General features: G+C 38.1%; 52 protein-coding genes, 1 rRNA gene, 1 pseudogene and 4 other annotated features (1 of these 58 only partly in view). Of the genes and pseudogenes, 21 read left to right on the top strand and 33 right to left on the bottom strand.

Annotated elements, in window-relative coordinates; all coding sequences use genetic code 11:
* From MY533_RS02940 to MY533_RS02930, 3 genes and pseudogenes are all read left to right on the top strand, one after another.
* A protein-coding gene (locus tag MY533_RS02940; RefSeq protein WP_248717964.1) for an ABC transporter permease crosses the window boundary here: on the top strand, window positions 1–836 show its 3' portion. It extends 661 nt beyond the left edge of the window; only the last 836 of its 1,497 coding nucleotides appear in the window; the start codon falls outside the window, past its left edge; the stop codon is at window positions 834–836.
* 16 nt (window positions 837–852) lie between these two features.
* The gene (locus tag MY533_RS02935; protein WP_248717963.1) at window positions 853–2,646 is read left to right on the top strand and encodes an ABC transporter substrate-binding protein; all 1,794 of its coding nucleotides are present in this window, start codon (window positions 853–855) and stop codon (window positions 2,644–2,646) included.
* Window positions 2,647–2,950: 304 nt separating this feature from the next.
* Window positions 2,951–3,319: pseudogene (locus MY533_RS02930) on the top strand (transposase); the annotation flags it as partial.
* Window positions 3,320–3,467: 148 nt separating this feature from the next.
* Here MY533_RS02930 and MY533_RS02925 read toward each other — a convergent pair.
* Window positions 3,468–4,049, bottom strand: coding sequence for a phosphatidylglycerophosphatase A family protein (locus MY533_RS02925; RefSeq protein ID WP_132363897.1), 582 nt, complete (start codon window positions 4,047–4,049; stop codon window positions 3,468–3,470).
* A 113-nt stretch (window positions 4,050–4,162) separates the two neighbouring features.
* On the opposite strand from MY533_RS02925, the gene MY533_RS02920 reads away from it, so the two are divergent.
* The 3 genes from MY533_RS02920 (at window position 4,163) to MY533_RS02910 (ending at window position 5,909) form a co-directional block, all read left to right on the top strand.
* The gene (locus MY533_RS02920; RefSeq protein WP_132363899.1) at window positions 4,163–4,882 is read left to right on the top strand and encodes an alpha/beta hydrolase; all 720 of its coding nucleotides are present in this window, start codon (window positions 4,163–4,165) and stop codon (window positions 4,880–4,882) included.
* A gap of 81 nt (window positions 4,883–4,963) precedes the next feature.
* Window positions 4,964–5,479, top strand: a complete 516-nt coding sequence (locus MY533_RS02915) for a YjcG family protein (RefSeq protein WP_248717962.1) — start codon at window positions 4,964–4,966, stop codon at window positions 5,477–5,479.
* 1 nt (window position 5,480) lies between these two features.
* Window positions 5,481–5,909: a GNAT family N-acetyltransferase gene (locus MY533_RS02910; RefSeq protein ID WP_248719138.1), complete on the top strand. Its 429-nt coding sequence runs from the start codon at window positions 5,481–5,483 to the stop codon at window positions 5,907–5,909.
* A 206-nt stretch (window positions 5,910–6,115) separates the two neighbouring features.
* Here MY533_RS02910 and MY533_RS02905 read toward each other — a convergent pair whose 3' ends face one another.
* From MY533_RS02905 to MY533_RS02880, 6 genes are all read right to left on the bottom strand, one after another.
* The gene (locus MY533_RS02905; protein WP_132363905.1) at window positions 6,116–6,364 is read right to left on the bottom strand and encodes a stage VI sporulation protein F; all 249 of its coding nucleotides are present in this window, start codon (window positions 6,362–6,364) and stop codon (window positions 6,116–6,118) included.
* Between the two features lie 434 nt (window positions 6,365–6,798).
* A complete protein-coding gene (locus MY533_RS22225) occupies window positions 6,799–7,005 on the bottom strand; it encodes a YjcZ family sporulation protein (RefSeq protein WP_305883982.1) in 207 nt (68 codons plus the stop codon).
* Between the two features lie 65 nt (window positions 7,006–7,070).
* Entirely contained in the window at window positions 7,071–7,430 is a 360-nt protein-coding gene (spoVAE, locus tag MY533_RS02895) for a stage V sporulation protein AE (protein ID WP_248719137.1), read from the bottom strand.
* A gap of 18 nt (window positions 7,431–7,448) precedes the next feature.
* Complete coding sequence (locus MY533_RS02890) at window positions 7,449–8,444, bottom strand: stage V sporulation protein AD (RefSeq protein WP_248717961.1); 996 nt, start codon at window positions 8,442–8,444, stop codon at window positions 7,449–7,451.
* Complete coding sequence (gene spoVAC, locus MY533_RS02885; protein ID WP_248717960.1) at window positions 8,438–8,893, bottom strand: stage V sporulation protein AC; 456 nt, start codon at window positions 8,891–8,893, stop codon at window positions 8,438–8,440. The genes MY533_RS02890 and spoVAC overlap by 7 nt, the downstream gene beginning before the upstream one ends.
* Window positions 8,893–9,297 carry a YhcN/YlaJ family sporulation lipoprotein gene (locus MY533_RS02880; RefSeq protein ID WP_248717959.1) on the bottom strand — a complete coding sequence of 135 codons (405 nt, stop codon included), beginning with the start codon at window positions 9,295–9,297 and terminating at the stop codon, window positions 8,893–8,895. The genes spoVAC and MY533_RS02880 overlap by 1 nt, the downstream gene beginning before the upstream one ends.
* A gap of 134 nt (window positions 9,298–9,431) precedes the next feature.
* Between MY533_RS02880 and MY533_RS02875 the strand changes: the two genes are divergently transcribed.
* Window positions 9,432–9,956: a CotY/CotZ family spore coat protein gene (locus tag MY533_RS02875; protein ID WP_132363913.1), complete on the top strand. Its 525-nt coding sequence runs from the start codon at window positions 9,432–9,434 to the stop codon at window positions 9,954–9,956.
* Between the two features lie 64 nt (window positions 9,957–10,020).
* On the opposite strand, the gene MY533_RS02870 is transcribed toward MY533_RS02875, so the two are convergent.
* The 6 genes from MY533_RS02870 to MY533_RS02845 all read right to left on the bottom strand — a co-directional run bounded on the left by MY533_RS02870 (window position 10,021) and on the right by MY533_RS02845 (window position 15,138).
* Window positions 10,021–10,422, bottom strand: a complete 402-nt coding sequence (locus MY533_RS02870; protein ID WP_248717958.1) for a hypothetical protein — start codon at window positions 10,420–10,422, stop codon at window positions 10,021–10,023.
* A gap of 53 nt (window positions 10,423–10,475) precedes the next feature.
* Complete coding sequence (gene mgtE, locus MY533_RS02865; protein ID WP_132363917.1) at window positions 10,476–11,852, bottom strand: magnesium transporter; 1,377 nt, start codon at window positions 11,850–11,852, stop codon at window positions 10,476–10,478.
* A gap of 467 nt (window positions 11,853–12,319) precedes the next feature.
* Window positions 12,320–13,255 (bottom strand): RluA family pseudouridine synthase, encoded by a 936-nt coding sequence (locus tag MY533_RS02860; RefSeq protein WP_248717957.1) that lies wholly within the window; start codon window positions 13,253–13,255, stop codon window positions 12,320–12,322.
* Window positions 13,230–14,024 carry an NAD kinase gene (locus MY533_RS02855; RefSeq protein WP_132363921.1) on the bottom strand — a complete coding sequence of 265 codons (795 nt, stop codon included), beginning with the start codon at window positions 14,022–14,024 and terminating at the stop codon, window positions 13,230–13,232. Before MY533_RS02855 ends, MY533_RS02860 begins: the two co-directional genes overlap by 26 nt.
* On the bottom strand, window positions 14,021–14,692 hold the full coding sequence (locus MY533_RS02850) for a GTP diphosphokinase (protein WP_132363923.1): 672 nt from the start codon (window positions 14,690–14,692) through the stop codon (window positions 14,021–14,023). Before MY533_RS02850 ends, MY533_RS02855 begins: the two co-directional genes overlap by 4 nt.
* Before the next feature lie 62 nt (window positions 14,693–14,754).
* Window positions 14,755–15,138, bottom strand: a complete 384-nt coding sequence (locus MY533_RS02845) for a UPF0738 family protein (RefSeq protein WP_132363925.1) — start codon at window positions 15,136–15,138, stop codon at window positions 14,755–14,757.
* A gap of 444 nt (window positions 15,139–15,582) precedes the next feature.
* Between MY533_RS02845 and MY533_RS02840 the strand changes: the two genes are divergently transcribed.
* From MY533_RS02840 to MY533_RS02825, 4 genes are all read left to right on the top strand, one after another.
* Window positions 15,583–16,173: a CYTH domain-containing protein gene (locus MY533_RS02840; RefSeq protein WP_248717956.1), complete on the top strand. Its 591-nt coding sequence runs from the start codon at window positions 15,583–15,585 to the stop codon at window positions 16,171–16,173.
* A 33-nt stretch (window positions 16,174–16,206) separates the two neighbouring features.
* Window positions 16,207–16,995: a lytic transglycosylase domain-containing protein gene (locus MY533_RS02835; RefSeq protein ID WP_248717955.1), complete on the top strand. Its 789-nt coding sequence runs from the start codon at window positions 16,207–16,209 to the stop codon at window positions 16,993–16,995.
* A gap of 217 nt (window positions 16,996–17,212) precedes the next feature.
* Window positions 17,213–17,620, top strand: coding sequence for a globin domain-containing protein (locus tag MY533_RS02830; RefSeq protein WP_132363931.1), 408 nt, complete (start codon window positions 17,213–17,215; stop codon window positions 17,618–17,620).
* Window positions 17,613–18,422, top strand: coding sequence for a DsbA family protein (locus MY533_RS02825; protein WP_132363933.1), 810 nt, complete (start codon window positions 17,613–17,615; stop codon window positions 18,420–18,422). Before MY533_RS02830 ends, MY533_RS02825 begins: the two co-directional genes overlap by 8 nt.
* A 447-nt stretch (window positions 18,423–18,869) precedes the next feature.
* Here the strand turns inward: MY533_RS02825 and pepF are convergent, their stop codons facing one another.
* From pepF to spxA, 4 genes are all read right to left on the bottom strand, one after another.
* Entirely contained in the window at window positions 18,870–20,681 is a 1,812-nt protein-coding gene (gene pepF / locus MY533_RS02820; protein WP_248717954.1) for an oligoendopeptidase F, read from the bottom strand.
* 48 nt (window positions 20,682–20,729) lie between these two features.
* Window positions 20,730–21,848 carry a competence protein CoiA gene (locus tag MY533_RS02815; protein ID WP_248717953.1) on the bottom strand — a complete coding sequence of 373 codons (1,119 nt, stop codon included), beginning with the start codon at window positions 21,846–21,848 and terminating at the stop codon, window positions 20,730–20,732.
* A gap of 166 nt (window positions 21,849–22,014) precedes the next feature.
* Entirely contained in the window at window positions 22,015–22,683 is a 669-nt protein-coding gene (gene mecA, locus MY533_RS02810) for an adaptor protein MecA (RefSeq protein ID WP_248717952.1), read from the bottom strand.
* 436 nt (window positions 22,684–23,119) lie between these two features.
* Window positions 23,120–23,515 carry a transcriptional regulator SpxA gene (gene spxA / locus MY533_RS02805; protein ID WP_024362527.1) on the bottom strand — a complete coding sequence of 132 codons (396 nt, stop codon included), beginning with the start codon at window positions 23,513–23,515 and terminating at the stop codon, window positions 23,120–23,122.
* Window positions 23,516–24,107: 592 nt separating this feature from the next.
* Window positions 24,108–24,342, top strand: a binding site (T-box leader).
* A 335-nt stretch (window positions 24,343–24,677) separates the two neighbouring features.
* Between spxA and trpS the strand changes: the two genes are divergently transcribed.
* Window positions 24,678–25,667 (top strand): tryptophan--tRNA ligase, encoded by a 990-nt coding sequence (gene trpS / locus MY533_RS02800; protein ID WP_248717951.1) that lies wholly within the window; start codon window positions 24,678–24,680, stop codon window positions 25,665–25,667.
* Between the two features lie 821 nt (window positions 25,668–26,488).
* On the opposite strand, the gene fabF is transcribed toward trpS, so the two are convergent.
* Window positions 26,489–27,730, bottom strand: a complete 1,242-nt coding sequence (gene fabF / locus MY533_RS02795; RefSeq protein ID WP_248717950.1) for a beta-ketoacyl-ACP synthase II — start codon at window positions 27,728–27,730, stop codon at window positions 26,489–26,491.
* 31 nt (window positions 27,731–27,761) lie between these two features.
* A complete protein-coding gene (locus MY533_RS02790) occupies window positions 27,762–28,700 on the bottom strand; it encodes a beta-ketoacyl-ACP synthase III (protein WP_248717949.1) in 939 nt (312 codons plus the stop codon).
* Window positions 28,701–29,915: 1,215 nt separating this feature from the next.
* On the opposite strand from MY533_RS02790, the gene MY533_RS02785 reads away from it, so the two are divergent.
* A complete protein-coding gene (locus MY533_RS02785; protein WP_132363953.1) occupies window positions 29,916–30,110 on the top strand; it encodes a YjzD family protein in 195 nt (64 codons plus the stop codon).
* A gap of 48 nt (window positions 30,111–30,158) precedes the next feature.
* Here the strand turns inward: MY533_RS02785 and MY533_RS02780 are convergent, their stop codons facing one another.
* A complete protein-coding gene (locus tag MY533_RS02780; RefSeq protein WP_248717948.1) occupies window positions 30,159–32,285 on the bottom strand; it encodes an ATP-dependent Clp protease ATP-binding subunit in 2,127 nt (708 codons plus the stop codon).
* A gap of 273 nt (window positions 32,286–32,558) precedes the next feature.
* On the opposite strand from MY533_RS02780, the gene MY533_RS02775 reads away from it, so the two are divergent.
* A complete protein-coding gene (locus tag MY533_RS02775; RefSeq protein ID WP_248717947.1) occupies window positions 32,559–33,236 on the top strand; it encodes a Crp/Fnr family transcriptional regulator in 678 nt (225 codons plus the stop codon).
* Between the two features lie 691 nt (window positions 33,237–33,927).
* On the opposite strand, the gene MY533_RS02770 is transcribed toward MY533_RS02775, so the two are convergent.
* Both MY533_RS02770 and MY533_RS02765 read right to left on the bottom strand, forming a co-directional pair.
* A complete protein-coding gene (locus MY533_RS02770) occupies window positions 33,928–34,236 on the bottom strand; it encodes a metal-sulfur cluster assembly factor (RefSeq protein ID WP_248717946.1) in 309 nt (102 codons plus the stop codon).
* Window positions 34,237–34,289: 53 nt separating this feature from the next.
* Complete coding sequence (locus MY533_RS02765; RefSeq protein ID WP_248717945.1) at window positions 34,290–35,054, bottom strand: prolyl oligopeptidase family serine peptidase; 765 nt, start codon at window positions 35,052–35,054, stop codon at window positions 34,290–34,292.
* Window positions 35,055–35,175: 121 nt separating this feature from the next.
* Here MY533_RS02765 and MY533_RS02760 point away from each other — a divergent pair, with 121 nt between their 5' ends.
* Both MY533_RS02760 and MY533_RS02755 read left to right on the top strand, forming a co-directional pair.
* The gene (locus MY533_RS02760; RefSeq protein WP_132363963.1) at window positions 35,176–35,985 is read left to right on the top strand and encodes a Cof-type HAD-IIB family hydrolase; all 810 of its coding nucleotides are present in this window, start codon (window positions 35,176–35,178) and stop codon (window positions 35,983–35,985) included.
* Window positions 35,986–36,261: 276 nt separating this feature from the next.
* Window positions 36,262–37,119, top strand: coding sequence for a DegV family protein (locus MY533_RS02755; RefSeq protein WP_132363999.1), 858 nt, complete (start codon window positions 36,262–36,264; stop codon window positions 37,117–37,119).
* An 81-nt stretch (window positions 37,120–37,200) separates the two neighbouring features.
* On the opposite strand, the gene MY533_RS02750 is transcribed toward MY533_RS02755, so the two are convergent.
* The 8 genes from MY533_RS02750 to MY533_RS02715 all read right to left on the bottom strand — a co-directional run bounded on the left by MY533_RS02750 (window position 37,201) and on the right by MY533_RS02715 (window position 50,996).
* Window positions 37,201–38,670 (bottom strand): alpha-amylase family glycosyl hydrolase, encoded by a 1,470-nt coding sequence (locus MY533_RS02750; protein ID WP_248717944.1) that lies wholly within the window; start codon window positions 38,668–38,670, stop codon window positions 37,201–37,203.
* Window positions 38,671–38,974: 304 nt separating this feature from the next.
* Window positions 38,975–39,340: a YisL family protein gene (locus MY533_RS02745; protein WP_132363967.1), complete on the bottom strand. Its 366-nt coding sequence runs from the start codon at window positions 39,338–39,340 to the stop codon at window positions 38,975–38,977.
* Window positions 39,341–39,520: 180 nt separating this feature from the next.
* On the bottom strand, window positions 39,521–40,423 hold the full coding sequence (locus tag MY533_RS02740) for a fumarylacetoacetate hydrolase family protein (RefSeq protein WP_248717943.1): 903 nt from the start codon (window positions 40,421–40,423) through the stop codon (window positions 39,521–39,523).
* A gap of 434 nt (window positions 40,424–40,857) precedes the next feature.
* The gene (locus tag MY533_RS02735) at window positions 40,858–42,024 is read right to left on the bottom strand and encodes a DUF418 domain-containing protein (RefSeq protein WP_248717942.1); all 1,167 of its coding nucleotides are present in this window, start codon (window positions 42,022–42,024) and stop codon (window positions 40,858–40,860) included.
* A 98-nt stretch (window positions 42,025–42,122) separates the two neighbouring features.
* Window positions 42,123–45,839 carry a helicase-exonuclease AddAB subunit AddA gene (gene addA, locus MY533_RS02730; RefSeq protein WP_248717941.1) on the bottom strand — a complete coding sequence of 1,239 codons (3,717 nt, stop codon included), beginning with the start codon at window positions 45,837–45,839 and terminating at the stop codon, window positions 42,123–42,125.
* A 1-nt stretch (window position 45,840) separates the two neighbouring features.
* Complete coding sequence (addB, locus tag MY533_RS02725; protein WP_248717940.1) at window positions 45,841–49,350, bottom strand: helicase-exonuclease AddAB subunit AddB; 3,510 nt, start codon at window positions 49,348–49,350, stop codon at window positions 45,841–45,843.
* 453 nt (window positions 49,351–49,803) lie between these two features.
* Window positions 49,804–50,433 carry a TVP38/TMEM64 family protein gene (locus tag MY533_RS02720; RefSeq protein ID WP_132363977.1) on the bottom strand — a complete coding sequence of 210 codons (630 nt, stop codon included), beginning with the start codon at window positions 50,431–50,433 and terminating at the stop codon, window positions 49,804–49,806.
* 11 nt (window positions 50,434–50,444) lie between these two features.
* Window positions 50,445–50,996: a helix-turn-helix domain-containing protein gene (locus MY533_RS02715; RefSeq protein ID WP_371873294.1), complete on the bottom strand. Its 552-nt coding sequence runs from the start codon at window positions 50,994–50,996 to the stop codon at window positions 50,445–50,447.
* A 124-nt stretch (window positions 50,997–51,120) separates the two neighbouring features.
* Between MY533_RS02715 and MY533_RS02710 the strand changes: the two genes are divergently transcribed.
* Together MY533_RS02710 and MY533_RS02705 are read left to right on the top strand one after the other, a co-directional pair.
* Complete coding sequence (locus tag MY533_RS02710) at window positions 51,121–51,852, top strand: AzlC family ABC transporter permease (RefSeq protein WP_248717938.1); 732 nt, start codon at window positions 51,121–51,123, stop codon at window positions 51,850–51,852.
* Window positions 51,849–52,175 (top strand): AzlD domain-containing protein, encoded by a 327-nt coding sequence (locus tag MY533_RS02705; protein ID WP_248717937.1) that lies wholly within the window; start codon window positions 51,849–51,851, stop codon window positions 52,173–52,175. Before MY533_RS02710 ends, MY533_RS02705 begins: the two co-directional genes overlap by 4 nt.
* Before the next feature lie 52 nt (window positions 52,176–52,227).
* Here the strand turns inward: MY533_RS02705 and MY533_RS02700 are convergent, their stop codons facing one another.
* A complete protein-coding gene (locus MY533_RS02700; RefSeq protein WP_248719136.1) occupies window positions 52,228–52,458 on the bottom strand; it encodes a DUF2198 family protein in 231 nt (76 codons plus the stop codon).
* Window positions 52,458–53,639, bottom strand: a complete 1,182-nt coding sequence (locus MY533_RS02695) for a PDZ domain-containing protein (RefSeq protein ID WP_248717936.1) — start codon at window positions 53,637–53,639, stop codon at window positions 52,458–52,460. The genes MY533_RS02700 and MY533_RS02695 overlap by 1 nt, the downstream gene beginning before the upstream one ends.
* 234 nt (window positions 53,640–53,873) lie before the next feature.
* Here MY533_RS02695 and MY533_RS02690 point away from each other — a divergent pair, with 234 nt between their 5' ends.
* The 3 genes from MY533_RS02690 (at window position 53,874) to MY533_RS02680 (ending at window position 55,593) form a co-directional block, all read left to right on the top strand.
* The gene (locus tag MY533_RS02690) at window positions 53,874–54,587 is read left to right on the top strand and encodes a hypothetical protein (protein WP_248717935.1); all 714 of its coding nucleotides are present in this window, start codon (window positions 53,874–53,876) and stop codon (window positions 54,585–54,587) included.
* 139 nt (window positions 54,588–54,726) lie between these two features.
* Window positions 54,727–54,957 carry a hypothetical protein gene (locus MY533_RS02685; RefSeq protein WP_248717934.1) on the top strand — a complete coding sequence of 77 codons (231 nt, stop codon included), beginning with the start codon at window positions 54,727–54,729 and terminating at the stop codon, window positions 54,955–54,957.
* 357 nt (window positions 54,958–55,314) lie between these two features.
* The gene (locus MY533_RS02680; protein WP_248717933.1) at window positions 55,315–55,593 is read left to right on the top strand and encodes a transposase; all 279 of its coding nucleotides are present in this window, start codon (window positions 55,315–55,317) and stop codon (window positions 55,591–55,593) included.
* A gap of 1,040 nt (window positions 55,594–56,633) precedes the next feature.
* On the opposite strand, the gene rrf is transcribed toward MY533_RS02680, so the two are convergent.
* Window positions 56,634–56,749: ribosomal RNA gene (rrf, locus tag MY533_RS02670) — 5S ribosomal RNA — on the bottom strand.
* Between the two features lie 193 nt (window positions 56,750–56,942).
* Window positions 56,943–57,204 (bottom strand) — a sequence feature (23S ribosomal RNA rRNA prediction is too short).
* 19 nt (window positions 57,205–57,223) lie between these two features.
* Window positions 57,224–57,383 (bottom strand) — a sequence feature (23S ribosomal RNA rRNA prediction is too short).
* A 19-nt stretch (window positions 57,384–57,402) separates the two neighbouring features.
* Window positions 57,403–57,571, bottom strand: a sequence feature (23S ribosomal RNA rRNA prediction is too short).
* Between the last annotated feature and the right edge of the window lie 100 nt (window positions 57,572–57,671).

Below are 57,671 nucleotides of genomic sequence, written 5' to 3'. Positions count from 1 at the left end.
AAAAATGGCAAAATATTTTTGAAAAGATTTCACGCAATACGATGGCCGTCTTCGGGTTATTTTTCATCGTATTTATGTTTTCTTTGTCCGTAACAAGCTCTTGGACATTTGACTATGACTTCGCTATTGAAAATAACTACGGAGCATTGTTACAAACACCTTCGTTAGAATATCCACTAGGCACCGATAATTACGGACGTGATTTATTTTCTCGTATTGTTTTCGGTGCACAAATATCGCTTATTGTCGGACTTTTCTCAACAATCATACCTGCAGTAATCGGCGGTACGCTTGGAGCACTTTCAGGCTATTACGGAAGAGCGACTGACAACATAATCATGCGAAGTCTTGATATTTTATATGCCATTCCTGGAATTTTACTAGCAATTGCCATTATCGCAGCATTTGGTGCCAATACCATTAACTTAATTATCGCACTAAGTGTTGGCGCAATTCCAACATATGCTCGTACTATGCGCGCTAATGTCATGCAGCTCTCTAATTTTGAATTCGTGGAATCAGCCAGAGCGTTAGGAGCATCTGATGCTGCAATCATTTTCAAGCATATTGTTCCTAACTCATTAGCACCGATGATTGTCAAAGCGACATTAACCATTGGTGGTGCTGTGATTTCAACAAGTAGTTTAAGTTTTTTAGGGCTCGGCATTGAGCCTCACATTCCTGAATGGGGCAATATTCTTAAGGTTGGTAGTACGTACCTGGAAACACATTCCTATGTCGCTATTTTCCCAGGTCTTTGTATTATGCTTCTCGTTCTTTCCTTTAACTTCTTAGGTGATGGATTACGAGATGCTTTAGATCCAAAATCAAATTAATAACGGAGGTTCTTACATGAAAAAATTACTTGTCTTCTTATTCATTACAGTATTAGCATTAGCAGGTTGCGTACAAACAAAAACTGACGTAGAAGGTAGTAAAGATTCAAAAGGCAAAGGTAAAAAAGAAATTGAAGTTTTAGGAATGGCTGCTTCTGAGGAAGATATGAATATTGTTCGTGACCAGCTAGTTAAAAATGGCTTTGATGTTAAACTAAATATTCAACCCGATTATGGTTCATTTTCAGCACAAAAAGAGGCTGGCAATTATGATTTAGCACTTTCGAGCTGGACAACAGTAACAGGAAACCCTGATTATGCTGTTCGTGGTTTATTTAAAACGGGCGGTGACTATAGTATTGTTTCTGATTCAAAATTAGATGCTCTCATCGACGAAGCAAGTACATTAACAGGTGATGAAGCTGCTGCAAAATATAAAGAATTAGAACAGCTTTTAGTATTCAATCAAGCTTATATTGCACCGTTATATATTTCAAATAAATATCAAGGCATTTACTCCGAATTAGTAAATCCAAAAACAGTACATCTACCAAAATCCCGTGCGCAAGTGTGGGAAAGCATTGAATTCAATGACGCATCTAAAAATGCAACTGAACCATTGATTTTACATCAAACAATTAGTTCGTTAACATCGCTTGATCCTATTAAAGGAAATGATGGTTCTATTAATACATTAAATACGAATATGTATGTACGACTTGTAAACTTAACCGATACAGACGACGTCGTTTCTGATGGATCATTATCTTACAATCATGCTATTGCTGAAGGTAATCAAGAATATTATTTCATTTTACGTGATGATATTAACTTCGCTGCTGTAAAAGACGGTGCCGCTGTTGATACAGGTGAATTAGTTTCAGCAGAAGATGTTGTATTCTCATTAAATCGTGCAAGAAATCCCAAATCAGTGCCAGACCATCGCACATATAGTCTTCACGAAAATATTGAAACAGTCGAAATCGTTTCTGACTTAGCAGAATTACAAAAGAAAAAAGTTGCGGGCTCTCATCAGTCTGTGCTAGATGCATTATCTCAACACCTCCCTGCTTCCGTAACGCAATTAGCAAAAGATAAAGGGACTGTTAATAATGGAGCTGGCGCTTACCAAGTTGTTAAAATTACAACACCAACACCATTCCCACAAGTGTTAAATTATTTAGCACACCAATCTGGTGGTATCGTTTCTAAAAAACAAGTAACAAGCATTAACACATATGATGTAGCAAGCTATGATCCAGATAAGGATATTGCCTATGGTGATCAAACTACAGTAACGGAAGGCACAGCAACATACAACAACCAACTTTATGCTAGTGGCCCTTACATTCTTGTGAAGAAAAATGATTATGAAGCACAATTTGTAAAAAATCCTGCTTACCGTGTAGGTAGTGAATATGAACCGAAGATTGCAAAAATTAATGTTCGTTTTATCGCTGATATCGATAGTGCTTTATCAGCATTGCGTAATGGTGAAATTCATATTCTCCAATCAGTACCAGAGACAAAGCTAGACATTGTCAAATCAGATAGTAAACTAACGTTACACACTGCTGATAGTAATGCCGTATCATATCTACAATTGAATACATCTGGTCGCGCTGTATCAGATTCAGTAGACCTACGTAAAGCAATTCTTTACTCTATTAATCAGGATGAATTTATTAACTACTATCAAGGCAATAAAAAACCTGCTGTATCAACTGTTTCACCACTTGTTAATACAGGGTTAAAGCTTGAAGCAGACAGTAAAAAGGTACAAGAATATTTAAAAGCCTATAACGATTAATTATCAAGTATACAAAACAATTCATAGCCATATTAAAGAAGCAGAGCCTCCTCATTTGGAGGGCACTGAAAAAGTCTATATCTTCTCACATCGCGAGGTATTTAACGAGTAAATCGTTGAATACCTCGCTTTTTTCATTTGGCACTGTGACTCTACTGTTGTTTTCCGAAGCATTCCGCTCGCTTTCCGCGGGCGAGCGATGCTTCTCCAAACAACGCAATGTATCACACTATTATTTTAGTCACGCTTTCCTTTATAATAAAAGAACTAATGTGCAGGTGGTGCCCCCGATGATTTCAAATCAAAAGTACGTACGGGTAAAAAAGGAACGAGTATGAGTCAAAGTCAGACATATTATTTTGACATTGAAAAATGCAAAGTATGTCCAATGAGAGATGGCTGTTATAAAGAAGGCGCAAAAAGTAAAACATATTCTGTCACAATTAAGTCGGATACACATGCCGAACAAGAGGCATTTCAAAATACTGAAGCATTTAAGCAATTAGCCGCAAATCGCTACAAAGTAGAAGCGAAGAATAGTGAATTAAAAAACGGACACGGGTACGATACGGCATCGACTGCGGGTCTATTTGGCATGGAAATTCAAGGTGCTACAACGATATTCGCTGTCAATTTAAAACGGATATTAAAGCTATTAAACGAAAATAAATAAGGAATAAGGAATAGAGACAGAAATAAGGCACTTCCTGTTCAAAATTGAACAAGAAGTGCCTTATTTTTATCTGAGAAAGGTTCGCTTTTATGAAAACGTAAGTTTTTCAGTGCCCTCCTCATTTGAGGGGGCTCTGTTATTTACTTTATTAAATCTCATGATGTGATTTTGGTTTTGGTCCTAGCTCTTCGGGCTCAATATCTGCAAATGTCTCGCCCTCTTCTTCCAAATCACGCATACGATGTGCAATACGGGATGCGGCTGAAGCTGCGATACTGCCCACTAAATCATCTAGAAACGTATTTACATGATGACCAGGTTCTGTATCCAACTTCTTAATGATACCTATTTTTTGCTTATCTAAGTGTCCGAAAGTCGTTACTGCTATGCTACCGTATGTAAAAACAGATCCAAGTGCGATTGTTTCATCCACACCAAATAAACCCTCATCGGATTCTATTATTTGCTGTAATGGTGCCGATAATAACTTTTTCTCTGCCAGTTCATCTAATTCAATCCCTACTAATAGAGCATGTTGAACTTCACGCTTACGTAATACACGCTCGACAGAATGAACACAGTGGTCTAACGTTAAACCTTTGTTATAGGATTTTTGCATTTCATAAACGATTTTTGCAATATCCTCTATCGATACACCACGACGAATAAGTGCAGCTTGAGCTGCCTTCGCTACTTCATCAGAGTGTATGCGAGTATTTTTATCATGCATAACTATCCCTCACTTCGATTTTTATTGCTAGAATAGTGCTAGCCCAACCTATTATACCTTTACTTTGAGTATATGGTACAATTTCGTTACAAACACGAGAAGGAGTGTCATCATTGGATAAGGGAACTGTACAGGATTTAAAGTTCTATAGTGAAGCATTACAGGAGGAATTACCGCTCTATATTTATGTTCCTGCAAATTATTCTCCACTATATAAATATAATATTTTAATTGCGTCAGACGGAAAAGATTATTTCCAACTTGGAGGTATTACAAAACTTGCCGATGAACTTATCGATGACTATGAAATCGAAAATCTAATCATTGCCTTCGTTCCTTATAAGGACATTAAGGATCGACGCCATAAATATATTCCAAGCGGAGAGCAACATGAAGCATATCTTCGTTTTTTAGCTCATGAGCTTGTGCCGTATTTAGATGCTGAATATGCAACATATCAAATGGGCATGAGTCGAGGGGTTATTGGTGACTCAATGGCTGCAACCGCTTCCTTAATGGCCGCATTAAAATACCCAAGTATTTTTGGTAAGGTTATTTTACAATCGCCGTATGTTGATGAAGATGTTTTGCAAGCTGTAGAGAATTTTAAAGATCCAGGAGCAATTTCCATTTATCATATTGTCGGTAAGGAAGAAGATAAAGTTGTCACGATGGATAAAACCATTAAAGATTTTTTAACACCAAATCGTCAGCTTCATAATCTTATGATAAACAAAGGATTTTCTACATTTTATGAAGAATTCGATGGCAATCATACATGGAAATATTGGAAACCTGATTTACGCCGCGCATTAATTGAAAATTTTAATTAATTAAGACGATTCAAATTACGAAATCGGAAATTTCTGTTATACTTAAATTAAAATTTGTTTATTTTCGGGAGGTAATGGCCTATGAAATATGGTATTGTGGCATTTCCATCAAAAAAAATACAAGATTTAGCGAATACTTATCGAAAACGTTACGATCCTCATTATGCGAAAATTACTCCGCATATAACATTAAAGGATAGCTTTGAGGCAACGGATGAAGATATTCAATCTGTCGTAAAACAATTAGATGGGCTGGCTGCCAAATATGCACCTTTAAACATTCATGCATTACGCATAAGTTCATTTTTCCCAACAACAAATGCGATTTATTTCCGTATTGAACCAACTGAACAATTAACAACATTACACGAAGCTCTAGAAGAAAAAGTACCTTTTGGTGAGTCAAAACACGTATTTGTCCCACATATTACTATTGCTCAAAAAATGACAGATTCCGAGCACGATGATATCTTTGGGCAATTACGTATGACAGGTGTTGACGAAAAAGATACAATTGATCGTATTCATCTTTTATATCAATTGGAAGATGGCTCGTGGACAACATATGAAACTTTCCGATTGACTGGGGCTGAGTAATCTGTATAACGTAAAGATTGTTGAAACAACTAAAGAACATGAGGATGCGTTTGCAGTCCGCAAGCAAGTTTTTGTTGAAGAGCAAGGTGTGCCGCTTCATCTTGAATGTGATGCTGAGGATGCATCTGCAACGCATTTCATTATGTATGAAGACAATGACCCTGTAGGTGCTGCACGTTTACGAAGTATCGAGGACGATGCCGCAAAAATTGAACGTGTTTGTATTTTACAAAATCAACGCGGTAAAAAACTAGGTGCTTTAATAATGAAGGAAATGGAGAAGCACGCCATGTTAATTAATAAGAAAAAATTAAAACTTCATGCACAAAGCTATGCTATTCCGTTTTATGAAAAGCTTGGCTATACGGTAACATCTCCTGAATTTATGGATGCTGGTATCCCACATCGTGCTATGGAAAAAATAATTTAACTTTTTGGTAAAAATTCCCCACGGCAGATGTTAAAAATAGCGGAAATCAGTCTATGAACGGATGGATCAAATAAGGTGTTACGAAAATGCTGAGGCATTCGTAACACCCTTTTTTATTGCATTACAAAGCTTTAAAGGTTGATTTATAAATGAAAATTCATTTAAATCAACCTTTTAAATATATTACTTTGCCTAATAGATTCATGTTATTTCATCATTTTTGTAATTTTATCTAAATCTAGTGAATTACCATCTTGAATAATTGATTGTACTAACTTATCTTCAAGCTCTTGCGTAATTTGTCTTTTGGACATTTTACTTACGCGTCGTACGATTTTTCTTACTTGTTTTTCATTTTTAAAATCAGCATGTTGAATTTCATTTGCTAGAGCAAAGATTTCATCCATTGATACTCCAGTTTTTTGTTCAATTGAATTAAAAAGTGAGCGATTCATGTTCCCCCTCCTATCAGTTAAAATTCACATTTATTCCTACTGTTGTTCTCATGCACGAACCATATGACAACTAGTGAAGGCTTTAAACTTTATTCAGAAAATCGAGCTCTCTGAAGAAAAGCTAAAGCCTCTATCTACTGTCACAATCAATTATGCCTCGGCATATTGGCTTTGGCTTAGGCCTGCACGATGCAGGTCAGTTAGCCGTTATCACATGGATGCGATGATTTTAGGCTAACATATTCCGAAACATCCGCCGGAGGCTTTGGTCCAACACGATGTTGGTCACTCAGTCGTTGCCACAGGACGTGGCGTTCTTAGACTGAGTTCCTCTATTTCAGCAAATGTTTGGACATCCGCTAAAAATAGCTAAACCCGCATTCATCTCACCACCGATAACGGTGGGAGACTTCTGCTAAAAGAAGTTAATCAAATTATATGCAAGCAGCACCTACAATGATCAGAAGAATGAATAGGACAACAATTAAAATAAATGTTGAACTATGTCCATGTCCGTAACCATAGTAACCGCCGTCATAGCAGCCGTCATGGTGACCGCCATAGTAACCTCCATAATCTCCTCCGTAACAACCATCAGCATGCCCTCCATACGGATGCGCACCCCAGCCTTGATATCCCATAAAAATACCCCTCCCTTCTACAACCTATCATATGTTAGCGTTGTAAAAATGGGTGGGGTATTCGTCTAATCAACATTTCCTTTAGGTTTAAATATTAATGCTCCGATAAAGCCAAAAACAACTGCAGAACTGATTCCTGAGCTTGTCACCTCAAACATTCCCGTTAACACACCTACAAGCCCATGTTTTTCCGCTTCAACAATTGCACCTTGCGTCAAGGAATTTCCAAAAGATGTAATAGGAACAGTTGCTCCGGCACCAGCAAAATTAATGAGTGGTTCATACAAACCCATTCCGGAAAGAATAGCACCAGCTACGACTAGAGTACTCAATGTATGTCCAGGTGTTAATTTACCAAAATCCATTAATAATTGACCTATGGTGCAAATAATGCCTCCTACAAAAAATGCAATCACAAATGTCATAAACATAGTTTTTTCGCCTCATTCCATTGTAATTTCAATCGCATGCGCCGTACAGGGGATTGTCTCGCCCTGTTGAAATGTAAGCGGAGACAATAATGCTCCTGTCGCCACAAGAAGGACTCGTTTATAGGTACCTGCTCGCATCTGTTGAATCACATAACTAAAAAAAACAGCTGCCGAACAACCCGCGCCACTTGCACCAGATTGGAATGTTTCATCCTGTCCATAAAACTCTGCACCTGCATCACGTAAAGGTTGTAACTCCTCACTCTTTATGCCACTTTCAAGAAACATACCTTTTAGAAGTTTTAAGCCAAGCTGACCTAAATCACCTGTTAAAATTAAATCATAGTGGTAAATTTTTTGATTACGCTGTTCTAAATGTGATTGAATCGTCTGAAAAGCAGCTGGTGCCATCGCTGCGCCCATGTGAAATGGATCATCCATACCGTAATCAACCGATTTTCCAACAGTTGCTGCTTCAATTGAAGGGTATTCTTCATGATGTTTACCAACTAGAGCATATCCTGCAGCCGTTACGGTCCATTGAGCTGTTTGGGGCTTTTGTGAGCCATAATCGATTGGATAGCGGAATTGTCGCTCAACCGCATTGTGTTGACTAGATGCACCGGCTAGCGCTAATTTGGAGGCGCCTACTTCTGTTAAAAGGCTCGCAACAATTAATGAAGATATAGAGGTGGCACACGCTGAGAATAATCCGATAAAAGGAATGTCTAAATCTCTGGCCGCAAAATTGGTTGGTGTCATTTGATTAATTAAATCGCCGCCCATAAAATAATCAATGTCTGCGCTTTTCACGCCTGCTTTTTTCATGGCGAATTCACAGGCTTCTTCAACCATTTTTCGATGCCCTTGTTCATTTGTTTTCATTTGCCAACGTTCATCATCGAAGGTCGCATCAAAATATTGACTAAATATACTACGTTTCTCTAGTGGACCAGCTACCACACCACCTGCTATTAAGGAAGGCTTCGATTGAAAGACAATTACCATGAAACCACTCCTATCGTCACAAGAATGAATTTAATAAGTGCTATAAAAAAGGCGGAGACAACACCAAATAATACAACTGATCCAGCTAATTTAAATATATTTCCACCGACACCAAGTACTAATCCTTCAGATCTATACTCAATGGCTGCAGAAACAACAGCATTACCAAACCCTGTTACAGGTACAGCGGATCCAGCTCCAGCAAATTGACCAATTTTTTTATATAAGCCAACCCCTGTTAATATCATGGCGAAAAATATTAATGTTGCAACTGTTGGATTTCCGACTGTCGCTTCGGTAAAATCAAAGAATATCATATAAAAAAGGGATACGGCCTGTCCGATTGTACAAATAAGTCCACCTACTAGAAACGCCTTTGCAACATTTTTAAAATAAGGCGGTTTTGGCGTGACATTTTGCTCTAATTGCTGATATTGTTCCTTTTCCATTATGTTTCCTCCTTTGCTAGATTTTTCAATTTCTTAATTTTATCTTTCAGCTTATTATCTTCAATTTGTTCCCTTTTTATTTTATTGGCTTCATAAAATATTTTATAATCAGCTGAGACAAAAACATCTTTGTTTGGATATTTTTCATCAAATTTCTTTTGCAACTTTTTCTCTAATTTAGTCTTTTTCCACTTATCCCACGGTTTAATTTGCACAGCCACAAGCATACTATTGTCATATTGAATAACCGTTGTTTTGTCTACAAATTTCTGTTCTTTTAAAATGGCTTCAACTTCCTTTTCATTTTCCGGTGAACCATAGACAATAAATTTTTCTTTTTCACCGCAACCACTTAAAAGCGATAAACTGACTAATAGAGGTAACATTATTCCTAACAGCTTCAAGCTTTTACCCTCCTTTTCTTTAAAGTTTCTCCAACCATAAAAAAACTATTCATTTAACTATATATACGAAAGCCCGAGTCCAATTTTCAGAAGCACATATTGTAGAAGTAGTAACAAGGAAAGGAGGTGACAATATGGGTTGTGGTAAGCCAACAAATCCTATTGGACCAATCCATTCAGCAGGCTGCGTTTGTGACGTAGTACGCGCTATTTTAGACATTCAGAATCAAGCGGTGAGAGATGAATGTCAACCATGTACAGCTAACTGTTTCTTAGAACCACTTGGAGGCATTGTAAGTCCTGCACGCTCTCATGCAGATACACGTGTATTCATGTTAATTACAAAAGACGGTACTCCTTTTAAAGCATTTTTCAGTTCACCAACAGCAGATCCATGTATATGTACATCAGTATTTTTCCGTGTAGAAGATATGTTCGATGAGTGCTGCGCTACTTTGCGTGTTTTAGAGCCTTTATGTTCATTTGACTCCAGCGAAAGTACAGTAGATCTATTAAGTCGAGATGGCTGCTGTGTCAACATGAAAAAAATATGTAAAGTAGATGATTGGAATTCAACTGAGAGCTGTATCACTGTAGATTTATCATGCTTCTGCGCTGTACAATGTATTGCTGATGTTGACTTAGGGATTTGTGAATAGTCTCTTCACCTTTGACACACTACACATAAAAAAAGTGTACAGCATCCTCTGCTGTACACTTTTTTCATAAGGTAGGTAGTTGTTTACCTCGCCATAATACTTGATCTATATCCTCAAAATAGATTATTTCTTGCGTCTTTAATTCGAAAGAAGTAAGCATCAATGAATCGGTCTGTACATCAGATGCACCACCACGTAATTCTCTACCATCCTTTAAACATATAAGTAACGGTTGATAGGCTTTTTGTCGAAAAGGCTTCTCTAAAAATTGAAGCTGCTTTAGTAAATACGGATCTATTTGTACTTTTTCAACTGCTTCTTCTTTTTTTTCAAAAGTTTGCCCATTGAAATAGCCGTCCTTTATATACACTGACGTACTTTCATCCAATTCAAGCTCATGTAGCATCTTAGAAATATTTAGAAAATATGATGGTGATTTTATAAACAAGCGTGGCTCTTGACCCACATTACTCACTTCCCTTTTTTTCATACAATATGCAAAAGGAAGAAGTTTGGTTCTCAACCTATTTGACTTAAGAATACTGTCGCTAAACCTAAGTAAATTAAAATACTTGTAATATCATTTAATGTTGTAATGAATGGACCTGATGCGACAGCCGGATCAATCTTCATGCGATGCATTAGTAGTGGAATAAAAGAGCCTGCAAGTGTAGCTACTAAAATAGAACCACAAAGCGCTGCTCCTACCAGCATTCCAAGAATCAACTCTTGTTTCCAAACATAGATGATGCCGATCACAATTAACCCACAAACAACTCCAGACATTAAACCTGTACCGGCTTCGCGTAGTAGTAATTTTAGCTTGCTATGTTCTTCGACATCGCCTGTTGCAATACCTCGAATAGCTACCGCTAGTGCCTGTGTTCCACTATTTCCTGAAGTACCTGAAATGAGAGGGATAAACACTGCGAGTAACGCAACCTGTTCTAACGTTGCCTCAAATTGTCCCATCAAATTTGCTGTCAGCATCCCTAAAAATAATAATATGACAAGCCATGGTAAACGCTTTTTAGCCGCTTGAAACGAAGTTGTATCAAATTTATCCATATCGGAAATACCCGCTAATTTAGAGTAGTCCTCCGATGCTTCCTCATCAATAACGTCGATAATATCATCGACTGTAATAATCCCTAGTAATTTACCCTTATCGTCAATAACTGGTGTCGCTAAGAAATTATAGTCCTTCATAATTTGAGCAACCTCTTCTTGGTCATCCCCTGCGTGCACCATCACAACACGTTCATTCATAATCGAACGTATGAGGGTATCTTCATCAGCAATAATTAAATCACGAAGCGTAATAACACCTGTTAATCGATGTGCTTCATCAACGACAAATATATAATAAATGGTTTCGGCATCTGGCGCCTCTTTCCGTAAAATCGCCATCGCTGAACGAACAGTAGAATTTTCTGGTATCGCTACATATTCAGTCGTCATGATAGAACCAGCTGTACCTTCGTCATAGCTTAATAACTCATTTATCTCTTCAGCTATTTCCTCATCCATCATGCCTAAATAGCTTTCACGTTGTTTCGTATCCAACTCATTTAAAACGTCTGCAGCATCATCTGCATACATGTGAGAAAGCATTTCTGCACCATATGACGGATCCATTTCAGCTAGATACGCTGTGTATTCATCATCATCTATTTCGATTGCCTCAAAAATATCAGCCATTTCCGTCGGAGACAAGTACGAATAGATGGTCTTCCTTATATCAGGTTCCACCTTCTCATAAAACGTTGCCTGATCATATGGATGAAGCTCTAAAAACTCATCGCGGAATGCGTCAATATCATGTGCTTCGAGCATTTCTCGCAATCGTGCCTCGTCGAACTGCACTTCATCCTTTTCATTTCTTTCCTCTATCATGCTTGTCCCCTCCTTCCGAGCATTAAATCATTGATACGGGCAATGCCGTAAATCTACCTTATATATAATAGAATGTATTGTGCCCTTTCTGCAAACCCTTTTTTTACTACATAGCAACCTACATCATTACCCTATCTAATTGGATAAATCTAAAGGTAAATGTTTCTATTTTTCACCCGTTACGATAACGTGTGGTTGATTTCCGTTCCGGCTGTGCGCTTTGTGCTGCCGCTTCGCTTTCGCATAGAAACTAGCGGTACCAAGCCAAATAACCTTCTACATTACTATATCCTACAAACACTTTAACATGCTGTTAAGAAAAGACTATTCTTTTACTGAGCTGTAAAAATGATAAAGAGATGCCCGTTTGTGCGAACATCTCCTTACTTATATAACATATTTAGTAATAGTTTTCACTCTTAGTGAACTAATGAAGTCTCATTCATAGGTAGGTTTTGTGTCGAGCTTCAAACTAAGGAGTCATTCAATAATCTCTGCATATCTACATTTATGTTACTTTTAAATTGTAAACGCTCATCTGTCAAAGGGTGAAGCATTTTTAAAGACACACAGTGTAGAGCTTGTCTATTTATATGATCGCGACTTCCACCATAAAGTTCATCTCCAACAAGTGGATGTCCTATATAGGCCATATGCACACGAATTTGATGTGTACGCCCTGTGTGCAACTTTAACTGTATATGTGTCATCGGTTCATCCTGTAAATAAAAGTGCCTTAAAATAGTCACATCTGTATGGGCAAATTGACCGTCCTCGCGTACCTCTCGTTCAATGATACTCGTCTCCTTGCGTCCAATAGGAGCGATAATGGATTGTACATCTTGTGCCACATGTCCATGTACAATGGCTTCATATTGCCTAGAAATTTCTCCACTGCGCTGTGCAAGTCCCGTTAAATGATGAATATGAGCATGTTTAGCAATACATAGCAAACCCGAAGTATCACGATCAAGTCTCGTTACGATATGAGCAGTTGATGCTAGACCCTGTTGTTGAAAATAACCACACACTAAATTAGCTATGCTATTTGTTGGATGCTCACGCGAAGGAATCGTGCTCTGCTGTGCTGGCTTATCAAGCACTAAAATTGCTTCATCTTCATAAATAATAGAAATTTCACCATGTTCAACAGCGAGCCCTTCACTTTTTTCTTCAGGAGGAAATTTTACTTCAACTCGGTCCCCCATGCGAAGAGGATGTCGAACATTGCGTTCAACATCATTCACGGTCAGTAAGCCTCCATCAAATTTAATTGCCGTTAAAGCTCGCTTGGAGATGCGCCATTCAGTCAAGGCTTCCCTTAGTAGCTGACCATCCTTTTCCGCTATAAAATGCAGTGTGAATCTTGTATCCATTTTACTCATTTGCCACGAATGACTCATGTACACGTTCCCAGAATGGGAATGGACGGAAACGAGCAAAACGAACTCTTTCAGTTGCTACATTAAAAGCAATCGACTTTACATCACCTTGCGTAACTTGTAAATGATCAACAGTCATATTAAAGTTTTGTTCATTTACTGGACGTAAAACACAGTGATGGTGTGCTGGTAAAATAAGTGGAGAACCAACTGTACGGAAGACACGGTTATTAATAGATGCTATCTCCGTAATTTGGAGTGCCGCTAAAGTTGGGTGAATAATTGCTCCACCGAGGGCTTTATTATAAGCAGTACTACCAGAAGGAGTTGACACACAAAGACCGTCTCCACGGAAACGTTCAAACTGATTACCATTTAACTCAACATCCATAACAAGCGTGACATCCGGTGATTTTATAGTTGCTTCATTTAACGCTAAATACGTATTGGATTCTGCATTATGATGTTCCACCTTTACCTCTAGTAGTGGATACTCCACAACATTAAAGTCCTTTTTGGCAATGGACAAAACAAGCTTTTCTAATTCAGATGGCTTCCAATCAGCATAAAATCCTAAATGTCCCGTATGGATCCCTACGAAGGCAACCTGATGTAGCATATGAGCATATCGATGAAAGGCATGGAGTAAAGTACCATCTCCTCCAATAGAGATGACAATCTCAGGAGCTTCTTCATCATAAGTTAACCCAAAGTCTTGCAAATACGTTTTAGCTAGCTCCATTAATTCGTTCGACTGAGCATCTCTACGTGATTGAATGGAAAACTTCATTTTGTGTCACGCTCCTTCTCCGATAATAAATTAGGATTCGATGCCTCTTTGTATTCACTAAAATAAGCCTGCGCTTCTTGTATCTCACTACGAATGGACGACATTTCCTCATCCAATCGGAAGGCGGCCTCTGCTGCACTTTGAAGGCGATTTTTAATTTCCTCGGGGAACATGCCTTTATATTTATAATTTAAAGAATGCTCAATAGATGCCCAGAAATTCATAGCGAGTGTTCTTATTTGAATTTCAGCTAATACCACTTTTTTCCCTTGTATCGTTTCAACAGGATATTCGACTATCATATGATATGATCGGTAGCCGCTTGGCTTATTATGTGTAATATAGTCACGCTCTTCCACTACACGCATATCTTTACGTTGACGTATTAGTTCCGTAACTGTAGAAATATCATCTACAAATTGACACATAATACGTAAGCCTGCGATATCCCCTAACTCATCACCTAGCTGTTTGGAAGGCTCAAATGCGAGTCCTTTTTCTAATGATTTATCGTATATACTTGCTAAAGGTTTTACACGTCCTGTTACAAATTCAATTGGTGAATTTGCATTAACAATGCCAAACTGTGAACGCATACCCTTTAATTTTACTTTTAACTCATCTACTGCTTGTTTATAAGGACTTAAAAATATTTCCCATTGTCCCATCGCAAAAACCTCCCGACAATCGGTATGAAACAAAACCAACACCGTCTGTTCGTTTTGTCTTGTTATTCAGCAAGAATTGTCTTGAAGTGGTGTTCCACCGCTTGAACAAATTCCGCCCCATAATTGTAATTTCCTTCAATATTATACACGAGCATTTCTAGTTCATCGTAAAAATTAGTAAGCTCAATAACTTCTGTACCTAGTTGTAGCTTCGGATTTTGCTTTTTTTGCAAAATATGTACAAGTTCATCCCAACTACTCGGTGGAAAACGCAAGTAATGATAATTCTCTCCTGCATCAAGTAAATAAATGAACGCAAAGTCATCAGAGTCTGCTATTAATTGTGCAGCAGGTTTTAACTGTAAATTTGCTTCAATGTCGTTTAAACTAAAATGAAGTTGTTCGTTTTCAAAATTCAATGTTTCTATTGTATAAATTTTACGCACATGCGGTTCCCCTTTTCGTCGTACTCTTCTTCTTATTTTAGCATAGAGGGTAATTAGTTGCAGTGTGTAAATGTTAAATCAATTAAATAACGAATGAAACTTTTTATCATAGCGTGTGGTTGATTTCCGTTCCGACTGGGCGCTTTCCTGGGGGCGTCCGATGAGCCGCTTCACTCGCGTTGCTCGCTCCAGGGTCTCGGGCCAACACGATGTTGGTCACGAAGGCGTTATCACAGGATGTGATGCTTTTAGCCTTCGTTCCTCTATCGTTGATCCCCAAGGAGTCGCCCAGTCTCCACTACAATCAACTTTTAACAAATGTCATCCTAAAACAATTGGTAATGAGCCAACTAAAAAACTGTAACGAAAAGGAAATAACCAATTTCATATCAAATCATTTTCCTAATCAACACACTAAAAAATTAAAATAAACAGGTGATCATAATGGCACAAGAACTTGAAATAGAATTTAAAAATCTCTTAACAAAGCAACAATACGAACATTTATTGCAAGCATTTAACATTCCCGAAGATGCTATTCATCGCCAAACAAATCATTATTTCGACACACCTTCCCAAGCTATTCGAAAACTACAAAGTGGGCTCCGTATTCGACAAATCGGCAAATATTTTGAATGTACTTTAAAAGAAAAAAATGCAGAGCATGCTCATTTAGAAACAACTGACGAACTAACCGCTGAGCAAGCTAAGAAAATGCTTGTTGGAGAAGGCTTTTATGCCCAAGAGGTAGCAAAAAGACTAGCTCACTTCAACATTCCTTTAAAAAATTTAGCAGTTTTTGGTTCACTTACAACCGATCGTGTCGAAATTCCTTATAGGGATGGTCTTCTAGTATTCGATCATTCTTTCTATTTGCAGTGCGACGATTATGAGGTAGAATATGAATCAAAAGATGCAATAAAAGGAAATGCAATCTTCGACGAATTTCTACAGCAATATGGTATTGAAAAACGGGCTACAGATAAAAAAATCGCACGTTTTATGAAAGCATTACAAATGAATAAAGAACAGTAGCTTAACTAGTACACAAGAAAGGGTGACAATTCCTTGGATATCCAATCACTCAGAACTTTATTTGAGATTCAAGCATTACAAACACTAGGATCTTCAGAAAATTCATCGTCAAACAATCTTACAGACAGCAATTCTATCTTTTCTAATATGATTAGCGAATTGCTAGGTGACTCAACTACTTCTAATAGTGCAAAATTATCTAGTTTGCTCGGGGGTGTATCAAGCGCTTCGTCATTGATGAACCAGTTTAGTAGTTTAAATGGGTTAGCTGAAAACATGCAAAATAGTGCGTATCAATCATTACTTTATAAGGGTTCTAATGACGTCTTTATACCTTCCGCTGTACAGGCGGCATTAGCAAATACACAATCTAGTACAAAGCTTGACTCCTATGTTGCGGACAATGTAATTGGTTCAACAGCGTATGCCAATTCACTAGCAGGTGCGAACAAATACGCTTCGATTATTCAAAAGGCAGCAACTACATATAATGTACCAGAGAAGCTCATCGCTGCAGTGATTAAGCAAGAGTCTAATTTTAATTCAAGCGTGGTTAGCCATGCTGGTGCACAAGGATTAATGCAATTAATGCCAAAAACAGCGCAATATTTAGGGGTTACAAACGCCTTTGATCCCGAGCAAAATATTATGGCAGGTGCAAAATATTTACGTCAATTGCTAGATAAATTTGATAATGAACCTACATTAGCGTTAGCTGCTTATAACGCAGGATCTTCACGCGTAACAAAGTATGGTGGCATTCCTCCTTTCAAAGAAACACAGAATTATGTCAAAAAAGTGATGAATTACTACACAGCTTAATCGTATAAACATTGTTAATACAGTCTTTTTCGGCAAATTTCACCCGCGTGGTGAAATTTGTGCTTTTTTAGCGAAAAACATTTCGGAAGAGCGCTTTGTTTGTGTTAACGAAAAGACGTTGATAGAATGAAGGTAGTCACAAGAAATTCACATTTGTAAAGATGACCAAGTATAAAAATATACTTTACGATATAAAGAATTAAAGGGGCATTTAATTATGAATCGAAAATACACTGTTCCTTATGAGGAGCTGGGGGCTGAAAAGCTTTCAGAGCTAATCCATGCATTCTATAAAAGAGTTGCTCAGCATCCTGATTTAATTCCAATCTTTCCAAAAGATTTAACAGAGACAGCACGCAAGCAAATTCAATTTCAAACACAGTATTTAGGTGGACCAAATCTTTTTACTGAGGAGCATGGACATCCAATGATGCGTGCACGCCATATGAATTTTCCGATTACACCTGATCGTGCCCAAGCTTGGCTTGAATGTATGTCCGAAGCGATGGATGAAGTGGGGTTGGAAGGGAAGTTCCGAGAAACATATTATCAACGTTTAGTATTAACAGCTCATCACATGATTAATACACCAAATGACGATGAGGGGGAATTGTTACGTGAATAATATTCAAATGCTGCAGAAGCCAACTCTTGAGATTTCTACTGCTAATAAGCCTATTGAATTGTATATTTTCGTAGATCCACTTTGTCCAGAAGCTTATAATATGCAAGCCATTCTCCGTAAGTTACATTTAGAGTACAATCATTACTTTACATGGCGCTTTGTGCTAAGCACAGAGCTTGCCTCTTTGAATTGTTTAAGTAAACGTGTAAAAGGTTGTTTATCGGGTATTGAACTCGACATTAATCACCCTGTTTTACCATCTATCGCTATTAAAGCGGCAGAGTTACAGGGCAAACGTGTCGGTGCACGCTATTTGTCGAAACTACAAGAATATGTATTACTAAACCAACAAGATGTCAATTCTTATGCTACGCTGTTAAAAATTGCGGAAGATGTTCAATTAGACATGAATGAATTTTCTGCAGACTTTGGTTCAAAGGAAGCAGCACGTGCCTTCCAATGCGATTTATATATTAAACGTGAAATGGAAGTTGATGAAGTGCCTAGCATTGTGTTTTTCAATGAATGTATTGAAGATGAGGGTCTAAAAGTTAGTGGTAGCTATTCCTATGAAGTTTATGAACATATTTTACAAGAAATGATGGATGAACAGCTTGTGCGTCAACCATTGCCAACAATGGAGGAGTTATTTACAAAATTCCATACACTTTCAACAAATGAAGTAGCTTTCATCTACTCATTAACAGAACAAACAGCTGAACGCGAATTAAAAAAGCGTATGCTACAACAAAAGATTGAACGAATTCAGACAAATCACGCTACACTTTGGCGTATTAAATAAAGCAATTATACTATAATACTAAGCTCCTACTAATAAAAGCAAGTGAAGAACAAAACTTCGCTTGCTTTTATTTGTCTTTTTTAGATTCAGCTCTATTTATTTATCGAACATTTTCTAAAAATAAAAGAAGCGCCACTATCCTCGACAGATAGTGACGCCTCTTTTTCACAAAGGGGATGGGAGAAATGTTCACGTTCAAACAAAGGGGTGTATGTTTGTTTTGTGATTTATTTCACATGAATCAATTTATCACGGAATAGTAAATATAGCAACAAGTCCGTTGATAGATTCACAAATTTGTCAAATAGAAAGCGATTACAAACAGTATTTTTTCAAGATACATCTTTTAAACCATTTAGAAATCAAAAAAAATCATTATTCCTTAATTTTTTATTATTCAATTAATCATAGAAAAAAGGCTGTAGTGAATTCCTACAGCCTTCGAAATTAATTATTCAACAATAATTTCTCTAACTCATTTAAACGTTCTTCAAATACTTTACATGCATCATCAATCGGTTTAGCAACGTTCATATCAACACCTGCTGCCTTCAATACCTCGATCGGAAAATCAGAGCAACCTGCTTTTAAGAAGTTATTAATATAACGTTCTACAGCTGGTGTACCCTCTTCTAAAATCTGTTTACTTAATGCTGTTGCAGCTGATTTACCTGTAGCATATTGATACACATAGTAATTATAGTAGAAGTGTGGAATACGAGCCCATTCTAAGCCGATTTCCTCATCTACAACAATATCCTCGCCGAAGTATTGTTTATTTAAATTATAGTAAACCTCTGTTAAACGCTCCGCTGTTAAAGATTCACCATTCTTATCCATTTGGTGGATTAGGTGTTCAAATTCAGCAAACATCGTTTGTCTGAAAACAGTACTTCTGAAGCCATCTAACCAATGATTTAATAAATAAATTTTCTGTTGTGGATCTTCAATTGTTTTCAGTAAATAATCATTTAACAGTTCTTCATTACATGTCGAAGCTACTTCAGCCACAAAAATAGAATAATCACCATAAACAAACGGCTGATTTTTACGTGAATAATAACTGTGTACACTATGACCAAATTCATGAGCTAGTGTGAACAGATTATTAACATTGTCCTGCCAGTTCATTAAAATATATGGATTCGTTCCATAAGCACCTGAAGAGTACGCACCACTGCGTTTCCCTTTGTTTTCTAAAACATCCACCCAACGGTTATCAAGTCCATCCTGAACAATGCCTTGATATTCCTCACCTAATGGCGCTAAAGCTTTTACTAAAATATCCTTCGCCTCGTCGTAAGGGACTTTCATATCAACTTCCTTAACGAGTGGGGCAAATAAATCCCACATATGCAGTTCGTCCACACCTAAAAGTTTCTTACGTAATGAGATATAGCGCTGCATAGCTGGTAAATGCTTATGGATTGTTTCTACTAATTGGTCATAAACACTTTCTGGAATGAAGTTGTTAGACAGTGCTGCGTGGCGTGCAGAATCATAATTACGGATACGTGCGTTTACATTATGCTTTTTAACATTGCCAGTTATTGTAGTCGAAAACGTATTTTTAAAGTTACCGTAAGTTTCATACATTGCTTTAAAGGCATTTTCTCGAACAGTGCGATCTTTACTTTCTAGAAACTTAATATAGTTACCGTGTGTTAGTTGCACTTCTTCTCCATCTTCATTTTTCACTTTAGGGAAGACTATATCTGCGTTGTTTAACATACTAAATGTATTTGAAGCAGTACCTGTAACCTCAGACATTTGTGCCAGTAATGCTTCCTGTTCTGCTGGTAAAACGTGTGGACGGGCCATCGTTATCTCTTTTAAAGATTGCTTATACAGTTGTAAGTCTTTGTTTTCTGCTAAGTAATGTTCTATTGTTTCTTCACTTAATGATAAAATCTCAGGTGTTAAAAACGATAGAGCAGCTGAGATACTAGTCGCTAATGTTTGAATACGACTATTCATATCCTGGTAGAAGCTATTTGTCGTATCTTGGTCATAACGCATATGAGCGTACGTATAAAGCTTCATCGTACGTTGGTAAATATCATCGTGATAAGTTAGAACCGCTAATAATGCATCTGCTCCATTTTTTAAAGTACCTACATAGCTAGATGCCTTTTTTGCCATTTCTCCAACTTCTTTATACTCTTCTTCCCAAAGTGCGTCAGTTGCAAATATATCCTCCAAGCGCCAAGTTAACTCTTCTGGAACTTCGTTTCTTACTAAAATTTGATTACTAGCCATGCGCCAGCCCCCTTAATATGTTAGCTTTTCCTATACTCTCATATTTTCTCAGTATATTGTGGCAATTGCAAATAAATGTGCGTACATTTGCTCACAAATATTAGAAAAACGATCTTCTTTATAACTTTCCGCCAGCACCATTCCATAATTTTTGATTGCTTGTACCGCTTGATTTGTTACCGCTACATTTTGTTCGGTTAAAAACGATCGAATAGTTCTCTCGTCTAATTGATGAGGTTCTAATTGTAATCGACGACAAAAATAAAGAAAAATCGTTTGCCACTCAATAGAAAACATCGGTATCGCTTCTGCACTTTTTACCGGAACACCTACGTAATCAGGCATTGCAGTTAAAGTAAAGCGTAACTCATAATTACTTCGTAAAAATGAATCTTGTACCCCATTTTTACTATGTAATAATCGTTGGTATACGAATTGCTTACAATGCTTTTTATAAAGCTGCCAATAAAGTTGAAATTCTTCTTTCGTAATTGGCTTAGGCTCATAAAAAGGGAAATGTTGCTTGTTAATCGTCAGTTCCTGTACTTTGCCTATAAAAGTATGCCCCTGAACATGAAGAAGATTCGTCCAATAAATAAATCTCGATGTGTTTGCATCATAGGTCACCAAATAAGCCAAGCCTTGTGCTGTAACATTTATTATCTTTTGCATAATTGGAGAAATAGAAATTTTTTGAATACCTTGTGTAGATTGTTTTTGAGGTGTTTGAAAAAGCCACAATGGCTGAATAAAATTTTTCTCATATCCAGATGTACGCAATTGCCACTTTTCATGTGAAATTGTACTACATTGAAATTCAATAGCAATATGCTGTCGCTCCTTTATTAGAAGCATATCTGGTCGCTGGGCAAGTTTCTGTAAATAAGGCTCCAGCTTTACTGTATGCCCGAGTTTTTTCAGCCATTCAAATAATTGTACTTTCCCTTGTAAATGAAGTTTTGATTCACCCTCTGCAAATAACCGCTCACAGCTACTATTAGCAATATGGGCGAAATGCGGGATATTATATTGACCAATCTTTAATTGGACGGGCTGTTGGCATTGGGGACAATAAAATTTCATCTGCCGCCTATATCGTTGTAATGCTTCCCTTGAATATTCGTATGGGAGGAAAATCTGCTGAAGCTCGTTATAGGCCATAAGCATAAAATCATCTCCTTTTCGATTAATTGTAAAGGAGTGTTTTAATAGCAACAAATAAAGAACGGCTTTTTCTTGAAATTTTAATTTTGAAATAAAAAGACTGTAAACAAACTTGATAATCACCAAGTTTGTTTACAGTCCAGTCACTCCAATTCAAGTACTCAATACTTTAAATAAAATATTTTCGTACTGTTTCAAAACAATTAAATTCCATAATTTTTTCGCCATATTCCTCTAAGCGATGGATTGTGAAATTTGATGGTATTAAAAATTCTTTAATAACGGCATTTCTATCGTGATGATTTAGTTCTTCATTTGCGTTCGTAAAGTCAACTACCAGATAGTACCAATTTTCATATTTAAATAATGAGGAATCCACTAATTCATCTGTCATGCGTTTCGCTACTGGGATTAACTCATCAATATCTTTAAATTTATAAACATAAATATCTGTATCCATAAATAACTCTGACTCATCTAAGTCACCAAACTGAGTTAGTTGACTGAGAAGATCCTCTCCAACGTCCTCGAATGGGGCAAACATCTCTTTGTGTTCGCCAAATTGTGAAGAACCATCTAAAGTTTCACCGTCTTTTAAAATATGTGCACGTGTGACAATGATTTCTAAGCCTACTTCAGACGCATTGATATGAATCCAAATAGGACCTTCTACATCAAAGTAATCCTCCGTGTTTACTTCATCAATCATATCCCAAAAAAGTTGTTCACCCTTTGCTCGATTGTACCAAATTTCTTCACGACTATAGCCGCGATCCTCTATATCATTGTACGTAATAAAGAGCTTGAGTGTATTTTCGTTTACACGTTCGATGTCCACTAGACCTCATCTCCCTTCACTGTCATTTGTCGAAAAACAGTTTTGTTTCATTAGTATGCTTTTATTCATTGTTTTTAACCTCATACTCCGTTTTTGTTTTTCAACCTTTGACCACACTACAGTAAAACCGTTGAGCAACCGAAATCAAAAATTTATTGTCCACAGTTGTCTCTAATTATATTGTATGCTGTTCTGTCATAAAATGAAAAGGATATACACCGTTTCAACAGAAGATATTTGAATTATTGAAATTGTAGTAAACTATTAAGTTAAAATCAAGTTTAACATACTTTACGGAAATATATGACTTTTCCCTACTATTTATTATACTTTATATAGATGGTTTTACATAAGTAAAACACAAAAAAATAGATGCCACAATATGCTTGATGCATATGTAACATCTAATACTTATTCTAAGCACAATATGGAGATATTAGTTCACCATACGCTGTGCTTCTTGTAATTGATACGCACGAACTTTACGAGGTAGAAAACGACGAATTTCATCCTCATTGTAGCCAACTTGTAAACGTTTCTCATCTAAAATGATTGGACGACGTAATAAACCTGGATACTCTTGAATTAACTCATATAAACGTTGTAAAGGTAAGCTTTCAACATCAACATTCAGTTTTTGGAAAATCTTTGATCGAGTTGAAATAATTTCATCCGTACCATCCTCTGTCATACGTAAAATTTCTTTAATTTCACTAATGCTTAATGGTTCGGAAAATATATTACGTTCTGTATACGGGATTTCATGCTCCTCTAACCATGCTTTCGCTTTTCGGCAAGACGTACAACTTGGTGATGTAAATAAAGTTACTATCATACTGACACATCCTTTCCTTTTAGTCATTATCTATAAACCAGTGTGTTAAATTAGAATTAATGTAATGTAATCTACATACCATTATACAGTACTCTGTGATGTTTGAATATAGTTCCAATAAAAAAAAGAATAACCCTCTCACACGAAATTTTCTGTCTTTTTATATAACTTTTCAAAGCAGCTACTTCTTGGTATATCTAATGAACTACTAATAATATTCCCATTCGCAGCACATTTTAAACACTTATATCCGATTGTTTTTGTTCTCATTTAAAAATTTTAAACGAGAATATTGTCAGTTCAGTGCGTACAATATAGACGTATATTTACTAATATTGGTTGCATTTTCAAATAAATAGTTCATCACCATAACGTTTGTTTAATTTCCGATCCAACTGGGGCTTTCCACGGACGCTGAATAGATAAAAAAACTAGCGAAAATAGCATATAATTTTTTTTCGGTAATGAACACCGCCAAAAGTCTGACTTTACGCACTTGCATTTCACTGAGCCTTTATAATATAATTTTTTGCAATCAATCAATTATGTCTTTGGTGAGTTTACCTTAAAAGACTGTTATTGAACTAAATAAAAAACGCTGACGAAGAGTAGTACATTTGCATTTTACACGTTTAGAGAGTCTGTGGTTGCTGCAAACAGATCGTGTAAGCATTTGGAATGGACTTCCGAGTTAGCTTTGTGAAAGGCTTAGTTTCCTTACTGAAGTTTATTAGCAAAGCTCGTCCCCTTCACGTTACGAAGTAGAGTGGCCTGTTTAGGCAAGCTGGGTGGTACCGCGGATTCAAACATCATTCGTCCCTTCATTAGAGAACTAATGAGGACGCATGATGTTTTTTTATTTCGGTTTATCACCAAGAATTGTGAATGACTTTTATTAAAACGTCTATTACGAAAAGTTGATTGTAGTGGAGACTGGGCGACTCCTTGGGGATTAGCGTCACAGATGAGACCCTGGAGCGAGCAGCGCGAGTGAAGCGGCTCATCGGACGCCCCCAGGAAGCTTTGCTCTGTGCGAAAGCGAAGCGTCAGCTACAAAGCGCCCAGTCGGAACGGAAATCAACCACACGTTTTTGGTGACGACTCTTCATTTTGTCGTTTATGTAAAAATAAGGGACTTAAATTCAAGGAGGAAATGACAATGACAACTATTTTTTCAGGCGTACAGCCAACAGGTATTGTAACTCTAGGGAATTATTTAGGTGCGTTTAAGCAATTCCCTGCATTACAAGATGAAGGTGATGCTGTTTATTGTATCGTCGATCAGCATGCAATAACAGTGGCACAAGATCCAAAGGAATTACGTCAAAATATTCGCAACCTAGCAGCTACGTATATCGCTACTGGCATCGACCCTAAAAAATCTACATTATTTATTCAATCAGAAGTGCCAGCACATGCACAGGCAGGCTGGATGCTACAATGTGTCGCATCGATTGGAGAGCTTGAACGTATGACACAGTTCAAGGATAAATCCCACGGTAAGGAAAGCGTATCTGCCGCTCTACTCACATATCCACCATTAATGGCAGCAGACATCCTTTTGTACAATACAAACATTGTCCCTGTCGGCGATGATCAAAAGCAGCATATAGAGCTTACTCGTGATCTAGCAGAGCGCTTTAACAAACGTTTTGGTGACGTTTTAACGATTCCTGAAATTCAATTACCAAAAGCAGGGGCTCGTATCAAATCACTACAAGAACCAACTAAAAAAATGAGTAAATCTGATCCAAATACAAAAGCGACAATTAAGCTTTTAGATTCAGCGAAAGATATTGAGAAAAAAATTAAGTCGGCTGTTACTGACTCTGATGGTTTTGTGGCATTTGATGTGGAAAATAAACCTGGTGTTTCTAATTTACTAACAATCGAATCTGCGATTTCAGGCGTATCTATTGACGATCTTGTAAAAAAATACGAAGGCGTTGGCTATGGTGGTTTCAAACAAGGTGTGGCAGCAACGGTTATTGATCACCTAACGCCAATTCAAGAGAAGTTCTATAATTTGGTAGAATCCTCAGAATTAGATATTATTTTAGATGCAGGTGCTGAAAAGGCAAATGCAATTGCAAGTGCTACATTAAAACGCATGGAAGAAGCTATGGGCCTTGGTCGTACACGTCGCTAACAAGAAGACTTTATCATAAAGATGATTGTAAGAGCTTGGCCAAAAAGAGAGTAACGTAAGAGTTACATCTTATCTTTTTCATTTATCGTTTTATCATAACCAAGATCAAGCACAACAGCGCATAACACAACGGCTGATCCAATGGCCATATAAAATGCTGATGTTTGTGCCATGAACTTAAAAACTACTAGCCAGGAATAGCCGAGCGTCCGATAATTCAAATACAAAATGAGATTCCCTACTGAGAGAATCAATAAGCCGTAGCTCATTAAAAATAAAAAGAGTCGGAACAAGATAAGGGCATCCTTTCTATTTCTTCTTAATTATCATCTATTCACAAAACTATAAAAAAAGACGTCAGCCATGTAAATTAGGCTGACGTTTTTTTATGTTGTTGAAAGACTAATCAAACAGAATAGACTTATAGCAGTGAAGCGACTGTACATCTGTTGTTACTGCCACTATTTTTCCGCATATAAAGACGTTTTGCTGCAGAGCGGTTGATTGGAGTGGAGACTGGGCGACTCCTTGGGGATCAGCGATAGAGGAACGAAGGCTAAAAGCATCACATCCTGTGATAACGCCTTCGTGACCAACATCGTGTTGGCCCGAGACCCTGGAGCGAGCACCGCGAGTGAAGCGGCTCATCGGACGCCCCCAGGAAAGCGCCCAGTCGGAACGGAAATCAACCCCTCGTTTTGCGGAAAAGCCTTAACTTTATTTAATATGATGACACCTTAATTAACTGCCTGTAAAAGCCCGAATGGTGAATTATAAAAATCAGTGGGAGATGAAACCCCACTGATTAAAGTTTTACTTTATTATTCCTCGATTTTTTTGAATAGTAGACTAGCGTTGTGTCCACCAAACCCAAGTGAGTTACTCATAGCATATTTAATCTCTGCTTTTCGAGCTTCATTCGGTACATAATCTAAATCACAATCTGGATCTGGCTCTGTTAAATTAATTGTCGGTGGTAAAATGCCTTCTTTAAGTGCGAGCGCTGTGAAAATAGCTTCAACACCACCAGCTGCACCTAATAAGTGACCTGTCATTGATTTTGTAGAACTCATTGCAAGATTATAGGCATGTTCACCAAAGACTGTTTTTACTGCCTGTGTTTCAAATAAATCGTTATATGGTGTACTTGTTCCATGTGCGTTAATATAGTCTACTTGTGAAGCTTCTACGCCGCCATCAGTTAAAGCTTGCATCATTGCACGAGAAGCACCTTCTCCTTCTGGAGCTGGAGCGGTAATATGATGTGCATCTCCTGTAGCACCATAGCCAAGAACTTCTGCGTAGATTTTTGCACCGCGTGCTTTTGCGTGCTCATACTCTTCCAAAATAACAATACCCGCACCTTCACCGATGATGAAACCATCGCGATTCTTATCGAATGGACGGCAAGCTGTTTCTGGATCTGTATTTAAAGATAATGCAGTATTTGCGCAGAAGCCTGCTACTGCCATCGTCACGATTGGCGACTCTGCACCACCAGAAATCATAACATCTGCATCGCCACGCTCAATTACTTTAAAAGCATCCCCAATGGAGTTTGTACCTGAAGCACAAGCAGTTACTGAACAAGAATTAATGCCCTTTGCCCCCAAATGTATCGACACTTGACCTGAAGCCATATCTGGAATCATCATTGGAATAAAGAATGGACTTACACGTCTTGCTCCGCGCTCTTGGAATGTTAAAAATTGCTGTTCGTATGTTTCCATACCACCGATTCCTGAGCCAATCCAGACACCTGCTCGTGGTGCTAGTTCTTCATCGATTGTTAATTGTGCATCTTCCATCGCCATGATAGACGCTGCTAAGGCATACTGTGTAAAACGATCCATTTTACGAGCTTCTTTACGTTCAATATACTTTTCAATATTGAAGTCTTTCACTTCAGCGGCAATTTTCGCTGCGAAAAGATCTTTATTTAAACGTGTTAACTCGCCAATGCCAGATTTTCCTGCTTTAATGTTAGTCCATGTTTCTTCGATGCTATTCCCTAGTGGTGTAACTGCGCCAATTCCTGTAATTACTACTCGTCGTTTACTCATTGTCTTACTCCCCTCAAGCATTTTTCGTTTTTTATTTTCCCCATCTAATTGTAACGGCACCCCATGTTAAGCCACCGCCAAATCCAACAAGTACTAATAAATCATCATCTTTAATTTTACCTGCCTCAAGCTCATCTACCAAGGAAATACCAATAGACGCTGCCGACGTATTCCCATATTTATGAATCGTTTTCGACATTTTTTCCGGTGGTAGTTCTAGACGCTCACGAGCAGATTCCATAATTCGAATATTCGCCTGATGCGGCACTAAAAAATCTACGTCTTCTTTTGTTAAACCTGCTTTTTCTAATACGTTTACTGCAGATTCACCCATTTGACGAACTGCAAACTTAAATACTTCACGGCCATTCATAGCGATTGTGTCCTGCTGTGTTAAGTACAAATTCTTTCCACCTGTACCGTCTGCACCAAGCTCAAATGATAAAATACCTCTACCTTCTGATACTGAACCAACGACTGCTGCACTTGCACCGTCACCGAATAACACAGCGGTATTTCGGTCTTCCCAATCAAGTACTTTCGATAGTTTTTCAACACCTACTACTAAGACATATTTATAAGCATTTGATTCTACAAATTGCTTTGCTGTGACTAAACTATATATAAATCCTGAACAAGCAGCCGCTTGGTCCATCGCAGCCGCATTAACTGCTCCAATTTGCTCCTGAACCATACATGCTACACTTGGAAAATTTTGATCTTGTGTTACTGTTGCTACAAGTATTAAGCCTATTTCCTCTGGTGTAATACCTGCTTTTGCAATAGCCTCTTTTGCAGCAGCTACTGCTAAATCTGAAGTTTCTTGGTCATCTGCAGCAAAACGGCGTTCTTCAATCCCTGTACGAGTTCGAATCCATTCATCTGAAGTGTCCATCATTTTTTCTAAATCAAAATTTGTAACGACCTTCTCCGGAACGTATTTGCCAATTCCTATAATACCAGCGTTCATTTAGCAACCCCTCTGCTTTCTTACTATCAATTATTAGTAACTGGTCATAATTATAACTCATAATGAAGTATTGGTGCAAGATGAATTAAATTTAACGTTCCTTATTACTAACGTGGGGTTGATTTACGTTCCGACTTGGGGCATCCGATAAATCCTAAGGAATCACCCATCCGCACCGGAAATCATGCAAGAAAAAGCATTACTTTTAGGAATAAGTGAAACTGCTGAAAAAATATAAAAATGGCGGTTAATGAAAAAAAAGCTGCAATAAATCTGCAGCTTTAGCCTTGTTAATAGATGAATTATCAACAACGTAAAAGTCGATAGCGTAAAAAGATGAAAGGTGGCTCTCGCATGAATCTGCGTATGTCCAATCTATGCTCTAATAGGTCGTTAAGGATCATCTTCTCTTTGGAACATTTTATGCTCTGAAGAAATTGCTTGGTGTGTTGCCGTACAGAAGGTTTCAAACGACGTGTTGTACATTTCTTTTTATTAGGTTTGCTACCGTAGTTGTATGAACGTAATGGCTGACGCTTTAATGGTCTGGTGTTGCGGTGGTGCTTTCGGTTCAATAAACAACGTTGAGTAATACGCATCCGCTATGGTAATGAAGTAAATCACAAAAAGTAATTGTTTCATTCAATGGTTCAAAATTTTATTTCTCCCTTTTTTCAGTTCTATCAATTCGAATTGTCTAGTTATAATACGAATGATATGTAAAAAAGTTTCAAATCAAAAATGACCAATGCACAGATGACCCAATTCGCTATGAGATACCTTAAAACTCAACATTAGTTTGAATAAAAGATAACCATACGCTCACCATAAAATAAAATGGCAGCGAGTATGAACCACGTTAATTTTTCCTAATACTTTTCTCTATAACTTCTTCACGCATTAAAACAATGATAATAATTATTACCTGCCATTAATGTAGAATCAAAGAAAAGATACACTTCGTGGTGAAATTGGAAATCGAAAGTAGGCATGAACCAATCGATTATTTTTCCACATTCAAACAACACGGACTCTCTCTAGCATCAGCATTTACAACGTCTTCGAATTTCGCCGATACCAATGAAATTGCATGAAAGTACAAATTAGAATTATCGTTGTGACAAATTCGCCATGTTTCACAGAAAAGGTTTTTTTTTTTTCGATTTATGTTATGATATGATAATGATATAAAAAAGTTCGGTTGAGGTGAAATTAATGCAATATATCGTAACATTCATATGGTCATTCCTACTAGTTTCAATGTTAAACTACGTAGTAAGTTCTGTACTTGGTGTTGATTTTGATTTCCAAACTGCTGTTGTCACATCAGTTGTATTTACAATTCTTGTTTTCATCATCGGAGCAGTTATTCCAAACGAGTCAACTCCAGAAGCTGCAGACAATCATTAATTCAACTAGAAAAAACCTGTTTCGCTCAATGCGGAACAGGTTTTTTTGTTATTTTTCAACTATGCACTGACCATCATGCATTCTAATGTGCAATGTTTCACCTGGTAATACTTCACCTCGAAGCAATTCTTTTGCAACCGCAGTTTCAATATAGCGTTGCACAAAGCGTTTTAGTGGTCTAGCGCCAAACTGAGCATCTGCTCCTTGTTCTACAACCCAGTCAATTACATGTTGTTCTACTTGTAAAGTAATGTCTTGCTCAGCCACTCGTTTGACAAGCTGTTCGACATATTTCCAAGCAATCGCAGTAAAGTGTTCATCTGATAATGCATGGAACATAATAATATCATCCATACGATTTAACAGCTCTGGTTTAAAGTGTTGACGCAGTGCAGCCATCACTAAATCCTCAACTGCAACATCGTCTTCCTTCGCTTCCATTAAATAGCTTGAGCCAATGTTAGAAGTTAAAATGATCACTGTGTTCGTAAAGTTGACCATACGACCTTGGCTATCCGTAATGCGTCCATCATCTAATATTTGCAGTAAAATATTTGCAACATCAGGGTGTGCTTTTTCAATTTCATCTAATAACACTACTGAATATGGATTTCGGCGAACAGCTTCTGTTAATTGACCACCCTCTTCATAGCCAATATAGCCTGGAGGTGCCCCTACAAGACGTGATACACTATGTTTTTCCATATATTCACTCATATCAATGCGAATAAAATGATCTTCAGAATCAAACAGCTGTGCCGCTAGTGCCTTCGCAAGCTCCGTTTTACCAACACCTGTTGGCCCTAAGAATAAAAAGCTACCAATTGGTCGATGCGGGTCTTTAATACCAGCTCTAGCACGCCACACCGCTTCTGTAACAAGCTGTACAGCATTATCTTGTCCGACTACACGCTCATGCAATGTATCTTTTAAGCGTAATAATTTTTCACGCTCACCTTCTACTAATTTCGTCACCGGTATCCCCGTCCAGCGTGAAACGATAGATGCGATTTCATCAGCTGTTACCTCTTCACGTAAAATACGTGATTCCGTACCATTCTCTAATTGTTTTTCCATCTCTTGAATTTCCTTTTCAAGTGTAGGAATTTTACCATGACGTAGTTCGGCAGCTTTATTTAAATCATATTTACTTTCTGCTTCATCTAAGTCACGACGGTATTTATCAAGTTTTTCACGTTTTTTCTGAATGCCGTGTAACGCTTCTTTTTCTGTTTCCCATTGTTTACGCATGCCCTCTGAGGATTCTTTCAGCTTTGTTAATTCCTCACTAAGTTGCTCTAGACGTTTTTTACTTGCCTCGTCCTTTTCTTTACGTAACGCTTGCTCCTCAATTTCGAGCTGCATAATACGGCGCGTTACTGCATCCAACTCCTGTGGCATGGAATCTATTTCTGTTCGAATCATCGCACATGCTTCATCGATTAAATCGATGGCCTTATCTGGCAGGAAACGCTCTGTAATATAACGATTTGAAAGCTCTGCTGCCGCTACAATCGCACGGTCATGAATACGTACTGCATGATGTAACTCAAAGCGCTCTTTCAAGCCTCGTAATATAGAAACGGTATCTTCAATAGATGGCTCACGTACAAGCACTTGTTGAAAACGACGCTCTAAAGCAGGATCCTTTTCAATATACATACGGTATTCATCTAATGTTGTAGCCCCGATACAATGTAGCTCACCTCGTGCAAGCATTGGCTTCAGCATATTCCCAGCGTCCATCGCACCATCTGTTTTACCTGCACCAACAATTGTATGAATTTCATCGATAAATAAAATAATGCGCCCCTCGGAGTCTTTTACCTCTTTTAAAACACCTTTTAAGCGCTCTTCAAATTGTCCACGGTAACTAGCACCTGCTATCAAAGCACTCATATCTAACTCATACAGTATGCAATCCTTTAACCCCTCAGGCACATCACCCTTTACGATACGTTGGGCTAACCCTTCTACAATTGCTGTTTTACCAACCCCCGGCTCACCTATTAAAACAGGGTTATTTTTCGTTTTGCGTGTTAATATACGAATGACATTCCGAATTTCTTCATCACGTCCGATTACCGGATCCATTTTACCGTTTTTTACTTCATCTATTAAATTACGTCCAAATTGTTCTAATGGTTTTTTGTCATCTGTTTGTTGAAATTGCATATTTAGCACTCCCTTTCAATAATGTTAAGCGGAATCTCGTTTGCCATTCTGTTTCACAAAAAAATGTTTGACCTTTTTTGACTAACTTTATTTTACAACACACGACAAACCTCCGCAAAGAATTAGCCCTAAAATTTCTTCCCTTATAACTGGAAAATTACGTTATAATAAAAGTATGTTTCTTAGATTTAGTATCGAAATTGTTCACCATCCTTTTGTAATAATTAGACATCTTTTACAAAAAGAAAGCGATGTGTTGGAAATATGGTTATAATGCAAGAAAAATTTCATGATCTTTTTCAAAAGCACGGTGTTTTTATTAAAGTAAATAAGGATAGTAAAATTTTTTTAGAGGGCGAACGTGCGCAAGAAATTTATTATATAAAAACAGGAGCTATCTCGATTAGCCAGGAAACAGAGAATGGGAAGGAATTAACCATTCGTATTTGTGGTCCAGATAGTATTATTGGAGAAGGCTCATTATTTTGTAAACTTACGTATAATTCTATGACTGCTAAAGTTTTAGAACCCTCTAGTTTATATGTACTAAGCCGTGAATCATTGGAACTTTTACTAGTAGAACAACCTAATTTAATGGTGGAATATATGAAGTGGTTGCAAACAGAAAATTTAAAACATCAAAGTCGTTTGCGCGATTTAGTTTTAAATGGTAAAAAGGGCGCTTTATTTTCAACACTCATCCGCCTTTCAAATACTTATGGTAAGCCTTTAGAAAATGACACTATTTATATTGACCTCCCATTAACAAATACAGAAATCGCTAATTTATGTGCGACGAGTCGCGAAATGATTAATCGCATGCTTAATGACTTAAAGAAGCGAAATATTATATCCTTCGAAAAAGGTTATATTACCATTCACGATTTACAATTTTTAAAGGATGAAATTGCCTGTGAGAATTGTCCGTTACAAATATGTCGTATTGATTAAATCGTTATACGCAAAATCCCCGCTTATGAGTTGTAAGCGGGGATTTTTTATAATAGTCAAGGAAATCGTTGTGTATATTATGAGGGAGATTTCCGTTCCAGGCTACTCGCTTTCCTGTGGGCGAGCGTCGAGTAGCCTGGAACGGAAATCAGCGATAGCGTAGATATTGTTGCCGCTGACACTTCGTTTTCGGCAGACGAAACCTTTTTGTTAAAGTTGTGTATTTGCTCTTTGGAAGGTGGATGTCGATAAAAATGAAAAGTTGGGTGATAAAACGTGAAAGTTTATCGATAAAATTTAAAAGTTGGGCGATAATTCCTAAAAGTGTTCCGATAAAACTAAAAAGTTGGGTGTTATTTTGTTAAAACGTACATCATGTGATTCAGTTGATTGGAGTGCAGACTGGGCGACTCCTCAGGGATCAGATCACAAAGCGAGTGAAGCGGCTCACCGGACGCCACCAGGAAGCTTTTCTCTGTGCGAAAGCGAAGCGTCAGCTACAAATGTTTTCTGTAGCGAAAGCGAAGCGTCAGCTACAAAGCGCCTAGCCGGAACGGAAATCAACCCCTCGTTTTGCCAAGGAGCCCTATTTTTATATGACACCTTAATTTGATTAGCACAATAGTTTTTTGATGCAAAAATCCCCGCTTACTGTTGCAAGCGGGGATTTTTTATCTGCTTTATAGTGGACTTAGCGTACACCTAATGCCATTTTTGCATAGCGTGACATTTTATCTTTTGACCAAGGTGGATTCCATACAATGTTGACATTTGTACTTTTTACCTCTGGAAGCTCACCTAAAGCTGTATTCACTTGATCAACAATAACAGGTCCTAGCGGGCAACCCATAGAAGTTAATGTCATTGTAACAGTTGCTACACCTTCTTCATCTAACTCTACATCATATACTAAACCTAAGTTGACGATATCAATACCAAGCTCAGGGTCAATTACATTTTCTAATGCACCTAACAGGCTGTCTTTCATATCTTGATCCATCTGTATTTCTCCTTCCGTCACAGTGTTAACTTAATCATAGCAGATGCATCTTATTATGCCAAATGCTGCGCAAGCCATTCAGTTGCTGCTAACATGCCATCTCGAGACACAGCATGGCCCGCTCTTTTATTTGCTAAGAATTTTAAGTCTTCTGGATTTTGTTCATAGTATTTGCGTAAAGATAAATAAAAATTATACGTTTCATTAAAAGGAACGGTTTTATCTAATTCCCCATGCCAAAATAACACAGGTCTTCCTGCGAATTTTTCTGGTGTTAGGCTGACATCATATTTAGCAAGAAGCTCATTCGTTTGTTGTACTTCTTCTTCGGACATTGGCAATTTTACACCGCTTTTAGCGAATTGCTGTAATTGATACTCCGCTAATTTAAGAAACCCTGGCGCACCCATACATACTGCTGCTGTATTAATCCAGTCATAACGCTTTAAACAGCCTGATGTTACAATTCCACCCATCGATGTACCAGCAACGCCAATTTTATCATTCAGTAATAATTTTTTATTCTTTAATTCATTATATAATTGTTCAACTTCATGAATAGAATTTAAAACGATATCCCAAAAATGTAAGCTCATTTTCATCTCAGATAGACCTTCACTACGGTCGCCATGTAATTTTGCATCTGGTAATAGGACACGCACCCCCCTGCCTACTAATTGGTATGCATAATGTAAGTTATGTTCTTTTGCACTCATAAAGCCATGTAAAAAAATCACTACCGGGGTTTCTTCATTCATACTTTCCGTATGTATATGTAATAAAGGAATATTTCCCCACAATTCTTTTTCAACAATCATCTTTGTCACTCCCAATTTTTGTCTCATCTTTATGTTAGCAAACTTTTCTCACTGTGACAAAATTTTGACGAATGGATGACAAAGAGATACTATTCAAATTATAGGAAAGGGGCAATAAGCTATGAAACCGCATTTAATCGTTTTGGACTTAGATGGTACGTTATTAACGGACCAACAACAAATTTCAACAAAAACTAAAAAAACATTATTGCAGGCAAAAGAACAAGGCCATCAAGTGATGATTGCTACAGGTCGTCCTTATCGTGCGAGTGATATTTACTATCACGAGCTTGGCCTTACAACGCCCATCGTGAATTTTAATGGTGCTTACGTCCACCACCCAAAAAATGCTGCTTGGCAAACTATGCATACTCCTATTGATTTAGGTGTAGTGCATGATGTCGTCGATTCCATTAAGAGCTATGAATACGAAAATATCATTGCTGAGATTAAGGACGATATTTATGTGCATACAGAAGATGAACGGATATTAAATATTTTTAATATGGGGAATCCAAAAATTACTCTTGGGGATCTCTATACTCATTTACTTGATGACCCAACAAGTTTACTAATTCAAGCGAATGATGTAAATTCCACGATTATTCGTGATCATTTACAGGCTGTTCATGCAGAGGTCATCGAACATCGTCGTTGGGGTGCACCGCTTCACATTATTGAAATTGTTCGCCGTGGCTTAAATAAAGCAGTAGGAATCGCTCATGTAGCAAAAGATTTAGGAATCCCACGCGAGCGTATTATTGCATTCGGTGATGAAGATAACGATTTAGAAATGATCGATTATGCAGGCATCGGTGTAGCAATGGGCAATGGCATTCCTGCATTAAAAAATATTGCCAATGAAATTACTACAACCAATAATGACGATGGCATCGCTAAAATACTCATCGATCGCTTGAAATTAACCTAGATAAGTAGTAATTTGAAAATAAATACCCTATTTTTTTCTGTTTAACTTTATTCAAGAGTACTCTTTATTCGCTGAGTACTTATTGAATAAAGTTAAACATTCCTATGTTGCAATTATACTGAAACTCGATATGATAATATATCTATATAATATTTCATTCGAAATAGTTTTGAGAAACATAGAGTGGAAAGTGAAAGCTCGACACTTGTTCACCTGTTATGTAGTATAGGTATTTGAAAACTTCTCATATAGAATATTAAATTAGGGGGACAAATGATGAAAATTTTTACTGATAGTGGATGCGATTTACCAAAGTCTTACTATGAAGAAAACAATGTTGAACTTCTTCCACTACGCGTGCAATTGAACAATAATGAATATGATGATGTCGTTTCAATTGATTCCAAAGAAATTTACGATGCTATTCGTCAAGGTGCTCACCCAAAAACATCCCAAGTATCACCAGAGATTTTTCTCAACCATTTCGAAAATCTAGCAAAGAATGAAGAAGAAGGGATTTATATTGCCTTTTCATCGGAATTATCAGGCACCTATAATACGGCGGTCATGATTCGCAATCAAGTGCAGGAGCAATATCCCTCCCTTAAATTAGCTATTATCGATTCTAAGTGTGCTTCACTTGGTTTTGGCCTAGTAGTCGAAGAAGCGGTTCGACTTCGAAATACAGGTGCTTCATTGGAAGAAATCGAAGCAAAAATCACAGCTCTTACCCCACAAATGGAACACTTATTTACGGTTGAGGATTTAGATTACCTTGCTAAAGGTGGGCGTGTATCAAAGGCAAGCGCATTTCTTGGAGGGCTCCTAAGCATTAAACCAATTTTAAATGTAGAGGACGGTAAGCTTGTGCCGATTGAAAAATCTCGCGGGCGCAAAAAAGCCATCGCTCGCATGTTAGATTTAATGCAAGAACGCGGCGATGATTTTTCCGATAAAATTGTAGGTATTAGTCATAGTGATGATGTGGACTTTGCCAACGAAGTAAAGGCTTCTATCCAAAAAAGATTTTCGCCAAAAGCCATTCAAGTAACAATGATTGGCTCAGCAATTGGCTCACACGTTGGACCAGGAACAATTGCGATCTTCTTTACAAATAAAAGCTATCAAGCTTAACAAAAACCCCCTCCGCACTAAAAAGTGTTGAGGGGGTCTATCATTTTATTTTATAGTAACTACCTGTAAATGAAGCACCCTTTATGATTGAGCATCTTGCTCATTACGACGTACTTTACCTCGTCTAATAATAACAACTACAAATGCTATGAATATAACCCATACTAATCCTAGTGCTACCATATAAGGTACATTTAATCCTTCATCATCTTTAACTTGATAAATCTCTACCATTTCACGATTTAAAATAACCGGATACACGTCTTTTTCATTAATACGTACTTTTTCTTGATGGATAATACCATTTAACATTTTACCTTCCCCAAGCTGAGCAGGTGTTAAATCAACGCGTTGTGTTTTACTAGTGTTGTTAACCATGATGACCCATTTTTCTTTATCGGATGTACGTGTAAATACAAGCAGGCCATTTTCATTTGTAATAACGTCAAAATCACCGTTGCGTAATGTCTCAGATTTATTACGTAACGATTGAACATTTTTAATATATTCGATTAATTCATCATCTGTTTTAAAGTTGAAAATTTGATGTGTATCTGGCTTTGTTTCCCCGTTCATCGCAATTTCTGTACCATATTGCACAACTGGAATTCCTGGCATCATAAATAAAGCACCCATCGCCATTTTCAAACGCGTTGGTGGGAACATATTTTCTGTTGCAGAATCAAATGTGAAACGACGCGTTTCTAGGGAATCGACCATAATTTGAGTTGGCTTTTCACCCGTAAAAGGTTCCATCAACTTAGAAGAATCCATATCAACATTTTTAAATATATTACGATAAATATCAGCCGTAGCTGGTGAAATACTTGCATCAAAGTTCGCATCACTTTCTTCATTCGAAATGACATAGAGCGATTTTTTCGAATCTTTTAATGCTTTAATCACTTCATTGATAAATCCTGTATCAACACCAGCAATATTTGTTAAACGCAGCCCACCAACATTATATGTAGAGACAAAATCTGTTGCTGATTTAATAAGTGCTTCTTGTACATCTTTGTTTGTTAAGTCCCACTGTACTTGTCCATTATTTGTCGAAGCAATCCAATCCTTTTTCGCTGGATCTTTTGCCCACTCATGACTCGGACTTACGTTGTTTAGTGGGAAATCAACCATGATCGATACATTTTTAGCTTTATAGGCCTCAATGACACTTTGGAATTCCTCAGATGTACCAAAATGACGCTCAATTGTAGAGTAGCTCGTCGGCATCGATCCATCATATTTCTCAGTGGCAAAAATCGGACCAATAGAAACGATTGTAAAGCCCATCTCTCCGATAAATTTTAGTTTTTCCTGTAAGCCTACAAAATCGCCTCCTGCAAACTTAGTAGGGTCTTGCGTATTTGTATCAAAATCGTTAGTGCCCGAACCATTAAAGAAACGGTCAACGAGTAAATCATAGATGCTTTCTTCTGCAATTGTTCTTGTCGATGCTTCATCAGCATACGCAATTGGTGTAGCACTCACTAATGAAGTTGCTAGTAAAAGCGATGCAGCTGTCGCACTTATCCACTTCTTGAATTTCACTTTTAATCCCTCTCTTTCAAACCAATCCATCGTCATTTTACCAAATAAAATAGGCACGTCGCTATCATTTAAAAATATTTTCCGAAAATGCAAAATTAATTACGACAAAAAGGTGTCAACTTCTCCTACGAATACAGTTTATCGACTTGGTAGCAGGACCCGAGCAATTTTTCGAGTTACCTGAGCACTTCTTCGGTTAACCTGATAGTTTTCTGATCTCCCCAAGCGCTACTACCTAAACAATTTCATCTTCCCTCCAAAATAAAAAGCCGTGAAGCGAATCCTTCACGACCTTTCCAAATAATTATGCTAAGAAATTTTGCCCTATTGGCAGTTTGAAGCCTAAATATAATGTAATGAATAAGAATACTGCAAATAAAATCCAAAACAGACCATTTGGTTTATTTTTCTTTTGACGAACTAATACCATTTCCATCATACCAATGACTAAAATACCACCTAAGAACTTAAGACCATATTGCATTGGATCATTAGCTTGGTATTTGAAAAATAGTGCCCCACCAGTAATGATAATTAAAATGTAGAATAAACGTAATGTCATATGTAAGCCTTTTGACTGCTTGCCCATTAATGCTGCAATTAAAAAGATTACGATTGCAACTACCCAAGTAGTAATATGCAAATGCGTTTGGCTAGTTAAGAAATTCATTATTTTCCCACCTCATATTCTTTTTTCTATCAAACTCTATCCTACCATGTGATGGAAAGGGTTTCAAACATTACAATAGTGTTCATGTAATATAAAACAATTACGCCGAGGCATAATTGTTGCTGTCGCTACAGCTAGAGTTAAAAATCCGCGGAGGTAAACTCACGCGGATTTGGAATATTATTCAAAATGATTTACTAAAGTACCGATGCCTTGGATAGACACTTTCACAGTATCCCCAGCTTTTAAAAATTGTGGCGGATTCATGCCTTTGCCAACACCTGCTGGAGTACCCGTTAAAATAACATCACCTGGCTCTAATGTTACATGCTGAGATAAAATCGATACTAATGATTCTACAGTGAACATCATATCTTTTGTTGAGCCGTTTTGACGCACTTCATCGTTCACTTTTGTTACCACTGTTAAATCTTGTGGATTCGGAATTTCATCTTTTGTTACAAGGTAAGGTCCAAGTGGACAAGTTCCCTCCAAGCTTTTTCCTAAGAAGAATTGCTTATGTTTTTCTTGTAAATCACGAGCTGTTATATCATTGGCAATCGTGTAGCCAAATACATAATCATAGGCTAAGTTTTTCGGAATATTTTTACCTCTTTTACCAATGACAACTGCTAATTCGCCTTCATAATCCATTTTCGATGAAAGATCAGCATGAATAGAAATTGTTTGATCATCAGCTGCAATAGCAGTCGGAGATTTTGTAAATACCATTAAGTCTATTGGAGCTGCCTCTGCCCCCATTTCTTTAGCATGTTCATCATAGTTTTTCCCAATACACATAATGTTTTTTGGTGTACGTGGAATCGGTGATAACCACTCAATTACTGTAAATTCACGTTTGAAACTTTCTGCACGGTCTGATTTTTCAGCGGCTTCTACTAATTTACGAATCTGTTCAACAAAATCAAAGCCTAGAGCAATGCCATCTACAATTGAACTTGAAAAAGAAGGGAGAACTTGAAGTTCATTTTGAATAGCGAGTACATCCCATACCGCTTCTTCTTTTTTTACTTTTGGTCCAAAACTTACATGTCCACCTAATTTAAACGATAAAATTTTCATGATTTTCAGAGCTCCTTCTTTTTTCTACATAATACAACAATATTATAGGAATTGCCTTACTTTTGCGACAACTATTTTTATTCCTATTAAATCGTGGGCTCATCACCATAACGTGGGTTGATTTCCGTTCCGGATGGGCGCTTTCCTGGGGGCGTCCGATGAGCCGCTTGGGGCAACAGGATGTTGGTCACGAAGGCGTTATCACAGGACGTGATGGTCTTAGCCTTCGTTCCTTTATGTGCTCGCTCCAGGGTCTCATCTGTGACGCTGATCCCCAAGGAGTCGCCCATCCTCCACTACAATCCACTTATATACATAACATACGTTTTAACAAATGCTATCCCAACTTTTAATAATGAGCCAAGTCACGATTAATTATTCTTATTATACAAGACGTATTCATTAACTATATGTTGCCGACACGCTGAATACAATTAACTTACTTTAGTTTTCGCTTTATATGTTAACTTGCGCCATAAAGCCTCTAAAGGGCCTTGTTGCCATTTCGCTAGGCAAATTTCTGCCACAATCATTTGGACAATAATAATACCGACTGCAATTAACACACCTGTTGCGACGCTCACTTTTCCATACCAGCCAAATCCAAATTGATAAAATAAACATGTTCCAATGATTGATTGAAGTATGTACATCGTTAATGACATGCGCCCTATTTTTGCAAAAGGACTAAGCAGCTTTGGTATAACTGGAAGTAAACAAAGTAAAACAATGAGCCCTGTATAGCCAACTGCTAAAATTGGACCACCTATATATACTTTCAAGTAGTCTAGCAAATAAGTACGCGTAAACATGACTGGTAAGCTCTTAATAACAATGCCAACTGCTAATCCAGCTATTGCTAATGCTAGCCAAAGCCATTTTAGCTCCTTTGCTCGTTCCACTAAATGCCATTTAGATGCCGCGGCACCCATTAACATAAATGGTAAAATTGTAAATAACGCTACAAACCACATGCCGATCCCCGCCTGAACAGATAAATCGGTTAAACGTTGCATAAATGCATCCATCCAACTGCCCGTTCCGTAAGAAGTTATCGCCTGCTCTACCGAAGTAATATCTAAATACTCATCAATTTTCATATTAAAATTAATATATCCTACAATGAATAACATAAAAACTTGCATAACGCCGTTAATCACAATACCTATTGACAATAACCAAATAGGGTGAAGACGTAGTAAAAGCAATAAAAAAATGCCGCAAAATGCATACATCATCAAAATGTCGCCCCACCAAATGAGCACAGCATGGAGCAAACCAAATACAAATAATACAGAAAGTCTTCGCAGTCCTATTGCATAAAAATTTTGTTCACGACTTTGCGCTTTCTGCCACTGCATAGCAAGTCCATAGCCAAATAACATGGCAAACAGCGGATAAAAGCTACTTTGTACATAAATATCTAAATTTTGCTGCCACACTATATCAGATGGTGTTGTAAACCATGATGCCAAATCAATATATGGCATCGGCAAATAAAAGGCAAACATATTAACGAGTAAAATGCCTAGTAAGCTAATACCTCGCAAAATATCTAATGTTGCGACGCGCTCCTGCAACATTGTCGGTTTTAACTCCACAAAATAGCCTCCTCTATGTATACGGCGAAAACAGGGCTCTCTAACATTCATTCCTTTATATGAAATTATATCAGATTGCCCTGTTACACCGTGTTCACTTATGCATGTAAAGCCCGTTCAATATCGAATAAATATAGCACCTTATCACTCACTTTGATATGAAGGATAGATTCAATTGCCTCACTATAAACTCTCAGCTGAACGCCATATCGGTCTAAAAGTTCCTTTGTTAGGGCTGGCCCCTCAGCAAAATGTGATTGAATGCGATCTGTTTTATAATCAAGCAAAATCCATTCACCATTCTCATCCTCAAATAAGCAATCAATAATCCCTTGAACAATTTGAGCGTCGCCATCTTCATCTACTCTACTAATCGTAAATGGCAGTTCTCTTCGGATTGTTTTTGCTTTTTTAAAGCGTTGTCCAATATCTGTTGCAAAGAAATTATATATTTTTTTCCATGGGACAATCTTCCCCTCCGCCTCGGTCAGAAGCTGTCTTGCCACTAAATTAGCGACAAAGTCCTTAACCTCCTGGACATCCGTAAAGCCGTTTTGAGGTACATGTTGCATGACTGTATGGACTGCTGTTCCTATTTCTGCACCTGTTAGCTGTTTGTCCTGTAAAAAGGTTGGACGGGGCGCAATAGTCGTCGTTTTTTGCTTAGAAGGTACTGAAAAGTAATATTCAGGCTCCTCCTGTCGCTGTAAATTTTCTAAACGCTTTATTTCACTTACAGATGTTTTTGAGCGTTTTTGTGTTGATGTCTGAAATGCATAATGTGCTTGAAAACGCTTCGTAATTTCCGACAGCAATGCTTCGTCCTCTGGCGTTTCTAGCAATGGCTGTACCTCATCCTCTAACGCCTGTATGTCATACGCAAAATGGCTTGTTTCAACAGCTCTTACCCACCAATGCGATACGTCTTCAGATGCCTTATAGGAAGAAGAAGCAATTTTTGCAAAGTCTGCATGTCTCGCAACTGCAGGCCCAAGCCAATCAAAGTAGCTATTAGCTCTCGCGCGTAAATACTCTTGTAATGGGGCATCCACAGGTAAACTTTGAGCATCCTGCCAGTTTTCGAGCGTCTTACGCCAATTTTTTACGGAGCCTACTAAAATTAGTCGCTCCTTCGCACGTGTCATCGCTACGTATAATACACGCATTTCCTCAGCCCGCATTTCAAGCTCCTTTTTCTCCTTTAGCGCTAAAAATGGTAGCGATGTATACGTAATACGATTTTCTGGATCAATTGCCTTCACGGCAAGGCCAAAATCTTGATCGAATAAATATGGATTGTGGAAATCCATTTTATTAAACGGTCTCCCCATTCCTGCAACAAAGACAACAGGGTATTCCAAACCTTTTGAAGAGTGGATCGTAACAAGACGCACAACATCATCCTTTTCTCCAATCGATTTAGCTGTTCCTAAATCATCTCCACGCGTACGCATACGATCAATAAAACGTAAAAAGCGAAATAGTCCTCGAAAGGCTGTTTTCTCATACATTAAAGCACGGTCATGTAAAATGCGTAAGTTTGCCTGACGTTGCTTACCATTTGGCATAGCACCAACCATCTCATAATAATGCGTGTCTAAATAAATTTTCCAAATTAAATCTGACAGTGAACCACGTCGTGCTAAATCTCGCCAGTTTTCAAATGCTAGCATAAATCGTTGTAGCTTGACAAAAGTATCTGAATGCACACCATGCCCATCACTTCGAATAAATTGCCTTAATGCATCATAAAATGGTGCTTTTTTATCTGCTAACCGTATTTTTGCTAGCTCATTTTCTGTTAAGCCAACAAATGGTGCACGTAGCACTGAAGCTAAAGGAATGTCCTGATATGGATTATCGACAACCTTTAGTACATTCAGCATAATCATGACTTCAAGCGCATCAAAATATCCTTTAGCGGACTCCGCATAGAGAGGGATTCCCGCAAGCTTAAATTCCTCCACTAAATCTGTTGACCATGTCATTGAACGCATTAAAATCACAATATCACTATATTTCAATGGACGTTCTGTCTTCGTTTTTGTATCGAATACGGTTGTCCCATCCTCCATCATCTGCCGAATACGCTCAATGATAAAACGTGCCTCATACTGTGATTTTTTTAATTCCTCTAGTTCAGAGGCATCGCTTGCAATGTCTTCCGCCTCTTCGTCCAATGCCTCTTCTTCAGGAGGATGCATGATAACTAGCTCTACCGGAACTTCTTTATCATCATACGGCGCTGCTGGCTTTAATGAAGCATTTTCATCATAAAGAATTTCCCCTACACGCTCACCCATAATTTGTGCAAATACATAGTTTGTAGCGTTCAACACTTCTTTTCGACTACGAAAATTAGCGTTTAAATCTATCCGCATTCCCGTTAAATCTGGGGCCTCTAGAAACTCACTATACTTTCGCATAAAAAGCTTCGGTTCTGCTAAACGGAAACGGTAAATACTTTGCTTCACGTCCCCAACCATGAATAGATTTCCATCTTGCTCACTACCTGTTTTCACAAGCTGCAATATTGTTTCTTGGAGCATATTTGTATCTTGATATTCATCAACAAGTACTTCTTTAAACCGTTGTTTCAAATCTAGTGCAACAGGTGAAGACTGTAATTTACCTTCAACTTCTACAGTTAAAATTTGCAATGCAAAATGCTCTAAATCCGAGAAATCAATAATTCCTCGTTCTAATTTTGCCATGCGGAACCGTTCACTAAAAATATTTGTTAATTCGACTAATGTTCCGATCGTCGGACCCATTAATCGTATTTCTTCAAGCAAGCGTGCAGGAGTACGAACAAAATAAGTCTCTTTCAGCTTATTGACAATTTTTTTAGCTGACTCACGTTTTTTCTTGGCAAGCTCTTGTAGCTCCACATCTACTAAAGCATCCTTTGATACACGCTTTAATGTTGACCATTTCACCGTACCAAAATAATCAAAGAGTTCCTGCCACGTTCCTTCACGACTAATACGAATACCTTCCTGAATCATCGCAAAATCCATTTCTGCGGTTTCAGCATATGGCGCTGGTCCCTCGGGCTGTAATGTTATGGCACGCATTTCAGAAATTAAAACGAATGCCTCCTCAAGACTATGCTTGACTGTTAACTTTACATATTTCGACAGCTCTAAATCATCAATGGTTACGTCCGCTGCTAAGTCATATGTCTCTGGTAGACTACGAAGCCATTTTAGAGGCTCTGCATGTACACGAGACGTATCATATAGCTTGCTTATTAATGTTTCAATAGCTTGATCATCACGATCCGACGTAAAGCTATCAACGAGGTGGTAGATTGCTTGGACCTGTGCCTCATCCTCAAAATCATAAGCATCTTCTAATACTTCTGCCAATATATCGTCCCTTAGCAACGCAACCTCCGCCTCATTCGCTATACGAAAGCCTGGATCAATATCTAACATATAGGCATACTGTTTAACGATTGCTAGACAGAAAGAATGCAGCGTTGAAATTTGTGCTTTATTGACAAGGCTTAGCTGGCGTCGTAAATGGTTGGAAGTTGGATTTTCTGCAATTGCCTTTTCAAGCGCCTCCGCCATACGGTGACGCATCTCAGCAGCAGATGCATTTGTAAATGTAACGACAAGTAACTCATCCACATTGATGGGATCTTCTATCGCAACTACCTTTTCAATCATGCGATTAATAAGAACTGCCGTTTTCCCAGAGCCTGCCGCAGCCGATACAAGTGTATCCTGACCGCTTGCATAGATGGCCTTCCATTGGTCGTCAGTCCACGTTACTTCCGCTGGCTTTTCGGGTATTTTTTGTACCAACTTACTTCATCTCCTTCCGAATTTTCTCAACGATATCATTCGGTTTTGCTTGCTGTAACTGACGATAGCTTTGCTTGCCATCAGATGGATCGAATTGACAAACAGCTGTAAATTGACAGTAATCACATGCTGTTTTTGTTTTTAGTTTATAAGGACTAATGGACGTATCTCCTGCTAAAATTCCATCACCAGCCTCTTGATGCTTGCGCCGGACAAAATGCTGTAGATTTTTCATATCATTAACAGGTACTATACGCGACTGAGATTCTGACGGTGTCCCATCTTTCTTCATATAGACAGGAATAATTTTTGAATGTCCACTTGATTCCTCTAATTGCTCATCCATCGATAAAATGGCCTCCGCATTTTCTGACAAAAGACCTTTCATTTTATATTGTTTTAAACGGTCTTCTTCAATTTCACTATCACTTAAATCCTTATCAAGCTTTAGCATTGGATTGTGGACATGTACATAAAGAACCCCAGCTGGCTCCGCCTCCCCTGGCAGCCAATAAGAAGCGTTTTCCATCGCCACATCTAAATACGTTAGTACCTGTAGAGACAAACCGTGGTAAACCTCATTCAAATCTAAATCACGAGCGGATGATTTATAATCGACGATTCGCAAATAAGAGCGGTCATCAATAGATGCACTATCGACCCTATCAATACGACCTCGCATAAACATTTTCTTACCACCTGTTAAATCTATTTCAAGTGGAGGAAGCTGTTCATTTTGCCCCGGTCCAAATGATGCCTCAATGGCAATTGGCTTAAAATGAGATACATTCGCATGCTGCGTAAGTGCCGTCATTGTTCGCTCGACAATACGAATAAGTTTGCGTTGAATGTAGCGATAACGTGCGCTTGACAGTAAGATTTGATGTGAAAATACCGGCACAATTTGCTCGACAGCTTGGCGTGCTAATTGTTTAATTTGCTGCTTTGTTAAACGTATCCAAGATAGTTGCAGACGGTGTGTCTCTTCAGTAATCCATTTCAATGCCTCATGGAATAAATCACCCATTGCAAATGTTTCTAGTCTGTACTCTGCCCGCTCTTCTAGATGAAGTCCATACGTAGTAAAATGAGAGAATGGGCAGCGGAAATATTTCTCAATACGAGACACGCTAGATGTTAGCTTTTGACCATATAATTCCTGAGTGATGTGGTTTTCTAATGGCTCTGCTTCATTTTTATGAGTGATTGGATGTAAAACTCGATCATAAATAAGTGCCCAATAAGGGTCCTGTTTATAAAATTTTTGTAAAGCAAGCCACTCTGGCGCTAGTTCTCGACTATGTTCGGCTTGGCGTTTTTGCACCATTAAATGTGCTAAAGCTGTACGTGGATGGCGTAAATACGGTAATGCACTTTCGTCCAATAGTTCAATTGGATCGATTACAACTCGCTCGACCTCGACACCACTCAAAAGGCCTGCCGTTTTATCATTGCCGATAATTTTCTTTATATAGAGTGAAGACAGCAGCGCCTTGCCCTCTTCATCTGCCGTTGGATAGGACATATATAATTTATCGGAAGGTGTTGTTAAAGCTCGATATAGCAAGAAATTTTCCTGCAGTAAACGATTTTTAGATGTTGGCGCCAGTTCATAGCCAATTTGACTAAACCATTCACGTTCGTTGTCTGACAGCAACCCCTCATAATCCATACGAGTTGGATAGACTCCATCATTCATTCCTAAAACAAAAGCGACTTTTATATTCGATAAACGAGCTAAATCAACTGTCGCTACCATAACTTCATCTAATGTAGGCGGGATACGCGAAAATTCTAATGTATCAAAGCCCTCATCTAAGATTTTCGCTGCTTCCTCTACGGACATCTCCTGCTCACCAAACATATACACAAACTGATCGAGCACTGCAATCCATTCTTTCCACGCTTGATCATGCTCACTTGCAGCTAATGCATCGCCTTGATCAAGTTCACGGTCTTTCATTGCTTGAAGCTTTTCATAAACATTTAAATGCTCAATCAACTCATATAAAGCTGTCGCTACATCTCTACCGGTTGTCGCCACTTCCAGCTTGTCCTGTAATGATTTAAGCGGCTGACGAATTTCGTCGCGAATAGCCTCGATTTCTGCCTGCATGGCACGTTCTTCATCCGTCTGCACTCGTGAATGGAATTCTAGTCCACGATACTTTTTGAAAAACCATCGAGCTTCTTCAAACCAGCGCTCCCCAAAGACGCCATGTGCTAAACAGTAGTTTTCTAAACGATCCGCTCGCTCACGCCAAACATTTAATTCAGCATGTAACGGGAAAAATAGATCTGTTTTCACACTCCGAAAAACTGGTTCATACTTCCAATTGGAAGTAATAACCTCTAAAGCAGATCGACTAAGTTCAATTAAAGGGTGATGCAACATCGTCTTTTTCGAATTCGTAAAAATAGGAATTTCATATTGTTGGAAAATTGTTGTGATGAGCGGGTCATAAACTTCTGCTTGTCTATAAAGAAGTACTATATCTTGATAACGATACCCGTTCTCTCTCGTCAACTTTGTTATTTCCCGGGCAATGGCATGTATCTCCGCACGTCGATTAGATGCTTCTAGCACCATAACATCACCTGAAGTTTCTTTCGTTTGAGGCACCATATCAGTAAAGTGAGCTTCCATATGCTGTAAATCACTAGACTGGAAACGATACGTATGATAGAAGTGCAATGGTGCTTCAACTTCAATGCCTTCTTCATATGCAATATCGTGTAAACGTTGGTTCGTAGAAGCGGCTTCATGGAATAAAGATTGCTCATCATAAACTTCATCGATATGGTCAAAGGGAAGAACTACCGTTACCTGTTTTGTCACCTTTAATAACTCTTTTACAAGCTCTAATTCTCTTACCGTAAATGCTGTAAAACCATCTATATAAATTGACGCCTGCTTCATCGTCTCGGAGTATTTTAGTTGCTCGGTTAAAATCGGATAATACCCCTCACTATCGACATATGTCGTGCCAAGTCGTTCCTCCAAAGCTTGCAAAACTACTTGTAAATCATTCGTCTTCGCTTGCAATGTATTTGGCGCATCAATGGCCTGCAAAGACGCGGTCACTTCAGCTAACACCGAACTATTTACACTATAACGACTAAACTCTCGTAATAGCGCTTCAATTTCCTCCGTAAAGCCTCGTTTCCCAGCTGCTTGTCGAAATAATGAAAACTCACTTTTTTGTTCCTCTAAAAGTTTACGAATAAGCATTCGATAGCCATAGCCATTTACTTCTTTTCGAGCAATACCGCCCGTTTCCTGTAATACTAACCATGCTAATCGTTTAAATGTCATGACCTGCGCACGGATTAAGCCTTTCAAGTCATGCTTATTCGTCAGCTCATACTCCGTTGAATAAGACATTTGGTCAGGTACAATCACAAAAATTGGATGACCTAACGGATCTGTTTTTAGTTGCTCGACAATCTCTTGATGAATAAACGTTGATTTACCCGTTCCTGAACGTCCTGATACAATACGCAATGTCATGTCCTTTTCTCCTCCTGTTCATTTAATAATCTATATCCATTATGCCTCGACATAATTGCGTCCGGAATCGGCTTTGTGCTTAGGCTTGTAGGATGCAGGTCAGTTAGCCGTTATCGCAAAGATGCGATGATTTTAGGCTAACTCCTACCCGATTCCCGTGACATCCGCCGGAGGCTTTAACTTCTTTTCTGTGGATGTTTGTACTTAAACCCGAATTCATTACAACACCTATAGAGATGGGAGATTACACGGGCTTTCTGGTCTACCTGAGCAGTTTTTGCATGGACCCGATTACGTTGATGGTTCCCCCGAGCTTTTTGCTTCTCTAACTTTGCATTTTACTATTTTATCTAAACGCTGCTCCACGTTTCTCGAACAACCTTTATGAATGAAGATAAAAACCCCTTCTCTCATTTTACATGATAAAAGGGGTAAGATGTGCATATTCAACTTTCAACGTTGATGATTTTTCGTCAATTTTCTTGCATGTTTTAAGTCTCTTTCTACCCGTGCATTTAAGCGTTTCTCCATAAACTTGCCAACCCACCAAAGCAAGATTATCGCAACAGCTGCAATAATCAGTCTAACAGGGCTCGTTAGGAGCGACTTTAAATCGTAACCAAGTACACTCATTCCTAAAATCATAACGAACTTCCCAGCCAATAACACCACAAAATAAAACTTTTTATGAATATGAGATAGCCCCGCCACAATGTTTACAATGATTGAGGGGGTAAAAGGAAAACAAAGTAACACGAACAGAGGACTAATACCATTCATATCTACCCATTTAATTAGCTTCTCTACTTTTTTACTGCCTGTTACAAATCGAAGCTTTGGATGCTTGCCAAAATGTCGGACAAGCAAAAATACCGCATATGAACCCGCTACTGATCCTATCCAAGATAATAAAAAACCTAACCATAAACCAAATGCGCTCGCATTTGCGACAACGAACACGACCAACGGTAAAAATGGAAAAAACGCCTCTATAAACGTTAAAAATAAACCAATGACCGGGCCAAGCGTTCGATATTGTGCCGCAATTTGCTCAATATTATCTACAGTAAACCATTCACTCAAAATTGACACCTCTATTTATATTGCAAAATTAAATGTAAAATCGTTAACTTTTCCGAAGTATTTTTATACTCATGTGGTTGATGTCCTGAGAATACTAGTGTATCCCCTTCTTCTAGTAATTCATGCATCTCCCCAGCAGAAATAATGGCCTGCCCTTGGATTACAGTCACAGTTTCCTCTACCCCTTCTGTGTGGGCTTCACTTCTACTGAAAGCACCAGGCTCCATTTCAATCCTATAAAGTTCCCAGCCACGATCTGGATTATAAGGAATAATGGAATACACACGATACCGCCCCTCATCTTCATCTACACGCGGCGCATCCTTACTACTATATTTCATGAAGTGAGCTGTTGGTGCTTGTAATAATGAAGAAAATGAAGTACGCATTCCCGCAGCAATTTTCCAAATCGTTGATACTGTAGGGTTTGCCTCCCCTTTTTCAATTTGGGCCAGTTGGGCTTTACTTACCCCTGTAGCTTTGGCAACATCATCTAAGCTTAATTGACGTTGTTGCCGGATCTTCTTTAATTGAAATGCCAAATTCCGACTCATTTGCTCCATTTTTATTCACCAATTTCCCTTGTTTATTTTATCAGACATATGTATACTTTAATAACCACATCAAACTATTAGACTATTCTATTTTTAGTATACATGGAAATTTTTAAGAAAGGACGATTTCTTTATGACAAGTACAACCGATTTTCAGAATGAAACAGCAAACATGCCAGACGATAGCTTTTTACAAGGTGTTAAAGATTGTGTTCCCACTTTACTCGGTTATATAAGCATAGGACTCGCTTTCGGTGTTGTAGGTTCCGCTTCTGGGTTATCTGTATTCGAAATTGCACTATTAACTATACTCATCTATGCAGGCTCCGCACAATTTATCTTTTGTGCACTTCTTTTAACAAATAGCCCTGCTTCTGCTATTATTGTAACCATTTTTGTTGTAAATCTACGCCATTTATTAATGAGTTTAACATTAGCTCCGCACTTTACACGCTATTCCATGCTAAGAAATGTTGGTTTCGGCACATTATTAACGGACGAAACATTTGGCGTTGCTGTTACAAAGCAAATGCAAAATGGGAAATTACATGGCAAATGGATGGATGGGCTGAACATAACTGCTTACTTATTTTGGATTCTTTCTTGTGTAACTGGCGCATATTTAGGACAGTGGGTAGCAACTCCTGAAAAATGGGGCTTAGATTTCGCATTGGTAGCTATGTTTGTGGCACTTCTTGTTCTCCAACTTAACAGTGTAGGTAAAAGTAAAATAATGCATTATCTTATGTTAATCGGCTATATGGTTGTCATTATGTATGGTCTTTCTTATATTGTGCCCTCCCATGTGGCTGTTCTTCTTTCAACAGTTATTGTAGCAACTATAGGGGTGGTGACAGATAGATGACGACAACTACTACTATGGTATGGCTCATCGTTGGCTGTGCACTTGTCACTTGGCTACCACGTATTATTCCTTTTATTTTCGTTCGAAATGTAAAACTACCTGAGGTTGTATTAAAATGGCTAAGCTTTATCCCAGTTTGTATTTTGAGTGCTCTTGTTATCGAAAACTTATTGGATACAGAAAGCGGAAAAATTGTGACATTAAATTGGCCCGTTTTGATCACCTTTGTACCAACGCTTATAATTGCAATTGTTACCAAAAGCTTATCTATTACAGTTTTAGCGGGGGTTATCATTATGGCAGCCGTAAGATTCTTCATGTAAAAAGGTCAGTCTTAAAAGTGAGAAAGCTATCACTTTGGACTGACCTTTTCTATTAATATTTGTTTTTTCTCATTTTACTTGCTAGCCAAAAGCCTACTGTTAACGAAAATGCATCGATTACGAAAATAATAGGCGGCGAAGTATATCCTGCATAGACAGATGCCGCAATAAGCGCAATTGCCAATATTAACGCAACATACCGATTATATGTAATTCTAGTAAACAATAATACGAGTAATGTTGGTAAAAATAACGCTAGCATCATTTTCCCGAAAACATCCATCATATATCCCTCTGCTCAGCTAGTAATAATCCAATACGATAATGATCATTGCTATATATAACATGCTGTGTTAAACGTATTTCATTGTTTCGATCTATTACTTCTAGACGACAATGTGCAGCATTTAATTGCAAAGCCTCGTATAAATCATTTTCAGTAAAAATGGCCTGACCGTTTACTTTACGAATACATTCTCCTGCCAGTAAGCCCATTTTTTCAGCAGGTGAATCAGGTAAGACAGCCGCAATAATAGCGCCCTTTGAATTTGGTGCAACCGCATAAATGTCCGTTTTATCTTGCAGCGCATAGTAGATCGTGATAATGATACGAATCACGGCACCAATTGCCAACGTAATAAAGCCAATAAACGGCTCCAACGCAGCAACAAGTCCACCTATTAAAATTAACTGCCCTAGTATAAGCACCGCTCGGCCAATTTTAGGCAATTGCACAGTCGGCAATTCTTTTCGAGTAAGCTTTGAAAAGCCTATAACGAGTGGAAATAGTACAAGTGCAAAAGTACTCTCCCCTAATGTAAATTGGGGCCAATATGGGAAATCTACAGGAATAATATCACCAGGTATTACAAAGAAAATAGGCAATATCCAAACATTTCTTGAACGATAGACAATTGCCTGCATACCTCGCTTCGTCTTTTCAACTCTCGGTGTCGTTACCTTCATTGCTGTTCGACGAATTAATATACCCTCAGCAATTACACTTAGACCTGCTAAAACCGTAATCGTTATAATGGAACCATCTAATAAATTTACACCTTCTAAAGAAATTTTCCACCAAGAAAATGTCCAATTGTAATGGTACATCAACCACATTGCTAATGTTGCAAGCCCCATTGTGTAGATTGGTGAAAGTGCATTAATGAAGAACAGTAATAGTGCCAACGCAGAAATAGCAATTAAAATCATTAAAAAAGCTTTAGGCACTGTTAAACCTAAACCAACACTTATGAGTGAAATGAGGAGGGCATTTAGCCACCCAAATTTCCATTGACCAATTAGCTCTGTCCAACCCCAAATAATACGTCTATTAAAAAATTTCCGCTCCTGCTTTACACGACTATAACCTAATAAAACCGCAAATAACATTGCGATATACATTAATGGGTTAATTAAAAAGCGGCCAATCGCTGTTACAATTTCTATTAAAATATCACTAACCATACGAACACCCGCCGTTTCTATCTTGAATACTATGATTTTATTGTATCAAACGACTACACTCTTGCGTAGTACAATCTAGCAGAAAGCCTTCTATTCTTATTTTTTTATCGTATTTAGCGGATATTCATTTAAAACGATGCAAGTATGTCGTTTTTTTATAAATTAATCCAAATATTCAAATATTACCTGTAACTTAAATTTGTAAAAAGTGTCTAATAATTAGGAGGTGTTATATTGAAAGTTCTTAAAAAGATGATGTTTATTGCTCTATTTGCTTTGTTGATATCTTCTTGCAGTAACTTCACTTTTCTTAAAGGGTGTCCTGATGGGATAATTGAATGGGTAGATGCGTTGATGATTAACGATATACAGTATGAGCATCATTTTCCAGAGCCAGCGAATGAAAATCTTCCTATAACAATTGAAAAAGGTAAAGAACTTGGTAAAGTGACATATAAAATGGCTGACAATGCTTGCAGTAATCACAAGATGCAAAATGGTGATGCGACATATTTAAAAGAAGGAACAATCATTTCTGAAATAAAAGGATATCCGTCATCCTTGATTATTGCTGCAAATAATGATGTTTATGTAGCCAACACAAATAAAAAGGCAAAAACAATAGGAGAACTTTACCCTATGGATCATTTGGTGAAGAATATCTATTTTGAAAGCACTGAAGATGGCAAGAGAATACACACATTCTCACAGTCCTCTAAAGATACGTTCCTAGCCGCATTTTATGAATTAAAATTAGCAGATGGACAATCATTAATTGATATAGGTAAGCAAGATGGTACACGTATATTTTTGGGGATTGAACTTAATAATGGTGTTTCATTTAGGCAGCTTTATTGGAGCGATTCTAATACATTCCAGAATGGAGCAATTGGAAACGATAAAATAAAGGCAGTTATTAACTTTGAATTATCAAATCTAAAAAAATAATACAAGTAATAAGAGCTAATTTTATAAATTTAATCCCTTTAGTATCAAGGGTTCTAAAACAATAAAAAACGGGCACCGCCCTAAATTCAGTATAATGGTAGCGTCTAAACTAAACCATACTGAATGAGGTGAATGCCCTATGACTAGTGTAAAACAAATGAGCCTATTTGATATCCAAGAATTAATGGAAATGGAAAGTTTCCGTCGTTTTGATACGATTTTTACCACTTTCGACGTGCGACCTATTTTTCAGCTATTTTCAAAAAAGACATTACGTGGTGCCCCACGTGAATTAAATTACGGTGCTATGATACAGTCACTCGTTGTTCGTATTGTCGAGCGGTTTCCAACGATTAAGGATTTAATCTAGTGAACATCCTTTATTTCAGATTCGATTGCGGTTTTCTTGTTTCAGACTTGGTTCCATCTGAAGCGTCCTATTCACGTTATGATCGACGTTATTAAGTCGATCACATGCAAGATACATTGATTCAAACGGCCTTTATAGAAGGTTTCATTTGTGATGAGCATCTCGCTATAGATGCCACACATTTCGAATCACACGATGCAGCGAAACCTTCGGAGAAACAAAAAATGTGGACGAAAATCAAAAGAAGAACGTGAGGATCGGCTTGCGAAACAAGCAGCAATCGAAGCCAATTAGTCGACTTATGAAAAAGAAATCAGGCATCAGCTCGATACACCACTAGAGACACTGTGGCAAGAGGTGCCCATCGAACCGAATTGGGGTATCAAAAAGAACAGTGACGGCAAAAATACATTTTGGTTTGGCTTTAAAGAGCATCTCGTAGTGACAACCAAGAGTCAATATATCGCCTCTCGCCTCATGACATCTGGCAATTTGTCGGATAGTAACGCAGCGATTCCTCTTTTAAAGAAAGTAGAAAACCTTTTTCCAGGGCATTTTACGACCACTATTTTGGATGCAGGGTATGATTTACCGTTAATTACACGAGTATCAAATGCGTGCAGTGATTTACTATAAATACGAGTGACGGAAAGAAATCTGAGCGATGGAAGGTAGAGGCCAAGTGACGGAATCAAATCCGAGCGAAGGAAGATAGAGGCAAAGCGACGGAAAGTAGAGCCAGAGCGACGGAAGGTAGAGGCCAAGTGACGGAAGGAAATCCGAGCGAAGGAAGATAGAGGCAAAGCGACGGAAGGAAGAGTCAAACCGACGGAAAGTAGAGCCAGAGCGACGGAATCATCCGCAACGAAGGCGAGTATCTTGGATTTGATGAGCATTTCAGTCCGACATGTGTACGTAAACACAGCTACTGTTACGAGTAGCTTCGATGAAAAGTACCGAACATTAAAATTCACAAGGCCAAAGGAATGTGCAACCTGTCCGTTACGTGACTCTGTCAGAAAGTTTTCAAAATCAAGTGTAACAATGATTTACGGAAATTTACGTATCCAGCACGTGGCACTGAACTATGGAAACAACTGTATAAAGAGCGCATGCTGTTGAAACAGGAAGAAAGGCGAAACTTCACTTCAATCTGGTGACGTTTATTTATAATGCCTGCAAGTTGGCAGTAGATCGTCTGAATGCTTTATTACAGACACAAACTCAAGCAACATAATTTTTAAAAACGTAAGTTTTCTTAATAGGAGCAGTCTAAGCGCTTGATTCATATAATAAAAAAAATTCCTACAATCATGAATTGTAGAAGTCACTATTTTTAATATTGTGCTATTAAATTGTTTCTACAGCTTGAGACGGAAAAGAAAGATTTTAATCAAACTTTGCTCAATGTGCTTTCTTTTCATTTATAAAACATGCTTTTTAAAATTACTTTTAACCAAATTTTATTTTAACCTTTAGGTCCTGCATCTTCGTCAGCTAGTGCTCGATATTTTGCTCCATCACCCATTACTTTTCCGAGAAGATTCCTTAATTCTTAACCTTCGGCTAGATAAATGGCAAAAACTATAACCATTTTTATAGATTTATTTGGGTTAACCAGCTGAAAAAATGCAAATAAAAAAGCCGAGAAATATATTCTCGACCTAAATTATTTTGCCTAGCGACGTCCTACTCTCACAGGGGGAAGCCCCCAACTACCATCGGCGCTAAAGAGCTTAACTTCCGTGTTCGGTATGGGAACGGGTGTGACCTCTTTGCCATCATCACTAGACTATTGTCGGCTTTCAATATACATCGTATTTCTTCGTCAGCTTCTGTCGTTCCGTCAGTCACGTACTTGAGTACGCTCCTTCCTTCTCTCCATCGCTTCCTCGAACTACTCGTATCTTGAAACCCTTGAAAGATTATTCTTTCAAAACTGGATAAACGGTGCATTGAATGCTTCAAACATTTTGGTTAAGTCCTCGATCGATTAGTATTCGTCAGCTCCATGTGTCACCACACTTCCACCTCGAACCTATCTACCTCATCGTCTTTGAGGGATCTTACTTACTTGCGTAATGGGAAATCTCATCTTGAGGGGGGCTTCATGCTTAGATGCTTTCAGCACTTATCCCGTCCACACATAGCTACCCAGCGATGCCTTTGGCAAGACAACTGGTACACCAGCGGTGTGTCCATCCCGGTCCTCTCGTACTAAGGACAGCTCCTCTCAAATTTCCTACGCCCACGACGGATAGGGACCGAACTGTCTCACGACGTTCTGAACCCAGCTCGCGTACCGCTTTAATGGGCGAACAGCCCAACCCTTGGGACCGACTACAGCCCCAGGATGCGATGAGCCGACATCGAGGTGCCAAACCTCCCCGTCGATGTGGACTCTTGGGGGAGATAAGCCTGTTATCCCCGGGGTAGCTTTTATCCGTTGAGCGATGGCCCTTCCATGCGGAACCACCGGATCACTAAGCCCGTCTTTCGACCCTGCTCGACTTGTAGGTCTCGCAGTCAAGCTCCCTTGTGCCTTTACACTCTACGAATGATTTCCAACCATTCTGAGGGAACCTTTGGGCGCCTCCGTTACCTTTTAGGAGGCGACCGCCCCAGTCAAACTGTCCGCCTGACACTGTCTCCTGCCCCGCTAAGGGGCATGGGTTAGAATTTCAATACAACCAGGGTAGTATCCCACCGACGCC

The organism is Lysinibacillus sp. Ag94 (genome assembly GCF_023242215.1).
Lineage (GTDB): Bacteria > Bacillota > Bacilli > Bacillales_A > Planococcaceae > Lysinibacillus.
Note: the sequence above shows the minus strand (reverse complement) of the source record. Positions and strands in the feature narration are given on the sequence as shown.

Coding starts and splice junctions, on each gene's coding strand:
- MY533_RS02915 (WP_248717962.1), top strand. CDS start 4,964: ATGAAATATGGTATTGTGGCATTTCCATCAAAAAAAATACAAGATTTA.
- MY533_RS02780 (WP_248717948.1), bottom strand. CDS start 32,285: ATGCAATTTCAACAAACAGATGACAAAAAACCATTAGAACAATTTGGA.
- MY533_RS02740 (WP_248717943.1), bottom strand. CDS start 40,423: ATGAAAATTTTATCGTTTAAATTAGGTGGACATGTAAGTTTTGGACCA.
- MY533_RS02830 (WP_132363931.1), top strand. CDS start 17,213: ATGAATCGAAAATACACTGTTCCTTATGAGGAGCTGGGGGCTGAAAAG.
- MY533_RS02890 (WP_248717961.1), bottom strand. CDS start 8,444: ATGGTAATTGTCTTTCAATCGAAGCCTTCCTTAATAGCAGGTGGTGTG.
- MY533_RS02860 (WP_248717957.1), bottom strand. CDS start 13,255: ATGAGTCATTCGTGGCAAATGAGTAAAATGGATACAAGATTCACACTG.
- addB (WP_248717940.1), bottom strand. CDS start 49,350: ATGACATTGCGTATTGTATCAGGACGTTCAGGAACGGGTAAATCAACG.
- MY533_RS22225 (WP_305883982.1), bottom strand. CDS start 7,005: ATGGGATATCAAGGCTGGGGTGCGCATCCGTATGGAGGGCATGCTGAT.
- MY533_RS02850 (WP_132363923.1), bottom strand. CDS start 14,692: ATGGGACAATGGGAAATATTTTTAAGTCCTTATAAACAAGCAGTAGAT.
- MY533_RS02765 (WP_248717945.1), bottom strand. CDS start 35,054: ATGATTGTTGAAAAAGAATTGTGGGGAAATATTCCTTTATTACATATA.
- MY533_RS02785 (WP_132363953.1), top strand. CDS start 29,916: ATGCAATATATCGTAACATTCATATGGTCATTCCTACTAGTTTCAATG.
- MY533_RS02695 (WP_248717936.1), bottom strand. CDS start 53,639: ATGGTTAGTGATATTTTAATAGAAATTGTAACAGCGATTGGCCGCTTT.
- MY533_RS02685 (WP_248717934.1), top strand. CDS start 54,727: ATGACTAGTGTAAAACAAATGAGCCTATTTGATATCCAAGAATTAATG.
- fabF (WP_248717950.1), bottom strand. CDS start 27,730: ATGAGTAAACGACGAGTAGTAATTACAGGAATTGGCGCAGTTACACCA.
- MY533_RS02815 (WP_248717953.1), bottom strand. CDS start 21,848: ATGCTTATGGCCTATAACGAGCTTCAGCAGATTTTCCTCCCATACGAA.
- MY533_RS02905 (WP_132363905.1), bottom strand. CDS start 6,364: ATGAATCGCTCACTTTTTAATTCAATTGAACAAAAAACTGGAGTATCA.
- MY533_RS02840 (WP_248717956.1), top strand. CDS start 15,583: ATGGCACAAGAACTTGAAATAGAATTTAAAAATCTCTTAACAAAGCAA.
- pepF (WP_248717954.1), bottom strand. CDS start 20,681: ATGGCTAGTAATCAAATTTTAGTAAGAAACGAAGTTCCAGAAGAGTTA.
- spoVAC (WP_248717960.1), bottom strand. CDS start 8,893: ATGGAAAAGGAACAATATCAGCAATTAGAGCAAAATGTCACGCCAAAA.
- spoVAE (WP_248719137.1), bottom strand. CDS start 7,430: ATGACATTTGTGATTGCATTTTTTGTAGGAGGCATTATTTGCACCATA.
- trpS (WP_248717951.1), top strand. CDS start 24,678: ATGACAACTATTTTTTCAGGCGTACAGCCAACAGGTATTGTAACTCTA.
- MY533_RS02745 (WP_132363967.1), bottom strand. CDS start 39,340: ATGAATTTCTTAACTAGCCAAACGCATTTGCATATTACTACTTGGGTA.
- MY533_RS02770 (WP_248717946.1), bottom strand. CDS start 34,236: ATGGATCAAGATATGAAAGACAGCCTGTTAGGTGCATTAGAAAATGTA.
- MY533_RS02875 (WP_132363913.1), top strand. CDS start 9,432: ATGGGTTGTGGTAAGCCAACAAATCCTATTGGACCAATCCATTCAGCA.
- MY533_RS02715 (WP_371873294.1), bottom strand. CDS start 50,996: ATGGAGCAAATGAGTCGGAATTTGGCATTTCAATTAAAGAAGATCCGG.
- MY533_RS02775 (WP_248717947.1), top strand. CDS start 32,559: ATGCAAGAAAAATTTCATGATCTTTTTCAAAAGCACGGTGTTTTTATT.
- MY533_RS02700 (WP_248719136.1), bottom strand. CDS start 52,458: ATGGATGTTTTCGGGAAAATGATGCTAGCGTTATTTTTACCAACATTA.
- mgtE (WP_132363917.1), bottom strand. CDS start 11,852: ATGATAGAGGAAAGAAATGAAAAGGATGAAGTGCAGTTCGACGAGGCA.
- MY533_RS02705 (WP_248717937.1), top strand. CDS start 51,849: ATGACGACAACTACTACTATGGTATGGCTCATCGTTGGCTGTGCACTT.
- MY533_RS02935 (WP_248717963.1), top strand. CDS start 853: ATGAAAAAATTACTTGTCTTCTTATTCATTACAGTATTAGCATTAGCA.
- MY533_RS02710 (WP_248717938.1), top strand. CDS start 51,121: ATGACAAGTACAACCGATTTTCAGAATGAAACAGCAAACATGCCAGAC.
- MY533_RS02855 (WP_132363921.1), bottom strand. CDS start 14,024: ATGAAGTTTTCCATTCAATCACGTAGAGATGCTCAGTCGAACGAATTA.
- MY533_RS02925 (WP_132363897.1), bottom strand. CDS start 4,049: ATGCATGATAAAAATACTCGCATACACTCTGATGAAGTAGCGAAGGCA.
- MY533_RS02790 (WP_248717949.1), bottom strand. CDS start 28,700: ATGAACGCTGGTATTATAGGAATTGGCAAATACGTTCCGGAGAAGGTC.
- MY533_RS02755 (WP_132363999.1), top strand. CDS start 36,262: ATGAAAATTTTTACTGATAGTGGATGCGATTTACCAAAGTCTTACTAT.
- MY533_RS02760 (WP_132363963.1), top strand. CDS start 35,176: ATGAAACCGCATTTAATCGTTTTGGACTTAGATGGTACGTTATTAACG.